Genomic DNA, 54,741 nt, shown 5'->3' with positions numbered 1-54,741 from the left:
CGGCCGGTCCGCGATCGCCAGCACGTCGGTCGACGTCATCGCGGCGGCCACCGCCTCGTCGTCGGAGCGCGACCACTGCCGGATCCACCGGGTCCGCGGGTACCGGCCACGGCCGACCAGGTCCGCGACCGTGATGCCCTCCGGTGCGGTCGGCGACTGCGGCAGCAGGCCGAGCTTGGTGGCCACCTCCCGGGTCGGGATCTGCTGGATGCTCTTCCCGTCCAGCAGCACCGATCCGCGCGACGGCTTCAGCAGCCGCGCCAGCGTCTTCAGCAGCGTCGACTTCCCGCACGCGTTGGCGCCGACGATGACCGTGATCTTCCCGGTCGGGATCCGCACCGACAGGTCGTGGATGATCTCCCGCTGGTCGTAGCCGACCGCGAGACCATCGGCGGCCAAGCTGTGCTCCACGGACTTCTCCTCCATCTCAGCCACCACTCCCGACTCGGTTCGCCCGCGCCAGCAAGAACATCAGGTACGGCGCGCCCACCACCCCCGTCACCACACCGACCGGCAGCTGGGTGTCGCCGAACGCGTGCTGCGCGACCAGGTCCGACAGGCCGACCACCAGTGCCCCGATCAGGCCGGACGCGATCATCGCCGGCCCCGGCGACCGGGTCAGCCGCCGCGCGATCGGCGGCGCGACGAACGCCACGAAGCCGATTGGTCCGGCCGCCGCCGTCGCCACCGCGGCCAGCAGGACGGCGACCACGATCAGCCCGAGCCGCGCCCACTCCACCCGCAGCCCCAGCCCGTACGCCGTCTCGTCGCCGAGCTGCAGGATCCGCAGCTGCCGGACCAGGAACACCATCACCGGCAGCAGGACGACGAACGTGACCGCCAGCGACCGGACGTTCGACCAGTCCCGCCCGTTGAGGCTGCCGGTCAGCCAGATCAGCGCCTGCTGCGCGATCTCGACCCGGGCCTTCGTCAGCAGGTACGACGTGATGCTGGTGGCGATCGCGCCGATGCCGATCCCGATCAGGATCAACCGGTAGCTCGACACCCCGTGCCGCCACGCCAGCACGTACATGATGAAGGCGGTCAGCACCGCCCCGACGATCGCGGACACGGACACCGCGACCCCGGTGAGCCCCAGGGTGACGATCGCGAACACCGCGAACGCGCTGGCGCCGTACGTCACGCCGATGATGTCGGGGCTCGCCAGCGGGTTCCGCGCGATGCTCTGGAAGATCGCTCCGGACAGACCCAGCGCCGTCCCGACCAGCAGCCCGGTCAGTGCCCTGGGCAACCGCAGCCGGTTGACGATGAACTCCGTCGCCCGGTCGCCGCCGCCGAACAGCGTTTTCACCACGTCGACCACGGGGATCTTGAAGTCACCCAGCGACAGCGAGACGCAGAACGTCGCGAACACCAGGACCGCCAGGGCGACGATGACGATCAGGGACCGGGTCTGCCGGGCTGTCCGCGCCCGGGCGATGACCTGGACCGCCTCGGCCGTCACAGGTCGGCCAGCTTCCGGCGGCGGACCAGCGCGATGAAGAACGGGGCACCGATGACGGCGGTCACGATGCCGACCTGCAGTTCACCGGGCTGTGCGACGACCCGGCCGATCACGTCGGAGCCGAGCAGCAGGATCGGGGCGAGCAGGGCCGAGTACGGCAGGATCCAGCGGTAGTCCGGCCCGGTCACGAGCCGTGCGACGTGCGGGATCGTCAGCCCGACGAACCCGATCGGCCCGGCCGCCGCGGTCGCCGCGCCACAGAGCAGTACGACGACCACCGCGACGAACGCGCGGGCCAACCCGACCCGCTGACCGAGTGACTTGGCCACGTCGTCCCCCAGCGACAACGCGTTCAGCACCCGCCCGCAGAACAGCGCCAGCACGATCCCGATCAGGATGAACGGCGCCACCTGGGCCGCGATGTCGGAGCCGCGGCCGGCGAACGATCCCACCGACCAGAACCGGAACTGGTCGAACGTGTCGACGTCGCCGATCAGCAACGCCGTGGTCAGCGAGCCGAGCATCGCGGTCAGCGCCGCACCGGCGAGCGCGAGCTTCACCGGGGTCGCGCCCTCACGGCCGAGCGACCCGAGCAGGTACACGACGACCGAGGCAGCGGCCGCGCCCAGGAAGGCCAGCCAGACGTACGACGTCAGCGTCGACAACCCGAACCAGTAGATGCCCCCGACAACGAACAGCGCGGCGCCGCCGTTGACGCCGAGGATGCCCGGATCGGCCAGCGGGTTCCGCGTCACGCCCTGCATCAACGCCCCGGACAGGCCGAGGGCCGCGCCGACCATGAGACCGATCAGCGTCCGCGGGACCCGCAGCGACCGCACGATCACGTGATCGGTGTCGGCCTCGTTGTAGTGCCGCAGGGCGTCGATGACCGTGGACAGCGGGATCTGCTTGGAGCCGATCGCGATGCTGAGCAGCGACACCAGGACCAGGAGGGCGACGCACCCGACCAGCCCGAGGACCAGCGTGGTCCGCCGAGCCCGGCGCGGGCGCGACGGCGCGACGCTGTCGAGGCCGGCGTCGGCCGTGGCAGTGGGCGGGGGCATTGGACTTTGGGGATCCTCTTAGGTAAGGCTAACCTCTAGACACCTCAGAATAACCCGGCCGTCCGCGGGTCCGCATCCGAGGTCCCCCTGCTCAGTTTCCTGACTGGGGCGGTGGGGCGGGGCTCGCAAGGAAATGGAGAAACCACAGCATGACGACTGTGCTCGAGCGGCCGATCGTTTTCGACTCGCTCCTGGCCACCGTGGCGGCCGTTGACGACCTGAGCCCGCACCTGCGGCGCGTGACGTTCGTCGCACCGCGGATCGCGGAGGCGGTCACGGCCGGCCCGGACCAGCGCATCAAGGTCCTGCTGACTCCTCCCGACGGCAGCGCGATCAAGTTGCCGTCCGGACCCGAGTGGTACACCGAGTGGTGCACGCAGCCGGTCGACGAGCGTTTCATCATGCGTACGTACACCGTGCGGGCACTGCGGCCCGAGGTGGCCGAACTGGACGTCGAGTTCGTCCTGCACGGTGTGAACGGACCTGCGTCGGCCTGGGTCAGTGAGGCGAAGCTGGGCGACCAGGTGGGCCTGTTGCTCCCGTTCGCGGTCGACAAGACCAGCACCAAGGGCCTGCTGCACTCCGGCGTCGACTACGTCCCGCCGGCGACCAGCGTGCGCCGGGTCCTGGTCGCGGACGAGACCGCGCTGCCGGCGGTGGCGGGCATCCTCGAGGAGCTCCCGGCCGGAGTCCAGGCGACGGTGTTCATCGCCGTACCGGATGCTGCGGACATCCGCCCGCTGGCCGGCTCCGCCGACGTCACCTGGGTGACCGACGGCTCGCTGGTGGACGCGGTGAAGTCAGCGGCGTTGCCGTTCGACGTCGACTACGCATGGGTCGCCGGCGAGTCCTCGATGATCAAAGAGGTACGCAGGCATCTCGTGAACGCGATCGGGATGCCGAAGAGCGCCATCTCGTTCCAGGGCTACTGGAAGCGCGGCGAAGCGCACTGCTGAGGGATCCGGGAGAGCTGGAGGGCAGAGTTTCCAGCCCTCCCGGAAGACTTACTAGGACGGGTTCTCGGCGTGGGTCAGCGTCTCCCATGCCACGAACAGGTTGTTGGAGCCGGCCGGACGGCGGGACTCGGTCAGCGCCTGGGTGTTCGTCATCGCGATGCCGAGGCGGGTGTGCAGGGCGTTGTAGCCGACCTCGGTGATCGGACCCAGGCCGCGGTTGAGCGACCCCTTGCACAGCCACGAAGGCACCGGCTCCAGATTGCGCTCCCACTTGGACTGGAAGCCCAGCGCCTGGCGCAGCCGCTCACCGAACTCCGGGTACATGTCGATGCCCTGGATCCGCGCTGTCTCCAGCACGTGTGAGATCGACGAGATGCCGTAGCCGGTGTGGGTGAAGTCGCGGCAGGTCTCCTGAGTCAAGCCTGTCACGAACGTTCCCTGGCCCTGCCAATAGCTGACGATCTTGTCGCGGGTATTGAGGTTCTGGCTCGGGACCGTCTTCGGCAAGGCGCCGTCGGACTCCAGATAGACGTACGCCGGGACGCGCAGCCGGTACAGCGCGATCGCCTTGTCGTAGATCGCCTTGTCCTCGAGGAACACCCCGATGCCCTGCAGGGCCTCGGTCATGCTCAGCTCCCAGTTCCCGTTGGAGTTCGAGCCGTTGATGATCTCGGGGACGTAGACGTTGCGGAGCATGGTGGCGAAGCGGCCGGCGTTCGGCCAGTTGCCGTACACGTGCTTGATGATCTCCGCGGCCTTCGGCCACGACGACGCCGACCAGGCGGTCTGCAGCGGTGCGTTGCTGTTGGTGTGGTCCTGGACGGTCGCGGACCACGCGTCCATCAGCTGGATGGATTTCTGGGCGTAGCGGTCGTCACGGGTGATGTACCAGAGCAACGCGTCGGTGTACGCCGCGATGGCGTCCTCACGCTCGTCGGTGCAGCCGTAGTTCGGGTTCGAGTACGGGCCGCACTCCACGACCGCGCGTGGTTTCGGCGTCCGGGACAGCGACGCGTACGCGCTGTTCTTGGCCTGGTTGAAGGCGTTGGTCCACGGCTGCGCGCCGGCCTGCACCTTGGCGCGGACGAAGTCGAGCTGGGCCTGACTCGACCCGACGCCGGGGTGCGTGAACGTCGCGGGCGCGTCGACGGCCTGTGAGGAGGCGACGGCTGGACTGCTGAGAGTGCCGGCAACCAGCGCGGCACAAGCCGTGGCCAGGACGAAGGGCATCTTTCGCATGGCGGTGTCCTGTCTTGGGGGGCGGTAGGACAGCGGTTTCCACGGCAGTTTCACGACGTCCCGCAACCGCGGTCAAGACCCCGCCGGTACCGGAACTTCCGTGGAACACGACGCTGCTCTGTCCCATCTCCCATGGAACAAAGGGCGCTCTCGTCCCACTAATGACCGAGCTGGCTGGTGATCCGGTCGACGATCACGCTCGTCGCGTACCGCGTCGTGCCCGGCGGCTCGACGTCCGACCAGCCGCCGGTGTACTTCCGGGCGATCGCCTGCTCCAGCGCCAGCTCCGGATCCGGCACCAGGTCGTCGATCCGGCCGCGCAGCTCGACGTAGTACGTCGGCCGCGCCGGATCGACGACCACCACCGAGATCCGCGGGTTGCGCCGCAGGTTCCGCAGCTTCTGCCGCCCGTCCACCAGGCTGATCCGGACCCGCTCGCCGTCCCAGAGGAACCACAACGGCGTCACCTGCGGCTCGCCGGATTTCCCGATCGTGCCCACCATCGCGACCGCCGTCGACGACAGCAGGTCGTGGAACACCGCCGGGATCTCGGCCGGATCAGCCACTCGGCCGCTCACCGGAACGCGAGTTCCGCGGCGTGCAGGCCGGCGGCTTCCATCAGGGCGGCGGCCGTGGCCGCGCCGATGCCGTTCAGCGGCTGGGCGCGGACGACCGCCCGCGCGGCGGCGCCGTCGAAGATCATCGTCAGCTGGACCGCCAGCGTCGACGGGTCCTCCGCACCGGCCTTCACCAGCTCGCGGTGGAAGAAGTCGGTGAGCTGCTGCTTGAAGTGCCGCGCGACCACCGACCCCGGATGCTCGGGATTCTTCAGCTCCACCGCCGTACTCACGTACGGGCAGCCGAGGTAATTGCCCCCAGCAACCATGGCGTCCTGCCGCTCGAACACGGCGAGGATCCGCTCCCGCGGCGACCGGTCGTCCTCCGGCCCCGGCTGCAGCAGCGTCTGGTACGCCGGGCCGCGGCTGGCCAGGCTCTCCGCGATCAGCTCGTCCTTCGAGCGGAACAACTGGTACATCGACTTCTTCGACACCCCGGCCGCCTTGCACAGCGCATCCACGCCGATGTTGACGCCGTCGCGGTAGAAGAGTTCCCCCGCGGCGTCGAGCAGCCGCTCACGGGGTGTCGCCGAAGTACTCATGCCTTGAAGCGTACCGGCTCGATTTGAAATCGGAAACCGATCGGTTTACGGTGACTGAAACAGATCGGTTTCCAGCTCTCAGGGAGTTCTCATGACCACACTCGAAGGCGCCGTCGTCCTCGTCACCGGCGGGCAGCGCGGCATCGGCAAGGCGATCGTCGACGACCTGCTCACCCGCGGCGCGGCCAAGATCTACGCGACCGCCCGCGATCCGCGCCCGAGCACCGACCCGCGGGTCGTCCCGCTGCCGCTCGAGGTCACCGACCAGGCCTCGATCGACGCGCTCGCCGCGGCCGCACCGGACGTCACGGTGCTGATCAACAACGCCGGCGCGAGCTCGCCGAACAGCTACCTCGACGCCTCGATCGAGGACGTCCGCGCGGTCTTCGACGCGAACTTCTTCGGCCCGCTGCAGCTCACCCGCGCGTTCGTCCCGATCATCGAGCGCAACGGCGGCGGCCACATCCTGAACGCGCACTCGGCCCTGTCGTGGGTCGCCCGGCACGGCGCGTACTCCGCGACCAAGGCCGCGTTCTGGCTGCAGACCAACGCGATCCGCCTCGAACTGCTGGACCGCAACATCGGCGTCACGGGCCTGCACATGGGCTACGTCGACACCGACATGGTGACCGCCGTGACCGCGCCGAAGTCACGCCCCGAGGACATCGCCAAGCACGCGCTCGACGGCATCGAGTCGGGTGCGTACGAGGTGCTCGCCGACGACACCGCCCGCGGCGCCAAGGCCGCCACGGCGCTGGACCTGACTGCCGTGTATCCCGAACTAGCCCGCTGACACGAAGATGTCGCGATCGCGGGTGTACTCCATCGCACCCGCGATCCCGTCGGCGGTCTCGGCGCCGAGTTCGCGCTCGACGACGTGCAGGGCCAGGTCGATCCCCGCGGTGATGCCGCCCGCGGTGACCAGCGTGCCGTCGTCGACGACCCGGTTGGTCTTGAGGTCGGCGCCGAAGGCTTCGAGTTCGGCCCACGCACCGCGGTTCGTCGTGGCCACCCGGCCCTTCACCAGGCCTGCCTCGGCGAGCAGCATCGAGCCGGTGCACACCGAACCGATCCACTGCAGGGAGGGCGCGAGCTCGGCGATCCGCCGCGGCATCACGCCGCGACGCGCTTCGGCCCAGGATCCCTTCTCCGCGCGGTTCATCCACCCACCACCCGGAACGAACAGCGCATCCGGCCGGCCGAGCCCCTCAGGCGCCTTGAACTGCAGCCCGTGCAGCCCGGTCACCTCGGTCGGGCCGTCCAGTCCCACCAGCGCCAGGTCGAACCCCGGCCGCCGCGAGGCGTGGCTCCACACCTCGAACGGTCCCATCACGTCCATCTCGTCGACACCGTCGAACACCAGAATCTCGATCCGCATAACCCAACCCAACTGTCCCGCGCGGACGCGAGCCAGTGGCCACGAAGCCGGTGTTCGCAAGATTCCGGCCAACCTCTCGGCGCACGGTTCGCACCGCTGAGCGCTTGCCGCTCGCACTCGGGGTGATCGAGCAGCTACATCTGGTGGGGACACCCCCGCCGCCCCGGAGGTCCACCCATGAGACGTGCTGCCGCTGTCGCCCTCCTCCCGCTGTTCGCCGGCCTCACCGTCACCGGCGCTCCGACGCAGGCCGCAGCAGCCACCGGCTGCGACGCTGCGTCCGCCGGTTTCACGCCGGTGCTGCAGCTCGATCTGCCCGAACGCGCGAACTACCTGAACACCACACCGCCGTACAGCCTCGATCGGACCGCGGAGATCGGCACCGGCTTCGACCGCGTCGGGTACTGCCTGGAGCTGAACGGGCCGGACGGTCCGCAGTGGGTGTGGACCGCGATGGAGCCGTTCAGCGCCGACGCCCGGCGGATCGGCCTGCCGACCCGGCCGGGCGAGATCGTCCGCCAACGCGTCGGCGATCTCGACGTACAGTCCAACGTGCCGGGCGTGACCCAGGGCACCGGCCAGTCCGGCTACCTGGAGATGTGGCCGAACCAGTACGCGAAGACGGCCAGTGCCCAGGTGGCCAACGGGTCGGCGACGACGTACGACGCCGACGACAGCCCGACCACACCGCTCGGCTACGGCTCGTTCCAGGTGTCGCAGGTCGGCGCGACGCGACCGTCGAGCGTGCCCGCGAAGCCGGTGTTCGCGATCAACACCTTCACCCAGTCGGACACCAGCCTGCTCTCGCTCGGCATCGGCGCGCGGCCCACAGCCGACCCCGACTGGACGTTCGCCGGCAACGCCGCGCAGTACACCCAGCGCCGGCTGACGGCGTACGTCCGCAAGTCGCTCGTCAGCCTCACGCAGGCTCCTCAGGACCGCCAGTTGGTTCCGCGTGACGTCAACGGTCGCGCGACTGTGCCGGTCGCCGGGCGGATGACGGACCCTCGGGTCAAGAGCGTGCAGCTGACGGTGACCGGCAACGGTGAGACCGAGGTCTACACGTCCGCGTCCCGGGACTTCCGCTTCACCCCGCGGATCAAGGCCGGGCTGCGCGAGTACACGTTCGAGCTGAAGGCACTCGGCCGGGTCGTCGCGCGGCGGGAAGGCATCGTGGCGGGTGACGTGTACGTCGTCCACGGGCAGTCCAACGCCGAGTCGTCGATGTACAACGGCGCTGCGAGCGGTGAGGAATCGCCGTACCTGCGGAGTTTCGGGAGTCCCGTCTCCGACCCGTCGATCTCCGCCGCGGACCGGGTCTGGAACTACGCGACCGGCGACGTGTCCCGGCAGTCCGGCTCCGTCGGGCAGTGGGCGATCCGGATGGGCAGGCAGCTCGTCGACAAGTACAAGGTCCCGGTCGCGCTGATCAACGGCGCGCACGGTGGGCAGCCGATCAGCTTCTTCCAGCGCAACGACGCGAACCCGGACGACATCACCACCAACTACGGCCGGCTCCGGCAGCGTCTCGTGGCAGCGGGCGTCATCGGCCACATCCGCGGCGTGCTCTGGTACCAGGGCGAGTCCGACAACGACAACGCGGCCGTGCACGTCAGCGGCTTCACCGCGCTCCTCCAGGACTGGCGCACCGACTTCGGCACGACGCCGAAGTACTACGTCTACCAAGTGCGCACGTCGCCGTGCGGGAACTCGACCAGCACCAACCTGCGTGAGGCACAGCGCGAGATGGGAGACACGCTCGGCGTCACCGTGCTGTCGACCACGGGCCTGTCCGGTCACGACGGCTGCCACTACGCGTACGCCGGCGGGTACCGCGACATGGGCGACCACACGTACGCCGTGGTCGCCCGCGACCTGTACGGCGGGCCGTCCGCCGGCGTGGCTCCGCCGAACCCGCGCACTGTCACGGCCAGCGGCTCACAGCTGATCGTCCAGCTCCGGTCCACCGATCCGCTCACTGTGGAGGACGGCGTCGCTGCTGACTTCCGGGTGGATGGTGCGGCCGTCACGGTGACGTCGGTCGCTTACCAGCCGGGTCAGCTGGTGCTCCAGCTGTCGGGTCCGCCAACCGGAGCGACCAGCCTCACCTACCAGGCCCATCTGCGCGCCGGGCCGTGGATCACGAACGCCACCGGTACGGGTCTGCTGACCTTCACGCTGCCGATCACCTGATTGGTCTGATGCCGACGTACCGTAGATGGCATGTCAGTCACAGGGGGACCGCCTTCCACTCGCGAGGAGGAGGTGGAAGAGCGGGTCGGGCCGTACCGGTTGATCCGGCGGCTCGGGCAGGGTGGCATGGGCGTCGTGTACCTGGCCGAGGGCCCCGAGCGCCAAGAGGTCGCGCTGAAGGTCCTGCGGCCGCATGTGGCACACGACCCGATCGCCCGCGCACGGTTGCAGCGCGAGGCGACCACGCTGCAGAAGGTGAGCCACCCCGGTGTGGCGGGCATCCTCGACCACGACCTGGAGGGCGAGCAGCCCTACTTGGTGACCCGCTTCGTCCCCGGCCGTCCGTTGGACGAGCAGGTGGACGAGCGCGGGCCGCTGACCCCGCGCAAGTGGCTGCCGCTGGCCGGGTGCCTGGCCGAGTCGCTGCAGGCGATCCACGCGGTCGGGGTGATCCACCGCGACCTCAAGCCCGGCAACGTGATGATGTGCAACGGCAAGCCGGTGATGATCGACTTCGGCATCGCCCAGGCCGCCGACGACCTGCGACTGACCCAGACCGGTCTGGTGATCGGTACGCCGGGCTACCTGGCGCCCGAGCTCATCGAGGGCGAGATGGTGTCGGAGTCGGCGGACTGGTGGGGCTGGGCGGCCACAGTCGCCTTCGCCGCGACCGGACGCCGCCCGTTCGGCAAGGGACCGTTCGAGGCCGTGCTGGCGCGGGTGCATTCCGGTCAGGCCGACCTGGACGGGCTGGACCCACGGCTGAAGCCGTTGCTCGCCGCGGCGCTGTCACCGAGCAAGACCGACCGGCCGACGCAGCAGGAGATCATGACCGGCCTGAGCCGGTACGCCGAGGGACGCGACGCGCTCCCGCCGCGTGAGGCTCCGACCATGGCCGCCGCACCGCCGACCCGGCTGGTCACCAAGCTGATGCCGACGGAGGTGCCTGCGGCCCCTGAGCCGACAGGGCCGACGCCGACCGAGGTGGCGCAACTGGTTCCGCCGGTGATTCCGCCGTTGTCCGCGTTCACTCCGATCCGGGACAAGATCCGGGACGCTGCCGCGAAGACGCCTGTCGCGGAGGCGCCGCCTGTGCAGCCTTACAGTCCGGCCCAGTACGTGCCCGCGCCGTACCAGGGTGGTCCGCCGGCGCCGTATCAGCAGCCTTCTCATCCGGTGCCTGTGCAGCCGGACCAGCCGGTCAAGCCCGTCAAGGCTCCGCCGACCGGTCGACGTACGGCGGTCATCGTCGGCTTCATGCTCGCGCTGACCGGGCTGGTGGCCCTGACGCCAGGACTCGGCACAGTCGTAGCCATCCTGCTGCTGGTGCTCGCCCGGACGGTCGATCGCTCGAGCACCGCGCTGATGCGCCGCCGGCAGGTGCGAGGCCGGTCTGGCAGGTCGGACGGCGTTGTCGCCGCCGCTGCCAGCCCGCTGCAGCTCGCAACGGCGGCCCTGATCACGCTGCCCTGCCTGATCCTCCCGCTGCTCACGGCGGCAGTGGTCGGCGGCATCGTCACCGGCGTCGCCGCCTCGACGTACGGGCTCGACTGGCAGCCGCTGTCCGCCTTCGGGTTCGGGAGCGCGGCCCTGACCGCACTGTTCTGCTGCTGGTGGGGGCCTGGCGGCAGCTCGTTGCGCCGCGGGGCTCACATCACGGCACGCAACATCTTCCGGCCGCACTGGCTGTCCGCGCTTGTCGCCGTCGTGCTGCTGGCCATCGGCGGCCTCACGTTCTACCAGGCGACGCAGGGCGCCGGCGCGGACTGGGCGCGCTCGCCGATCCAGACGCCGAACATCGAGCGTCCGACCTTCGGGGACCTGCGGAACGCCCCGTTCATCCGGGACCTCCCCATCATCGGCAACTGACGACGGGGAGGCCCTGGGCTCGTCTCAGAGCTGGACGATCTGGCTGCGCTCGGGACCGACGCCGATGGCGGAGATGCGCGCACCGCTGAGGGACTCGACGGCGCGGACGTAGGTCTGCGCCTCCTTCGGCAGCTCGTCGAACGTGCGGCACCCCGAGATGTCGTCCGACCAGCCGTCGAACTCCTCGTAGATCGGCGTCGCGTGGTGGAAGTCGGTCTGGGTCATCGGCATCTCGTCGTGCCGGACGCCGTTCACGTCGTACGCCACGCAGACCGGGATCCGCTCGCGGCCGGTCAGGGTGTCGACCTTGGTGAGAACGAAGTCGGACACACCGTTGACGCGTGCGGCGTACCGGGAGATGACCGAGTCGTACCAGCCGCAGCGGCGCGGGCGGCCGGTGGTGACACCGAACTCGCCGCCCTGGGTCCGCAGCCACTCACCGTCTGCGTCCAGCAGCTCGGTCGGGAACGGGCCCTCGCCGACACGCGTGGTGTACGCCTTCACGACCGCGATCACACGGTCGATCCGGGTCGGCGGGATGCCGGTGCCGGTGCAGGCCCCGGCGGAGATCGCGTTCGAGGAGGTGACGAACGGGTACGTGCCGTGGTCGACGTCGAGCAGCGTGGCCTGACCGGCCTCCATCAGCACGGTCTTGCCGTCGTCGAGGGCGTTGTTCAGCAGCAGGCTGGTGTCGGCGACCATCGGCTTCAGCCGGTCGGCGTACCCGAGCAGCTCGTCGAGGACCTCGCGGATCTCGACCGCGCGCCGGTTGTACACCTTCACCAGCAGCTGGTTCTTCTGCTCCAGCGCGCCGGTGACCTTCTGCTCGAGGATCTTCTCGTCGTACAGGTCCTGGATCCGGATGCCGATCCGGTTCATCTTGTCGGCGTACGTCGGACCGATCCCGCGGCCCGTCGTCCCGATCCGGCGGCTGCCCAGGAAGCGCTCGGTGACCTTGTCGAGCGTCCGGTTGTACGGCGGGATCACGTGCGCGCTCGCGCTCACCACCAGCCGCGACGTGTCCAGCCCGCGCGCCTGCAGTGCCTCCAGCTCCTCGAACAGCACCGCGAGGTCGACCACGACCCCGTTGCCGATCACCGGCGTGACGCCCGGTGTCAGGATGCCGCTCGGCAGCAGGTGCAGCGCGTACTTCTCGGACCCGATCACCACCGTGTGGCCGGCGTTGTTGCCGCCGTTGAACTTCACCACGTAGTCGATGACCTCGCCCGTGTTACCGAGCAGATCGGTCGCTTTACCCTTGCCCTCATCGCCCCACTGGGCGCCGACGAGCACGATTGCGGGCATCTCAGCCCTCCTCTTTCACGCGCCGGCCTCACACCCCGTGGCGGCCCGCGCTGGAAACGGTGAAGCCCGGAGACGTTCACCGGACATTCATCCGGCGACGCATCCAGGCTCTTGCGACCAAAGCCTACCGGACACCGGAGCTCTCGTTTCGGGCCTGTCCACAACACCTAAGCGATCGTTTCAAGTCTCTGTTTCATCAGCTGACGGGTTGCCAATTTGCGTGATCGCGTGCACACTCTTAGTCAGCGGCCCGCCGAAACTGCCGCAGGGGACGGTTCCGGCGGGCCGCTTCCTCTTTTACTCCAGGCCCTCCGGGCTCGAGGCCAGCCACTCCTTCACCCGCCGGTCCGCCTCCTCGCGCGAGACGTCCTCGACCTTGGTGAGGATCGCCCACCGGTGCCCGAACGGGTCGATCACGGTGCCGAACCGGTCACCGGTCATGAAGGTCTGCACCGGCTCGACCGACCTGGCGCCGGCCTCGACCGCCTTCGCGTACGTCGCGTCCACGTCCGGCACGTAGTGCACCAGCGACGAGTGCACCCACTCGCCGTTCGGCGCCCGCAGCCCGATCTGCGGCATCTGGTCACTGATCTGCAGCATCGAGTTCCCGAACTTGAGCTCGGCCTGTCCGACCCGCCCGTCCGGCATGTCCTGCCGGCTGACCACCTCGGCCCCGAACACCTCACGGTAGAACTCGATCGCCTTCGGGCCGTCCGAGACAGCCAGGTACGGGGTCAGCGAGTGATAACCGTCGGGGATGGGGTTTACCGTGTTCGTCGTCATGACGCTCAGTCAATCCGCTGCCCGCCGCACGGTCTTGGAAGAAAGCGACAGCCCGCTGTGACCCAGCCATCCGACAGCGAGAAGGGCATCCTGCATCCTCGGGAGCAGGCCCGTCATCGCTCGCTGAGCCGGCTCGCGCCAGGGCCCGAGGCCGGGCGCTTCGTCGAGTGGTACTGGATCGTCGAGTGGGACCTGGACGAGCCGTACACGGCCGAGGTGCTGCCCTTCCCGAGCGTGAACGTCACGTTCGAGCAGCCGGGTGGTGCGTTCGTGAACGGCGTCTGCACCCGCAAGTTCGAGCGGGAGCTGCGCGGGCGGGGACGCGCCTTCGGGGTGAAGTTCTGGGCCGGCGGCTTCGGGGCGATCACCGGGCTCGACGTCGGTTCGTTCCGCGACGAGGTGCTGCCGCTCACCGCGGTGTTCCCGGACGGCGACCGGCTCGCGGACCTGATGTTCGAGGCCGAGTCCGACGTCCGGCGGCGCGCGGTGTTCGAGGCGTTCCTGCGTGATCACCTGGCGCCGCCCGACCCGTCGTACGAGCTGGTCCGGGAGATCGTCACGGCGATGGCCGCCGACCGCTCGCTGGCCCGCGTGGACGAGATCACCGAGCGCTTCGACGTACCGATCCGCACGCTGCAGCGGCTCTTCCGCCGGTATGTCGGCGTCGGTCCGAAGTGGGTGCTCCGGCGGTACCGGCTGCACGACGGCGCCGAGCTGCTGGCCCGGGGCGAAGCCGCCGAGCTCGCGGAACTGTCCGCATCGCTCGGCTACTTCGACCAGGCCCATTTCTCCAACGAGTTCAAACAGCAGATCGGGCTGACGCCGGCCGAGTACGCGGCGCGCGCCGCGGCCGAGCGGCAGATCACGTATCGCTGAACTTCACCGCCACCGCCATCATCGTTGCCGTCAGCGCCGCTCCCAGTGCGACGGCAAAGCCGTACTGCGCGCTGTGCCCGTCGACGATCCAGCCGGCGAAGGCGGAGCCCAGTGCGATCCCTGCCGCGCCGCCCGAGTTCAGCCAGGTGAAGGCCTGGGTCAGGACCGCTGAGTCGACGGACGACTCGGTCAGCACCGCCGACAAGGTCTGGAACGGTGCGATGGCCAACCCGGGAAGGGCCAACGCGACAGCTGCTGCCAGTGGGCTGTGCGCTGCGATCAGAGGCACGCAGCTCACGGTCAGCCAGACGAAGGCGATGACGAACTGCGTCTCAGGGGCGGTCCGCCAGCGGCGCGCGCCGTACACGAGTCCGGCGAACAGGCTCACCAGGCTGGTGATGCTGTAAAGCGGTCCGGCCAGGCCCGGCGTACCTCGCGAGACGGCGAACGCCGTGACGGAGACTTGCATGCTGCCGAAGAACAGGCCGACGCCGATGTTCGTACCGACAAGACCCACGAAGCGCTTGTGCAGCAGGCGTTTCGAGCTCTGGTGCTGCCCGGGTGAGCGCGGCGGCGGCGCGGTACCTCGTTGCACCGCCAGCAGGAATCCGCCGGCCAGCAAGAGGCTCGTCGCGAGGACCGAGCCGGCCACCGGACTGCTCGCCGAGCTCACGATGCCGACGAGTCCGGGGCCGACCATGAACGCGATGCCTACGCTCAGTGCTTCCAGTGCGAACGCGGCCGAGAGCAGTGGCGTGTCACGCAGCGCCTGGGACCACCGTGCCGCGGTCTGCGCGCCGATCTGCGGCAGCGAACCGCCTGCCAGGACACCGGTCGCGACAAGGGCGGCCAGCGGTGCACCTGTCACGGTCAGGCTGATGAGCAGGGCGACCGCGGCCGCGTGCGCGAGCAGGGTGACCGGCAACATGCGGGTCTGACCGAAACGGTCGATGAGCCGGGCGACCTGCGGCCCGGCAACCGCTTCGGCGACGGCGAAGCCGCCGGTGACGCTACCGGCCGCGGCGTACGAGCCGGTCGATCCGTGGACCAGCCAGACGATGCCGAGGCCGGTCATCGCGATCCCGATCCGCGCCGGGGCCGCTGCGAGATAGAACTTCCACGCGCCAGGGGTACGCAGTACCTCTGCGTAGGTGTTGGTGGGCGCGTCGATCCGTCCGGTGAGAGCCGGCACGGGTGACCTTCCGCTGCCCGATGGGGCGGGGACCCGACCGTGGGCGTCCAGCTGCTTCGGTCTGTCCGTCCGCCTAGAACCGTCCATGTTCGGCAAGAAGCGGGGACGCTCGCCGCCTGCCGGCACTGTCAACGGGCAGAAACCTCGAAAGCTTCAGGTTGACCGGAACAGTCTACCGTCCAGGAGCACCGGCACGCTGCGACTCCCGTCGACCTCGGCCGCGATCGCGACATCCTCCGGAAAGCCGTACTGCGTGAGCTCGCGGCCGCCGGCGCACTCGTGCAGGCACTTCGGCAGTTCACCCGCAACCGCCTCGTACGCCGCCACCGCCGCACGCGCCTCCGGCGAGAGGTCATCGCGCCCGAGCGCACTCAGAAACCCGCCGGCGCCCCACAGGTCCTCGACAGCAGGCCGCAGCGACCCATCGCGCCACCGCTCCCCCGCGGCTATCGCAACGATCCGGGGCTGTGGGCCCACGTCGCCACCGCCCGCGCTCCGCACCCGCTGGCTGACCCAGTCCGCCGCCGCTTGGGGGTTACGCAGGGACACCGCGATCACGGTCGCGCCCGTGTCGCTCAGCTGCCTCGAAATCGTCGACCCGTTGGGCGACGGCAGCACGAGCTTGGTGATTCCCGTGACTCGCCTGATCGAGACCGGCGACAGGCTGACCTCGTCCGGCCCGGCCGCGGACCGCCCGACCGCGAGCGCCGCGTCGTACCGCTCGGCGTACGCGACCGCCGTCTCGTCACGCCAGCGGTACGGGTACACGTCGATGCCGCGATCGGCCGCCACCGTCACCGCCGTCGTGAACGACAGCACGTCGACGACCGCGACGATGTCCCCGGCAACCACCTCGGCGCCGACCGGGCCCCAGTCGAACCCGACGCCGAATCCGTCCTGTGCGTAAGGGCTGGTCACCGGGCAGATCATTCCGCCGGACAACCAGCCCCACAAGCAGGTTTCAGCTCAGCACGTCGGCGGCGGTCGGCGACGAGTCCCGCAGGAACGTGGCGCAGCGCTCGGCCTCGTCCTTCTCGTCGATGAGCGCCGCGGCCTTCCCGAGCGCCGCCAGCGCGCGCAGGAACCCGCGGTTCGGCTCGTGCTCCCACGGGACCGGGCCGTGACCCTTCCAGCCGTTCCGCCGGAGCAGGTCCAGCGCACGGTGGTAGCCGGTCCGGGCGTACGCGTACCCCTCGACCGTGCGCCCGTCGGCCAGCGCTCCCTCGGCCAGCACGGCCCAGGCGAGCGAGGACGTCGGGTACTTCGCGGCCACGTCCGCGGCGGCGGCCCCGTCGGCGAGTTCCGCCGCGGCAGGGTCGACCGGTAGTAGTGTCTCGGGTGGACCGGACAGCAGATTGTTCAATTCCATAGGCACATCTTCGCCGATCACGCATCCGTACCGGCACGTGACCGTCTGGCGAAATCCGTTGACCGTTCACCCGACGGCCACGGATGCTTGAGACCCTGCGTCAACCGCCGTGGTTCCCAGCTACGGCCGGAAGGAGGCACCGGATGAGCGTCATCGTCCTGAACGCGTCGTACGAACCGCTGCACACCGTCTCGATCCAGCACGCCATCCGGATGCTGGTGCGTGAGGTCGCAGTGGTGGAAGAGGCGCACGGAGAGCGAACGATCGGCCCGTTCCCGGTCCCCCGGGTCCTCCGTCTGGTCCGGTATGTGGTGACCCACTGGCGCTACGCCGCCGGCCGGATGAAGTACAGCAAGCACGGAGTCCTGCGCCGGGACAAGTTCCGGTGCGCGTACTGCGGCCTCGAGAACGCCGACACCATGGACCACGTCCAACCCAGGTCCAGGGGCGGCCGCACCGAGTGGCTGAACGCGGTCGCCGCCCACGCCTCGTGCAACGAGCGCAAAGGCAACCGCACCCCGTCCGAGGCCGACATGCCCCTCCTCTGGCAACCCTGGGTACCAACCCGCGCGGAGCTCGTCATAGACACATGACGGGCCTTTTTTATGCCCTCTTCCAGGGGTAGGCGCCGGTTCTCCACAGATTGAAAATCGTGGGTCCGGGCGGGGGTGGATCGCGGCACGTTCTTGGGCATGAATCCTCAGCTTGCCGTGATGGCGTCGATCCGGGGTGGTGTGTTCACCCGGGCCGACGCTCGTGCCTGCGGTTACCCCGATGCCGACATCGACGCCCTGCTGGGATCCGGCTCGTGGCGCCGGATCCGGCGGGGCACCTATGCCGCCCGTCGTTCGCTCATGCTCGTCACCGACGAGGTCCTCTACCTGCGCCGGATCCACCATGTCCTGCGGGCGAGCGGGCCCAGCGTGTTCGCGAGCCATCAGTCGGCCGCGGCCCTGCACGCCTTGCCTGTCTGGGGGCTGGATCTGACGCGCGTTCACGTGACCGCGCCGGACGGTCGCTCCGGACGACTGCGTGGCGTCCACCGGCACATCCGCGACCCCGTGGGCCCCAGTCTCGAGTTGTGGAACAAGCTCCGGATGGTCTCGCCGGCCCGCGCGATCGCCGAGGTGGCCGCGACCGCACCACCGGAGCCGGCGGTGGTGCTCGCCGACGCCGCGATGTATGCCGGGCTCGTCAACCGGCGCACGTTGAGCCACGCGGTCACCCGGCTCGACCACGGCGGCAAACGTGCCCTGAAGGTGCTCGACCGGCTCACCGGATCGGCCTCGATCGCCGAGTCCCGCCTGCGCTTCATCCTCGCCGGCGCGGGGCTCCCGACGCCCAGCCCGGCACCGCCACCGGACACCGACCCACCCGACGGCGAGGTGTCCGCGGCCGAGGCGCTGTGGTTCCCCGACGAGCGCACCGTCGTCGAGTTCGAGCCGCGTTTCCCCTTCTGGTGCGAGGAATTCGAGCCGTCCCCCGAGGAACCGCTCCCCGAGCCGATCGCGCCCGATCCCGACGGACCACAGCCCGTCGAGCACTGCTGGATCTCCTGGACCGACCTCACCGACCCGCCGACCGTGGCCGACCGCATCCGCACCACGTTCACCCGAGCCGCCCGCCGCACCGGAATCCGCCACTTCGACCTCGCCCGGATGTGACCGAGGGGCCCATCGCCAACGGCGACGAGCCCCTCACAGACCCCCTACCGGAGGACCAGATGATGTCAGGCGTTCAACGACGTGCCCGTCGAGCGGAGGTCTTCGCAGGCCTCGCCGACGCGCTTCGCCATGCCCTCTTCGGCCGCCTTGCCCCACGCGCGCGGGTCGTAGGCCTTCTTGTTGCCGACCTCGCCGTCGACCTTCAGCACACCGTCGTAGTTCTTGAACATGTGCGCCGCCGCCGGCCGGGTGAACGCGTACTGCGTGTCGGTGTCGACGTTCATCTTGATGACGCCGTTGTCGACCGCGGCCCGGATCTCCTCCAGGGTCGAGCCGGAGCCACCGTGGAACACCAGGTCGAAGGGGCGCTCCTTGCCGACCTTGGCGCCGACCGCGTCCTGGATCTCCGCCAGGATCTCCGGCCGCAGCTTGACCGCGCCCGGCTTGTAGACGCCGTGCACGTTGCCGAAGGTCAGCGCGGTCAGGTAGCGGCCGTTCTCGCCGATGCCGAGCGCCTCGACCGTGGCCAGACCGTCCTCGATGGTGGTGTAGAGCTTGTCGTTGATCTCGTTCGCGACACCGTCCTCCTCGCCACCGACGACGCCGACCTCGATCTCCAGGACGATCTTCGCCGCGGCCGTCCTGGCCAGCAGGTCCTTGGCGATCTCGAGGTTCTCGGTCAGCGGCACCGCCGAGCCGTCCCACATGTGCGACTGGAACAGCGGGTTCTCACCGCGCGCGACGCGCTCGGCGGAGATCTCCAGCAGCGGCCGGACGAAGCCGTCGAGCTTGTCCTTCGGGCAGTGGTCGGTGTGCAGCGCGATGTTCACCGGGTAGCCCTTGGCGACCTCGTGCGCGTACGCCGCCAGCGCGACGGCGCCGGAGACCATGTTCTTGACGGTCGGACCGGACAGGTACTCCGCACCGCCGGTGGAGACCTGGATGATGCCGTCCGAGCCCGCCTCGGCGAAACCGCGGATCGCGGCGTTCAGCGTCTGCGAGGAGCTGACATTGATGGCCGGGTAGGCGAAGCGGTTCTGCTTGGCCTTGTCCAGCATCTCGGCGTAGACCTCAGGGGTAGCAATAGGCATGTCTCGCGGTACTCCTCACAACACAGTTCTTGTGGGTTCGGCTCCAGTATTGCCGCCGGGCACTTCGTCGGATCCGGCGGCCCACCTGCTGAACCGGCCCGGTGGCCGGGGAGCGATCGGCAGGGATGTAGACCAGTTCGTGAACAGGACCGATCCAGTTCGTCGCGTCCGGATGTCCTCCAGGGGCGGAGGACGCTCCGGAGCCGGTCAGGCGGACCCGGTGCGCGGGCCGCGGGGGGTGAGGGCCATGTGCAGCCGGTAGCGGTCGGCCCGGTAGGCCGACCAGGACAGTTCGACGACCTTGCGGCCGGCGAAGGTGGTGCGCTCGAGGACCAGCAGGGGTGCCCGCCGGGCCACACCGAGCACCCGGGCGACATGACCGTCGGCGTTGTCCGCCCGCACGGTCTGCTCACCGGAGGTGACGACGACGTCGTACTCGCTGGCGAAGACGTCGTAGAGAGTGCCGAGCTCACGGCCCAGCAGGCCGGGGAAGAGCGCGGACGGGTAGTAGCCGACCTCGTAGGCCATCGGCGACGCGTCGGCCGTGCGGAGCCGCTCGACCCGGATCACCTTGGTGCCCTTCGCGACCCGAAGGCCCTTCGCAGTCTCGTCGGAGGCCTCGATCTCGCTCGCCGACAGCACCACGGTCCCCGGCTCGAGCCCACGGGCCCGCATCTCCCGGGAGAACGAGGTCAGGTGCAGCTGGGAGTCGACCTGGGGACCGGTGACGAACGTTCCCTTGCCGTGCACCCGTTCGAGAGCGCCGGACTCGACCAGGTCACTGATCGCCTGCCGGACGGTCACCCTGGAGACGTTGAGTTTGTCCACCAGGGCCCGTTCGGAGGGGATCGGGTCCCCGGGATGCAGCTCGACGTCGATCAGCCGTTCCAGCACCGATCGGACCTGGGCCCGCTTCGTCGCCACCATGGAATCTCGATCCTCCAGACCTGGGCGGGCCTCGGGGGTGCCCCGGGGCGCCGCTCACTGCTATCGTGCGCAGCATACCTGTTAAGACCAGATAGGACCAGTGATCGCAGTGGTGTCTGTCCCCGCCCAGGAAACCCGGATGGCGGCCGAGATCGCCGAGCAGCCGGCCGCACTCGCGGCGACGTTCGAGCACGTTCTGCCGCTGCGGCACGACATCACCCGGCTGGCCGCCGGGCGCCGGAACGTGATCTTCGTGGCCCGCGGCTCGTCGGACAACGCCGGGGTCTACGGCCGCTACCTGACCGAGATCCACGCCGGCCGGCAGGCGTCGCTGGCGGCGCCGTCGGTGGCCACGCTGTACGGCGCGAACCTCGACCTCTCGAACTCGCTGGTCGTCGCGGTCAGCCAGTCCGGCGCGACCCAGGAGATCGTCGACACGGCCGAGTGGGCCAAGCGGAACGGCGCGGCGATCGTCGGCATCACGAACGACGGCAACAGCCCGCTGGCGTCGACGGCCGACGTCGCCCTGATCACCCAGGCGGGCCAGGAGCTCGCCGTCCCGGCCACCAAGACGTACACGACCCAGCTGGCCGCGATCACGGTCGCCGTGGACGCGCTGGCGCCGCGGCCCGGGACGCTCGACGCCGACATCGCACGGGTCCCCGACGCCGCGACCAAGATGCTGTCCGGATCGGTCGAGGCGGCCGCCGACCTGCTGGCGGGCGCCCACGACGTCCTCGCGAGCGGTCGCGGGCTGACCTTCGGTACGACGCTGGAGGTCGCGCTGAAGCTCGAGGAGACCTGTCTCCAGCCGGTCCGCGGACTCTCGTACGCCGACCTGAAGCACGGCCCGATCGCGGTCGTCGACGCCGACCTGGTGACGATCCTCGTCTCCGCCGGCGACGGCCCCGCCCTGCCGGGTATGACCGAGCTGGCCGGCATCGTCCGCGAGAAGGGCAGCAAGATCCTCGGCATCGGCGGCGACCCCACGTTCGCCTCCCGCTGCGACGTGAACCTCGCCGGCCCCGACCTCCCCGAAACACTCGCCCCGCTCGCCCTGGTCATCCCGGCCCAGCGCGCCATCGAACTCCTGGCCCGCAAACTCGGCCTCGACCCCGACGCCCCGCGCGGCCTCCGCAAGGTCACCCAGACCGACTGAACAAAGTGCTCACTCGGTGAGCACTTTGGGTGGAATCGTGGTGGTCGTCAACCGGGGATACCTGAGAGAGGACCACCACGATGTTGCGAGGACTTGCCACCGTCAGTTTCTACGCGAGCGACGTGAAGGCGGCGCGGCGTTGGTACGAGGAATTGCTGGGGATCGGGGCGTACTACGCGGTGCCGAGCGCGGAGGAGCCGGTGTACGTCGAGTTCCGGTTCGGGGATTTTCAGTGCGAGCTGGGGATCATCGATGCGAAGTACGCGCCGCACGCGGTCGGGCCGACGGCTGCGGGGGCGATCGTCAACTGGCATGTGGACGACCTGGAGGGCACGCTCGCGCGGCTGCTTGAGCTCGGGGCGACGCTCAACGAAGGAATCGTTGAGCGAGGCAACAACACGGGGTTCCGTACCGCGTCGGTGGTGGATCCGTTCGGCAACCTGATCGGCATCATGAACAACCCGCACTACCTGCAGATCCTCGAGGAGCTGAAGGGTTGAGGCTCAGAAGTCGATGCGCATGACGGCGCGGCGTCTGCCCGGGCGGCTCGCCTCGGCGTACCCGGCGTCGGCGAACGTGGCGAGCGTGCCGACGTACCCGCCGTCGACGAGGTCCGGGTAGCCTTCGACGGCGCGGGCGCCGCGGTCCCGGGCGAAGTCCGCGGCGGCGCGGGCGAGGGCGCGGCTGATTCCGCGGCGCCGGTAGCCGACGCGGGTGACGAAGCAGGTGACCGCCCAGACGGTCGGATCGGTCTTGTCCTCGGCACGGTCCTGCCACGGGACGCGGAAGTCGCGGAGCAATCTCGGGTGGTCGGCGCGGGGCGCGACCGCGCACCAGCCGACGGGTTCGCCGTGCAGGTAGGCGATCAGGCCGGTCGTGGCATCGGCTTTCGGGTTTCCGCAGGCGGTCTGGTCGCGGAGCCGGGCGGCGAGTTCCTCAGGACCCTCCGAGGCCCACGATTCCTTCGGCAGCATCCGGAACCGCTGACACCAGCAGCGCGCGGTGTCGCCTCGCTCACCGAAGACCGCCCGAAGATCCGCAGCGGTCGCCTGGTTGGCCGGGACGATCGTGAGCTGCCCCGGGCTGATCGGCTCCCGCGCCCCGGCCGACCGAGGAACGCGAGCCCGCTCGGGCAGGTCACGGTCGGCCGACCGAGGCAGGTGACCCCGCGTGGGCGCCGCGCCGCCGGACGCCAGCCCGGCCGACTCACCGTTAGCTGCCCGCGTGGGCGCCTCACGGTCGGACGCTGGCTCCCTGGCCTGCTTCGATTGGCGGGACCCGGGGTCGAACGTGAGCTGGACCTCAACCGTGTCGCCGGCGTCGAGACCCCGCGGTTTGCGTACGGCGTCTTTCAGCGGGAGCAGGTAGCTGCCGTCCTTCGGCCACAGGGACGTTTTCCACTCGGTGGTGCCGATCCGGGCACGGATGGGCAGCATGCCCCAGCCGTAGCTGGCTGACAGCGCGACGGCCCGCAGTGCCTCGCCGTCCTCCTCGGGCACGGGGACGAAGTAGTACGGCGCCGGTCCGCGCCATTCGATGACTTCGCCGGTGAACGACTGGTCCATGGCCCGATGCTAGGCGCGGTTCCGGACACATCACGTCCGGTTCCGGGTCAGAAATGGCCGCGATGTGTGAGGGCTGTGGTGATGTGCAGGGCCGCCTGCTGCAGGTGCGGCAGGAACTCCTCGCACAGCGACGTCGGCGTCGATCGTGACGCGTGCGCGGACACGTTGAGCGCGGCGATGACGCGGCCGCGGGAGTCGCGGATCGGGGCGGCGATGGAGCGCAGGCCGAGTTCGAGCTCCTGGTCCACCAGCGCGTACCCGTCGGCGCGCGCCTGGGTGACGGCGGCCCGGAGGTCCTCGGGAGCGGTCAGCGTGCGGTCGGTGAGCGGCTCGGCCCGCAACGTCTCCAGGTACGCCGTGAGGTCGTCGTCGGGCAGGCCTGCGAGCAGGACGCGGCCCATCGACGTCGGGTACGCCGGGAGCCGGGCACCGACGCCGAGCGCGACGGTCATGATCCGGCTGGTCGGTACGCGGGCCACATACACGATGTCCGGGAGGTCGAGTGTCGCGATCGAGCACGACTCGCGGGTCTTGGCGCTCAGCTCCTCCATGAACGGGCCGGCGAGTTCGCCGAGGTCGAGGGAGGACAGGTACGCCCAGCCGAGGGCGAGCACGCGCGGGGTGAGCGAGAAGCGGCGGTGGTCGCTGCGGACGTAGCCGAGCTCCTCCAGCGTGAGCAGGATCCGGCGGGCGGTCGCCGGAGTGATGCCGACAGCCCGGGCCACTTCACTGAGGGTCAGCGAAGGCGCTTCCGCTGAGAAGGCGCGGATCACCGCGAGACCTCGCTCCAGACCCTGCAGAAACGTGCCTGTAGACGCGTCACCCGGCATCGGCTAGCCTACTTTTCGTTGAAAGAAGAACTATTCGCTGAGCGAAATCCTAGCGGAGCTGCCGATGCCACGTCCAGCCGAGCCCGATGCGACGCCGTCCGGGGCTGGGTTCGTCCACACGTTCCTGCCCGGCCGGGTGGTGTTCGGGGCCGGCTCACTGAGCCGGGTCGCGGCTGAGGTCGAGGCGCTCGGCGTACGGCGTGCGCTCGTGGTGGCGACGAACTCGGCGCGCCAGACCGCCGACGCGGTGGAACACCAGTTGGGCAGCCGCTTCGCCGGACGCATCGACGGTGTGGCCCAACATGTCCCGACCGAGGTCGCCGAGGCCGCCCGCGCCAAGGCGCGCGAGGTCGGCGCAGACACGGTCGTCGCCATCGGCGGCGGCTCAGCCATCGGCCTCGCCAAGGCCATCGCGCTGACAGCTGAAGCCAGGATCGTGGCGGTGCCTACGACCTATGCCGGATCTGAGATGACGCCGGTGTGGGGTGAGACCGCCGGCCGGAGCAAGACGACGGGGACTGATGTGCGGGTGCTCCCTCGTGTAGTTGTCTACGACCCGGAGCTGACCAAAGACCTCCCGTTGAAGGTGACCGCGGCAAGCGTGGCCAACGCGATCGCGCACTGCGTGGAGGCGGTCTGGACGCCGAAGGCCGACCCGATCACCGAACTCTCCGCAGTTGAAGGGCTTCGGGCCTTGAGCGAAGGTCTGCGCGAGGTGCTGATCGAGCCGGCCAATACAGATGCTCGAGGCAAGCTTCTGTACGGCGCCTGCCTGGCCGGATCCGCGTTGGCGACGGCCGGCACCGGGCTGCACCACAAGCTCTGCCATTTACTGGGCGGCACCTACAACCTGCCACACGCGGAGACCCACGCGGCCGTCCTCCCACAGGTGACCCGCGTCAACGCTTCCTCAGTCCCACCAGCGAAAGCGCGACTGGAAGCCGCCCTGGGCACCACCGATCTGGCACAGGGATTGTTCGACCTGTTCCGGTCGGCGAAGGTGCCGACGAGTTTGCGGGAGCTGGGATTGACCGAGGCTCAGGTCGCGGAAGCGGCCGCGAAGTTCAAGCCGACGGACAACCCGGTCCCGGTGACTGAGGACCTGGTGCGGGACATCCTGACCAGCGCCTGGTCCGGTACGCGACCTTGATGAACGAGGAGATCGGATGGACCTGCAAGGCGACGACCTGACCGCGGCCGTGGTGGCCAGCTTCGACGGCAGTCCGAGCGACCGCTACAAGGAGGTGATGGGCGCCCTGGTGCGCCACCTGCACGCGTTCGCGCGCGAGGTCGACCTCACCGAGGACGAGTACTTCACCGCGATCGACTTCCTCACCCGGACCGGCCAGATCTCGACCGGCACGCGGCAGGAGTTCGTACTGCTGGCCGACGTACTCGGGCTGTCGATGCTGACCGTCGGCCTGGGGAACCGGAAGCCGGCCGAGGCCACGCAGTCCACCGTGTTCGGCCCGTTCTTCGTGGAGGGCTCCCCCGCGGCACAACTCGGTGACGACATCGCGAACGGTGCTCCCGGACAGCCGTGCCTGGTGAGCGGGCGTGTCCTGAACACGAAAGGCGAGCCGATCCCCGGGGCACTCGTCGAGACCTGGCAGGCCGACGAGGACGGCTTCTACGACGTGCAGAAGGAGCTCGACGGGCCGCAGAATCGCGCGCACCTGACAACCGATGCCGAGGGCAACTACAAGTTCTGGGCCGTGAAACCGGTCGCCTATCCGATCCCCGACGACGGGCCGGTCGGCGAACTGCTCCGCGCCGGCGGTCGTGGTCCGATGCGCCCCGCACACATCCACTTCATGGTCACGGCTCCCGGGTACGCGCGTCTCATCACCCACGTCTTCGCGGCCGGCGACGAATACCTCGACACCGACGCCGTCTTCGGCGTCAAGCAGTCGCTCATCGCCGACTTCACCGAACACACCGACGAAGACAAGACCTACTACACCGTCAACTACGACCTCGTGCTCGCCACCACCGAGGAGACGCAGCAGTGATCACCACAGACGTCCTGATCGTCGGCAGCGGCCCCGCCGGCGGCGCCGCCTCGCTGTTCCTGTCGACGTACGGCATCGACAACATCGTCCTGACCCGGTACGGCTGGACCGCGAACACGCCGCGCGCGCACATCACCAACCAGCGCACGATCGAACTGATGCGCGACATGGGCATCGAGGACCAGGTCGTCGACAAGGGCACCGCGCACGACCTGATGGGTCAGACCGCGTCCTGCACCAGCCTCGCCGGTGAGGAGATCGGCCGGATCCGGACCTGGGGCACGCATCCCCGGCGCCTGGCCGACTACACGGAGGCGAGTCCGTGCCTGCCGATGGATCTCCCCCAGACGCTGTTCGAGCCGATCCTGGTCAGTACGGCGGCGAGTCGCGGCGCGCGGCTCCGGTTCAACACGGAGTACGAGAGCCTGGAGCAGGACGACGACGGCGTGACCGCCACGGTGCGGGACCGGCTGAGCGGGACGACGTACCAGATCCGCGCCAAGTACCTGATCGGCGCCGATGGCGGGCGGAGCAAGGTGGCCCAGGACATCGGGTTGCCGATGGCGGGCGCGATGGACATCGAAGGCTCGATGAACATCGTCTTCGAGGCGGACCTGAGCCGGTACGTCGCCCATCGCCCGAGCGTCCTGTACTGGGTCCTGCAGCCCGGCGCGCAGATCGGCGGCATCGGCGCCGGCCTGGTCCGCATGGTCCGCCCGTGGAACGAGTGGCTGATCGTCTGGGGCTACGACATCAACCAGCCCGCGCCGGTGGTCGACGAGGCGATGGCGACCGAGATCGTGCACAACCTGGTCGGCGACGACACCATCGACGTGAAGCTGAAGAGCACGTCGGTGTGGAGCGTCAACCACATGTACGCCGAGAAGACCTCCGCGGGCCGCGTGTTCTGTATGGGCGACGCGATCCACCGGCATCCGCCGAGCAACGGCCTCGGCTCGAACACCTCGATCCAGGACGCGTACAACCTGGCCTGGAAGCTCGCGCTGGTCCTCAAAGGCCAAGCAGGTCCACAACTTCTGGACAGCTACGACGCCGAGCGTGCGCCGATCGCGCGGCAGATCGTTGACCGCGCCAACAAGAGCCGTACCCAGTTCGGGCAGATCTTCCGCGCGCTGGGGATGACGCCGGACGCCCCGGCCGGCCGCACGATCGACTCCCGCAAGGACGACACCCCGGCAGCGGCCGAGCAGCGCGAAGAGCTGCGGAAGGCGATCGAGCTGAAGGACTACGAGTTCAACGCGCACGGCGTCGAGCTCGGGCAGCGCTACCGGTCCTCCGCGGTCCTCGACGACGGTACGCCGGAGCCACCGTACGAGCGGGACCACGAGCTGTACTACCACCCGACGACCTGGCCGGGCGCGCGGATCCCGCACTGCTGGCTGACGCGCGGATCGGACACCGTGAGCACGCTCGACGTGGTCGGCAAGGGCCGGTTCACCCTGCTCACAGGCATCGGCGGCGACGCGTGGGTGAAGGCGGCGCAGTCGGTGTCGGAGCAACTCGGCGTACCGATCGAGCCGCTCGTGATCGGTCCCGGCCGCGAGCTGGACGACCTGTACGGCGACTGGGCGCGGGTGCGCGAGATCCCGGACGAGGGCTGTCTGCTCGTCCGGCCCGACGCGCACATCGCCTACCGCGCGTTCGACCAGCCCGTCGACGCGAGCGAAACGCTGAAGGAAGTGGTCAGCCGGCTGCTAGGCCGCTGAGGTCGCGTCCGCGGAGAGGATCCGGTCCAGGATGGCCGAGATCTCCGCGGTCTCGGCGTCCAGCAGGGTGATCAGCGCGACCCGCGAGGTCTCCGAGCGCGCCTCCAGAGCGGCCGCGCTCAGCGCGCGCACGGTGCCCAACTCGTGTATCAGTTCGTCCCATAGAGCGTTCATCGGCAAACCCCCATGTTCCCCGTCACAAAGGCAGTGCGACGAGAAGGCCTCACTTCTGTCTTACCGAGAACAACGGGCGCAAGCGCAGCAAGGTTACGGAGCTGTCAACAATTCCCAGCTGTGGGCCGGGACCGGCGGCGTGCCGTCGAGCGGAAAATGCTGCTCCTGGTCGGACACGTTCAGCAGAAGCAGGACCCAGTCGTCGCCGTGCCGGCCGCGCAGGGCGATGGTCTCGTTGGTCAGGTGCTCGACGGTCGTCCGGGCGCGGGTGAGCCACGCGTTCCGCCGGCGTACGCCGATGAGTTCCTGGTGCAGCCGGTACGTCGGCAGGCCGTACGGCGCGAGCTCGTCCGGTGACGCCGGGAACGCCGGACGGATCGCGTCGTCGCCCCCGGCGCGGTCTTCCTTCAGGCCGCGGAAGGCCTGCTCGTCGCCGTAGTAGATGCTCGGAATGCCGCCCACGACGAACAGGATCGCCAGCGCGTGACCGAGATGGCGCTCATCGTCGAGCCGCGTCGCGAGCCGGGTCACGTCGTGGTTGCCGACGAACGTCTGCGGGACGAACGTGTCGAGCAGCGCGTTGTGCCGGCCGAGCGCGTACGACAGCTCGTAGAAGTTGCGATCGTTCAGCGAGCTCCAGATCGCCTTCCAGAGCTCGTACTGCGTGACGGAGTCGAGACCGCTCTGTTCGACGTACGCGGCGTAGTCGCCGTGGATCACCTCGCCGAAGTACCAGGTGTCGCGATCCCGCGGCAGCGCGTCGCGCCAGAACCCGGGCGGTACGGCGTACGCGGCGTCCAGCCGCCACGCGTCGACACCACGGTCGATCCAGAACCGCACGACGTCCCCGACGTACCGCGCGACCTCGGGGTTGCCGTGATCGAGGTCGACCAGGTGCTCGTGACCCTCGAACGTCCCGGGGCCGAACCACTCCGGATGAGTGAACGAGCGGGCGACATGGTTGAACACCCCGTCGAGCGCGACCCGCAGACCCCGGGCGTGGGCTTCACCGACGAGGTGGTCGAAGTCGGCCTCGTCGCCGAGGCGCGGATCGATGCGGAAGTGGTCGACGGTGTCGTAGCCATGGGTCTCCGAGGCGAAGACCGGGCCCAGGAGCAGGCCTGAGCAGCCGAGGTCGATCGCGTAGTCGAGCCAGTTCTCCAGCTGGGGCAGGCGGTGCACGACGCCGGGTACGGCGGCCGGCTCCGCGCCGGTGAAGCCGAGCGGATAGACCTGCCACCAGATCGCGTGGTCAGCCCACATGCTGATCGAAGGTGTGGCGGCGGATCCAGGCGTGCATCGCGATCGCGGCCGCGGCGCTGGCGTTGATCGAGCGGGTCGAGCCGAACTGGGCGATGGACAGGACGGCGGTGCAGATCTGGTGGGCCGCGTCCGTCAGCCCTGGACCCTCCTGACCGAAGAGCAGGATGCAGGCCTGGGGCAGGTGATAGGTCTCCAGGGGGACCGAGCCGGGCAGGTTGTCGATACCGATGACCGGGAGCTCACGCTCAGTCGCATAGGCGGCCAGGTCGGCCAGCGTCGGGTGGTGGCGGACGTGTTGGTAGCGGTCGGTGACCATCGCGCCGCGGCGGTTCCACTTCCGGTTGCCGACGATGTGCACCTCGGAGGCCAGGAAAGCGTTCGCGGTCCGGACGACCGAGCCGATGTTCAGGTCGTGCTGCCAGTTCTCGATCGCGACGTGGAACGGGTTCCGCTGCCGGTCCAGGTCCTCGACGATCGCCTCGAGCTTCCAGTACCGGTACCGGTCGACCACGTTGCGTCGGTCACCGCTCTCCAGCAGCTCCGGATCCAGGCGCGGGTCGTCGGGCCGGTCACCCTCCCAGGGGCCCACGCCGACCTCGTTCGGCCCCACCATGTCCGCTCCCCGCAGGTCGCTGCTCAGCTCATGCACAGGTCGGGACGCTACCCTGTCCGCGTGCTTGCTCTCGTCGCGATGCTGATGCCCAACTGGATGGACCCGGAGTACCTGCTGCACTGGCTGGGTGACTGGGCCCTCTGGGGCACGCTGCTGGTGGTGTTCATCGAGTGCGGGTTGCTGTTCCCGATCCTGCCCGGTGACTCGCTGCTGTTCGCGGTCGGGCTGTTCATCGCGCAGGGCAGCATCGACGTGCCGCTCTGGCTGGCCTGTGTGCTGCTGACCGTCGCCGCGTTCCTCGGCAACGTGTCCGGCTACTACATCGGCCGGGTGCTGGGGACGTCACTCTTCCGGAATCCGAACGCCCGGTTCCTGAAACCGAAGTACATCGAGCAAACGCATGAGTTCTTCGCGCGGTACGGCCCTCGCGCGCTGGTGATGGCCCGGTTCGTGCCGATCGTCCGGACGTTCATCACCGTGGTCGCCGGCGCCGGACGGATGGACGCGAAGAAGTTCTTCCTCTGGACCGGCATCGGCGCCGTGATCTGGGCCTGCGGCATCACGCTGCTCGGGCACGCGCTCGGCAACGTGAAGTTCATCCACGACCACCTGGAGTCGGCGCTGATCCTGCTGGTGCTGGTCTCGCTGATCCCGATGGTCGTCGAGTACCTCCTGGCCCGCCGCCGCAACCGCAACAGCCAGGCCGGCGACGCGCCGAGGCACGCCGCCCCCAAGCACCCGATCAGCAACGGTCAGTGACCGAAGGGGAAGTGCGGGTCTGACCAGACCCAGTCGGTGCTCAGGAGCGACAGCTCCGCGACGTCGACCGGTCCGGTCGGCAGTGGGCCGACCACCTGGCCGGAGCCGAGTGAACACGCCACCCGGATCCGGTCTGCCGCCTGGTACCAGACCAGCGCCCCCCGTGGCGCCGCCCCTTCACGGAGCAAGGCATGGTGGTCGAGCCAACGAACCGCATCGGCCGCGTCGTGCCAGCCGCTGTCGTGCGCGTAACCGAACGCCATCCGCTGGAACTTCAGCGGCCAGTCCAGCCACGCCGCCGATCCGACGCGCTCCAGTTGCCAGTTGAGCGCCGCCTCGGTGTCCCGCGGGTTCGCCACCCGCGGGACGTTCCGGCGATCCACGGCAACCTCCCCCCAGGCCATAGGTGTCCTCCCCCGATCCCCCGTCCTCGGCCTGCGTGCCGCGGCATGGTCACATCGTGCTGGAGGCGAATACAGCCGCCGTACATTCAGCCGGCCGCGGCAGCAGCCTCTGATCCGACCAGCAGCCGCCGGCACTCGGCCGCGGCGGCGTCGTTGCCCGCCTGCTGCCAGACGCGCGCGGCGCGTTCGAGAGTACGGCGGGCGTTGTCCAGGCTCCGGGTGGACAGGTAGAGCTCGCCGAGGTGCTGTGCCGCCTCGCCCTCGACGCTGCGGTCACCCAGGCGGTGACCGATGTCGATCGCGTCCAGCAGGGTCCTCCGGGCCGCGGCCACCTCGCCGCGCTCCATCAGCGCCCGCCCGAGCAGCGCCCGGGTGTACGCCGCGCAGTGGTCGTCGCCCATCCCGTCGAAGATCGCCAACGCCTTGCGCAGTTGCCGGACCGCCTCGTCGTGCCGCCCTTGATTGACCCTGAGCGCAGCGATCCGGCGGCGGACCTTGGCCTCCCGGTGCGCGTCGGCCCGCCGGACGGCGATCAGGAACGCCTGGGCCAGGTACCCGCGGGCGGTGACCAGGTCGCCACGGACCAGGTACACGTTCGCGGCCGCTGTCCGCGCCAGCGCCTCGGCGTTCGCGTTGCCGTCCTCGACGAACGCCTCGATCGCCTTCTCGTACTGCTTCAGGCCCTGCTCGCGCTGGCCGCGCTCCCGCAGCCAGGTGCCGAGGCCGACCGCGGCGACACCCTCGCCGAGCCGGTCGCCGACGTCCGCGAACGCCTGCGCGGCCGCGTCGAAGTGCCGGCGCGCGTTCTCCCAGTCGTCCTGGTAGAGGGCCAACTGGCCGAGGTTGCGGTGCATGATCGCCTCGCCGCGCCGGTCCCCGCACGCGATCGCGCTCCGCAGACCCTGCTGGTGCGAGCCGTTCCAGTCGTCGAACCCGGCCCGCAGGTCCAGGTACGGTCCCCACGCGGCCGCGATCCGCCAGGCGTGCTCGTGCAGCCCGTTCTGCGCCGCGGCGCGGATGGCCGGCACGAACGTACTGCGCTCGCTGTCGAACCACGCGATCGCGTCGGTCTCGGTGAACGGCGACGGATCCGGCGCGGTCAGCGGCCCGGTGTGCTCCAGGACCCCGAAGTACTCGAAGGACAGCGCGTTGTTGGCGCGACGGATCTTGTTCAGGATCGCGTCGACCACCGCCTCGACGTCCCGCACCGCCCGCGCCTTCTGCTCCTCGTCGCCGACGCCGAGCGCGTGCAGCCGGAGCAGGTCGTGGACGCGGTAGCGCGCCGTACCGCGGTGGTCGACCGAGCTGATCCGGACCAGGTTGACCTCGATCAGCCGGTCCAGGCTCCGCCGTACGGCGGCCGGTGACGCGACCGCCTCCAGCGCCCGCGCGGAGAAGACGCCCACCGCGAAGTGGCCGATCAACCGGTACAGCCGGGCTTCCTCGGGGCTCAACGCGTCGTAGCTCAGGTCCGCGCTCGACCGGACGGCGAGCTCGCCGATGCTCAACTCGTCGAGCCGCGAGGTCTCGTCCCGCAGCCGGCGGGCCAGCTCACGCGCGCTCAGATCCGGGCGCTGCGCCAGCCGGCTGCCGACGATCCGGATCGCCAGCGGCAGGTTCGCGCACGCGGACAGGATCTCCTCCGCCTCGGGCGAGGACGGGTCGATCCGGCCGGCTCCGGCGACCGAGGACAGCAGCAGCGCGGCCTCCCGGTCGTCGAACGTGTCCAGCGACGTGTTGTCCGCGCCGGCCAGATCCATCAGCCGGTTGCGACTCGTCACCACGACCGCCGACGCCCCGGTACCGGGCATCAGCGGGGTCACCTGACTGGCCGTGGCGACGTCGTCGAGGAGGATCAGCACCCGCCGGCTCGCCAGCTCGGACCGCAGCATCGCGGACCGCCGCTCCGGATCGGTCGGGATCGCGTAGTCGGGCAGGTTGAGGCTGAGCAGCAGATCCGTCAGTGCGGCGGCCGGATCGCGCGGATGCGTCGCGCCGTGCATGTCCAGATAGATCTGCCCGTCCGGGAAATGCTCGCGGACCAGATGGCCGAGCCGGACGGCCAGGGAGGTCTTACCGGTCCCCGGTGCGCCGGAGATGACAGCGATCGGCGGCCGGACCGGGTCGCGGCCGCAGACCAGGTCCCGCAGCTGCTCCAGCTGGTCCTGGCGGCCGCTGAAATCGGCCAGGTCGAGCGGGAGCTGGCTCGGCGGCCGCAGCGGGTCGGTCAGCTCTGGCGCGGCCATCGGACCAGGCTGGGCGGCCGGCTCCGGGCGGTCCGCCGTACGGTCGGCGGGGATGCCCGGATTGGGCCAGTTGGCCGAGCGGCCGTTCTCGGCGCGGGCGCCCGCGGCTTCCAGCTCCGGGCCGGGCTTGATGTCCAGCTCGTCGGCGAGCGTCTGCACCGCCTTCGCGTACGCCGCCCGCGCCTCACCCACCCGGCCTGCCGCGACCAGCGCGTCGACGAGCCGCCGCCACAGCTGCTCGTCGTACGGGTCCTCGGTGAGACGTGCGCTCAGCAGGACGGCGGCACCGCTGGCGTCGCCGTACTCGAGCCGCAGGTCCAGCAGGCTGTCGACGAGGCCACGGTGCTGCGCCTCGAGCCGGGAGATCGAGCCCTCCCACGCGGCGGGCATCGGCAGGTCCTCGAGCGGACGGCCCTGCCACAGCGAGTAGGCACGCGACAGGACCTGCATCGCCTGCCGGCCATCACCCGCGTCCCGCAGGTGGCCGCCCTCGGCGAGCAGGGACTCGAACAGGCTGGCATCGAGCTCGTCGACACCGACCTCGATGCTGTATCCCGCGGCCGACGTGTCGATCGGCGCGGGCAGACCAGCGTCCTGCAGCACGCCGCGGAGCGCGCGGACGTACGTCCGGATGTTCGCCGTGGCCGACCGCGGCGGGGTGTTCTCCCAGAGCGCGTCCGCGATCAGATCGGTCGAGACGAAGCGGTTGGGATGCAGCAGCAGCGTGGCCAGCAGTTGGCGCGGTTTGGCGGCCTTGAGCGGCTGGCCCTGGACGTGAACGAGCCGCAGAGGTCCGAGGATCCCGTACCTCAGACTGTCCACTCGCCCGGCCTCTCCACTCTTGAACCGCCCTATCGTGGCATCCGGCCCTGCCCGCCGGGAAGGCCGATGTACGCCGGATGTATCTCTGTCCGGCACTGTTGACACAGGTACCGGGGGGAGGGCAGGCCCGGACGTGGCGACTTGACCGCCGTCACACCGGGCCTGGCACTGGGAGAGAGTCCGGGGTCGGGGGTCCTGGACTACGGGGACCGGTGCCTACTGGCCACCGGTGAATGGCGGCTGACCGTCCTGTGGCGCGGGGGAACCCGCAGGCGGCCCGCCCACCGGTGGCTCTCCCTGGTACTGCCCCGGGTACTGGCCGGGCTGGCCCTGGTACGGCGGCTGGTACGGCGGCTGCTGGTAGCCGCCCGGGATCTGCTGCTGCGGGTAGTTGCCCTGGTCACCCGGCATCTGCGGGTGGATCTGCCCCGACGACGGCGCACCCGGCTGCATCTGCGGCGGCGCCTGCTCACCGGCGACCGAGCCGATGGTGCCGAACGACACCTGCGGCACCGCGCGGACCTGCTCGTCCTTGACCTCGAAGTAGCCGGCCTTCTCGAACTTGAAGCCGCTCGCGATCAGGTTCGACGGGAACGCCTCGATCCGGGTGTTGTAGTCGCCGACGTTCGCGTTGTAGAACCGGCGGCCGGCCGCGATCCGGTCCTCGGTGTCGGTCAGCTCGCGCTGCAGGCCGAGGAAGTTCTGGTTCGACTGCAGCTGCGGGTACGCCTCCACCGAGATCATCATCTGACGCAGCGCGCCGGACAGCTCACCCTCCGCCGCCGCCCGCTGCTCGGGAGTGGTGTTCTGCACGTTCACCGCCTGGGTGCGCAGCCGCGCGACCTCCTCGAACACGTGCCGCTCGTGGGCGGCGTACGCGCGGACGGTCTCGACCAGGTTCGGGATCAGGTCGTACCGGCGGTGCAGCTCGACGTCGATCTGCCGCCAGGACTCCTGGATCAGGTTCCGCTGTTTGACGAACCGGTTGTACGACGTGATCAGCATGATCGCCAGTACGACGACGACCACGAGGATCGCGATGATGACCCAGACCATTTCCCAGCTCCCGAGTTATTGGCAGTGCTGGAGCCGACTCTACGGGTACGTGGGTCCGCCGGGCGGCTGTGCGATCCGGGGGTCGACGCCGGCGTAGTCGCGCCAGACGTACGGCGGGACGTTCAGCACGACCTGCTCGAGCAGCGCGAGCCGGTTCAGCACCTCGTTCGGGTCGTGGGCGCCGTTGTCCCAGCCGACCAGCGAGTTTCCTTCGACCCGCCAGCCGATCTCGCCGCGGGCGAGCAGCATCTCCATCATCCGCGGCGTCACCACCGCGTGCCCGAACCGTTCGTCGTCGGCCTTCACCCGGAACGCCCGGTTGAACTGCTCGCTCTCGAACTGGATGTCGCGGAACCCGAGCGCGTTCGCCACCGCGCCGCCGAAGATCCCCTCGTGCGTCACCTCGAGGTGCGGCAGCGCGCCGGGCAGCTGCAGCACGACCACGCCGAAGTTGTGGGTGGTGGTCCGCCGCTGGCCTTTCCCGTTGGTGGTGTGGGTCTGGTAGCTGTAGTCGAAGGCAACCATCTGGTGACCGTTGTACGGCCCGGACAGCACGTTCTTGGCGCGCCGGTTGTCACCGGTGCGGAACGGCGTACCGGCCCATTGACCGGCCAGCGCGTGGTTGGCCGGGACGTACGACCAGCCGTGCTGGGCGGCGAACGCGGCGAACTGTTCGCGACGCTTCTTCGCCCGGTAGTAGCTGAAGTAGAAGAGACCGACGCCGATGACGATCGCCAGCAGGACGGTGAGGAGGGTGCTGCTCTGCATCAGCTGAGCCCCAGGTCCTCGAGGCCGAACACCGACCGGTACTCCAGGCCCTCCGCCTCGACTCGCTCCTGCGCGCCGGTCGACCGGTCCACGATCACCGCGACCGCGACCACCTCGGCGCCGGCTTCACGCAACGCCTCGACCGCGGTCAGCACCGATCCGCCGGTCGTCGACGTGTCCTCGACCGCCAGCACCCGGCGGCCCTTCACGTCCGGCCCCTCGATCCGCCGCTGCAGACCGTGCGTCTTCTCGGCCTTGCGGACGACGAACGCGTCGAGCGTCCGGCCCTGCTGCGCGGCCGCGTGCAGCATCGACATCGCGACCGGGTCCGCGCCGAGCGTCAGCCCGCCGACGGCGTCGTACTCGAGGTCCTTGGTCAGCTCGAGCATCGCCGGGCCGATCAGCGGCGCCGCGGCCGCGTCGAGGGTGATCCGGCGCAGGTCGACGTAGTAGTCGGCTTCCTTGCCCGAAGCCAGCGTCACCCGGCCGTGCACGATCGCCTTGTTCTTGACCTGCTCCAGCAGTCCGTCCCGGTCGTAGCTCATGAGCCTTGAGCTTAGATCACCAGCGGGGCGCACCTATTTCTTGCTCACGCGCACCAGTTGCCCGAAGGCGACCGACCGGTCCGGGGAGTGGAACAGGTCCTGGCAGGTGGTCAGGGTGATGATCGACTTGGCCGGGGCGTCCCGCTTGCCCGGGACCGGGTCGAGGACCCAGGTGTCGGTCGGCGGGACGGTCAGGTCGCGGGGTGAGGCGTCGAGCTCGTAGGTGTAGACGGCGTCCGCGGTCTCGACCACGACCTGGTCGCCCTTCTCCAGCTCGAGCAGCTTGCGGAACGGCGAGCCGTGCGTGACGCGGTGCCCGGCGATCGCGAAGTTCCCGGGCTGACCCGGCAGCTGCGTGTGCGGGTAGTGCCCGATCCCGCGGGCCAGGTCGTCGGCGTCGACGCCCTCCACGACCGGCTTCTCCCAGTCCGCGCCGAACTTCGGGATCCGCAGCAACACGAACGCCTTCCCGGCCGGCGGCGTCACCGGCGCCGGGGACGGCTTCGTCCAGTCCTCCCGGAGCGCGCCTTCCGCCTCGCCCATCTTCTGGTTCGAGACGACGCCGGTCCCGAAGTACTGCCAGCCGACCCATCCGAGCAGACCGGCCCCGACCACGAGGAACACGATCCCGAGTCCTCTGACTACGCCCCGCATACGGTCCAGTATGCAGGGGAGCTGAAAAGGCTGTGCACGACGTGTCGATGGACGCCGATGGTTGCCGCGGACGACGATGTGGGCATGAAGGCGCTCGTGAAGGCCGAGGCGAAGCCGGGCCTGTGGTTGCAGGACGTACCGGAGCCGAAGATCGAGGCCGACGAGGTCCTGATCAAGGTGCTGCGGACCGGGTTGTGCGGCACCGACCTGCACATCCAGAGCTGGGACCACTGGGCCCAGAAGAACGTGCCGGTGCCGATGGTCACCGGGCACGAGTTCTGCGGCGAGGTGGTCGAGATCGGCGTCGGCGTCCGGGACGTCGCGGTCGGCGACCTGGTCAGCGGCGAGGGACACCTGGTCTGCGGCCGCTGCCGCAACTGCCGCGCCGGGCGCCGGCACCTGTGCATCAAGACCCGCGGCCTCGGCGTCCACGTGCCGGGCGCGTTCGCGGAGTACGTCGCGCTGCCGGCCACGAACGCATGGGTGCACAAGGACGACAACGGCACCGTCGACCTGGACGTCGCCGCGATCTTCGACCCGTTCGGCAACGCCGTCCACACGGCGCTCTCGTTCCCGCTCGTCGGCGAGGACGTGCTGATCACCGGCGCCGGCCCGATCGGGGTGATGGCCGCGGCGGTCGCACTGCACGCCGGTGCGCGCAACGTCGTGATCACGGACCTGTCGGAGTACCGGCTCGACCTGGCCCGGAAGATCGGCGTGACCCACGCGGTGAACGTCGGCGAGGAGTCGATCGCGCAGGCGCAGCAGAGTCTCGGGATGCGCGAGGGGTTCGACGTCGGGATGGAGATGTCCGGGCAGCCGGCCGCGCTGCGGGACATGATCGCGAACATGAACCACGGCGGGAAGATCGCGATGCTCGGCCTGCCGTCGGACGAGATCGCGATCGACTGGGGCACGGTGGTGCTCAACATGCTGACCATCAAGGGCATCTACGGCCGGGAGATGTTCGAGACCTGGTACTCGATGTCGGTGATGCTGGAGCGCGGACTCGACCTGACGCCGGTGATCACCCACCGGTTCGGGTACGGCGACTTCGAGCGCGCCTTCGAGGTGGCGCGGCAGGGGCAGTGCGGCAAGGTGATCATGGACTGGACGGCTGAGACGCTGGAGGAGAAGCACTGATGTTCGGGCGGATGCGGGACGACCTGACGGCGACCATCGGCGAGATCCGGGACGCCGGGCTGTACAAGTCCGAGCGGGTGATCACCTCACCCCAGCAGGCCTTGATCTCTGTTGCTACCGGCAACGAGGTGCTGAACTTCTGCGCCAACAACTACCTGGGCCTGTCCGACCACCCGGAGGTGGTCGCCGCCGCCAAGGACGCCCTCGACCGGTGGGGCTTCGGCCTGTCCTCGGTGCGCTTCATCTGCGGCACGCAGCAGATCCACAAGGACCTGGAAGGTGCCCTGAGCACCTTCCTCGGCACTGAGGACACCATCCTCTACAGCTCCTGCTTCGACGCCAACGGCGGCCTGTTCGAGACCCTGCTCGGCGCCGAGGACGCGATCATCTCCGATGAGCTGAACCACGCCAGCATCATCGACGGCATCCGGCTGTCGAAGGCCCGCCGGTTCCGGTACAAGAACCGCGACATGGCCGACCTCGAGGCGCAGCTGAAGGACGCCGCCGACGCGCGGTACCGGCTGATCGCGACCGACGGCGTGTTCTCGATGGACGGGTACGTCGCGCCGCTGGACGAGATCTGCGACCTGGCCGAGCGGTACGACGCGCTGGTGATGGTCGACGACTCGCACGCGGTCGGCTTCGTCGGCCCGGACGGTGCCGGCACGCCGTCGCTGTTCGGCGTGAAGGATCGCGTCGACATCGTCACCGGCACCCTCGGCAAGGCCCTCGGCGGCGCGTCCGGCGGCTACGTGTCCGCCCGCCGGGAGATCGTCGAGCTGCTCCGCCAGCGCTCCCGCCCGTACCTGTTCTCGAACTCGCTGGCGCCGGCGGTCACCGCCGCCTCGCTGAAGGCGCTCGAGCTGATCGGCGGGTCGAGCGACCTGCGCGACAAGCTGGCCGCGAACACCAAGCTCTTCCGCACCAAGATGACCGAGGCCGGCTTCGACGTCCTGCCCGGCGACCACCCGATCTCTCCGGTGATGATCGGCGACGCCGCCGAGGCCGGCCGGCTGGCCGACAAGCTCCTCGACCTCGGCATCTACGTGATCGGCTTCTCCTACCCGGTCGTCCCGCAGGGCAAGGCCCGCATCCGCGTCCAGCTGTCCGCGGCGCACTCCACCCAGGACGTCGAAACCGCGATCGCGGCCTTCATCGAGGCCCGGGACGCTCTCGCGGGCTGACTCAATCCAACGGCGGCGGACCCGGTGGCGGTGGCGGCGGCCACAGGGCCTGCTCGAGGCCGGCTGCCACCGCATCGAGTTGCTGAGGCGTCGGCGCTCGGCTCATCTGGTCTCGTGCCACGCGGACAGCGTCCCGGAGGGTCGTCACCCGCTGCCGGGATTCCTCGTCGGGCGCCGTCGGCTCGAGACCGGTCAGCCGGTCCTCGGCCGCGACGACCCGGCTCTGTGCGACGTTCCAGCCACCGACGACTTCTGCGGACGAGCTGAGCCGACGGAGATCCGGGAGGAGCGTGCGGGCGAACCACACGACCTCTTGCTCAGCCGCGGCGAACTCTTCCTGCCACGCGCTGCGGCGGCGTGCTCTGAGCAGCAGCGGGATGCCGACCGCGAGCGCGATCACGATCGCGGCAAGGAGCCACCACAACCAACTGGGCGGACTGTCCGACTCCGACGCCGTGGGTGCTACCGAGGCCGAACTCGTCGGGCTCGCCGGCGGTTGGGTGGTCGGCTCGGGTTCCGACGTGGGCGCGGTCGGCGTACGGGTGACTGTCTCCGTGGGCGCGGGCTGCTCTGTCGTCCGCGTGACGGTGACGGTCGGCGCCGGCTGGGACGTCGCCACAGGTTCCGGCGGCGCCGTCTGGGTCGGCTCCGGCGGTTTCGATGTGTTCGTGGGTTCCGGCTGGGTCGCCCGGGTCGGTACCGGAAGCACCGGCGTCCTGGTGGTGCGGCCCGGCTCGGGTGCCGTCGGGGATTGCGCGCCCTCGGGCGAGCGGGTCGGGCTCGGGGCCGTCGGCGCGTCGGTGCGCTCCGGCGTACGGGTGGGATTCGCAAGCGTCGGCTCCGGGCGGGTCGGCGTCGCCGTCGACCCGCTGGTACCGCCGCCTCCTTCGCAGGAGCTGAGCACCAGCGCCGCCACCATCAGCGTGACGGCGGCGCCGGTTCTGCTGCGCGTGCTCATCGTGCGCTCGTCCCGCCCCCCGGCCACACCCGCCTACGCGGGTGCGGCACCCGCGGAACGGGCGTCCTTCTCGATTTCCGCGGCGTCGGCCTTGAGTTGCTTTGCCTCGGTCTTCTTCGCGTGCTTCATCGACCGCTCGATCTTGGCGCCCATGTCGGACACACCGACGACCACCAGGCCGGCCTGGCCGGCGTCCAGGCTCTCACCGAGTTCCTTGAGGTCGCTCCGGCTCATTCCGGCCGCGGCGTGTCCCGTCACCGCACCGAGTACCGCGCCGCCCGCAGTCGTAGCCGCGAGCAACCCGCCGCCGATCGCGGCGAACGGGAACAACGCGACCACCACGCCGGTGGCCAGACCGATGCCGCCACCGAGCACCCCACCGGCCCGGGTCGGCGTCTCGTGCTTCTTGGCGATCTTGACCTTGCCGTCCTCGCGGCGTTCGATGACGGCCGCGTCGTAGGCGTCGATCAGGTCGGCTTTGGTGTGCAATTCCTTGACGATGTCGTAATCCGCTTCGGCACCGGCAACGTCGTCGTACACCCCGACGTACACCATGAAGGTGTCAAAGGCCATGGCTCCTGCCCCTTCGTTGTCTCGGCTCTTCCAGGAGCAAGATCGCACCTGCCGTACCTGGTCCGACTCATCCGCGTAGGGCGAGATTCGGGATGAGCCCTCGATGCGAAGGCCGCTGGGCGCCGCCGGGCCGCCGCCGCTAGGGTTGTCCGGTTCGCACTGGGTGAGGAGCTTTATGCGCCAGATGCTGGCCGTTGTCGGGGTGCTGGGTTTGACGTGTCTGGCGGGATGCGGGGCCGATAGCGGGCCGGCTGTGACGGCGCCGTCGCCGGCGCTGGCCGATGCGCCGTCGGTGACGCCGTCGGAGCCTGCCGGGGCTTATGCGCCGCCGAGTCCGGCGCAGAGCGTTCCGGTCTCGCGGTCGTCGCCCGCGGCGTTGACAGTCGCCGCCGCCGGCGCGAAGTACCTGCGGATCACCCGGCCGTACAACGTGGCGCTGGAGCGGTTCGAGAAGGCGGCGAACGAGAACATGTCGCTGTCGACCTTGCAGAACCGGGCCAAGGCGGTGGCCGCGGCGAACCTCGCCGAGTACACCGCGCTCAGGTCGACCGTCTGGCCGGCCAGGGTCTCGACGCAGATGCGGGCCCTGGCGAAAGCGGACGCCGCCGCGCGCCCGCATTGGCTCAAGGTCGCGGCCAGCGACAGCAAGTCCGAGATGGCCGACCACCTAAAGCTCGCCACGGCCGCCGGCGGCAAAGCCCCCTCCGCGCAGATCCGCCAACTCCTCGGCCTCCCCAAGTACGACGAGAAGGACTACAGCTGAACTTGTCGGCTGAACTTGTCGGCGCGGTACGCGAGGATGCGTGCATGGCGGTGATGAGCGGGCGGGCGATCAACCGGGCGACATTGGCGCGGCAGGTGCTGCTGGCCAGGGAAGCGGTGCCGGCGGCGGACGTGGTGGGCCGGCTGGTGGGGATGCAGGGCCAGGAGGCCAAGCATCCGTACGTCGGGTTGTGGACGCGGATCGACGGGTTCGAGGAGTCCGAGCTGGACCGCGCCGTCCGGGAGCGCGAGGTTGTCCGGGGCACGTTGTTCCGGGGGACGTTGCATCTGGTGACCGCGGCGGACTACCTGCGGTTCCGGGTGACGGTCGCGCCGGTGCTCGAGGCCGGTCTGAAGGTGCTCGGCGATCGCGGCGCGGGGCTCGAGCCGGAGAAGGTCGTGGCCGCGGCGGAGAAGCTGCTCGCGAAGGAACCGCTGACGTTCACCGAGGTGCGCGACGCGTTGCAGCAGCAGTTCCCGGACGTGAACGAGCGGGCCCTCGGGTTCTGCACGCGGATGCTGGTGCCGTTGGTGGTGTACCCGACGGACGTGCGCTGGTCCTGGGCGGCGAACTCGAAGTTCACCCCAGCCGAGGAGTGGATCGGGAAGAAGCTGCAGAAGCGTGCCCGGACAAAGGAACTCGTCACGCGCTACCTGCAGGCGTTCGGCCCGGCCACGCCCGCGGACTTCCAGACCTGGTCCGGTCTGCAGAAGGCGAAGCCGGTGTTCGACGAGCTGGAGCTCGAGACCTTCACCGACGAGGCCGGCAAGACGCTGTACGACGTACCCGGCGCGCCTCGCCCCGATCCGGACACGCCGGCGCCGGCGCGGTTCCTGCCGGAGTTCGACAACGTGCTGCTGTCGCACGCGAAACGCGAGCGGATCATCGCCGACGAGCACAAGCCGGCCGTGTTCACGAAGAACCTGCGGGTCAAGGCGACGTACACCGTGGACGGCCTGGTCGCCGGGCTGTGGACGACGGAGAAGAAGCGTGGTGTGGCCACTCTCACGCTCGCGCCGTTCGGCCGGACGCTGAAGAAGACGCAGGCCGAGCTGGAGCGGGAGGGCGACGGGCTGCTCCGCTTCCTGGAGCCCGATGCCAAGTCCTATGCGGTGGTTACTACCGGTTAATGAGGTTGTTGTCACACGTCGGATGACTGGGCCAGAAACCCTTTGCCGGGTGGAATGGGTGGATGAGCACAGTCCCCTCCATCACTCTGGACAACGGCGTCGAGATCCCGCAGCTGGGCCTGGGGGTCTGGCAGGTCGAGGACTCGGTCGTCACCGATGTCGTGACGACGGCGTTCGAGACCGGCTACCGGCACATCGACACCGCCGCGATCTACGGGAACGAGGAAGGCGTCGGCCGGGCGATCGCCGCGTCGGACATCCCGCGTGACGAGCTGTTCATCACCACCAAGCTGTGGAACTCCGACCAGGGCTACGACAGCACGCTGGCGGCGTTCGACAAGAGCCTGGCGAAGCTCGGCCTCGAGTACGTCGACCTGTACCTGATCCACTGGCAGTCGCTGCAGCGCGACCTGTACGTCGACACCTGGAAGGCGTTCGAGCAGCTGTACGCCGACAAGCGGGTCCGCGCGATCGGCGTGTCGAACTTCCACGAGCCCGCGCTGCGGCGGATCTTCGAGGAGACCACGATCCGGCCGGCGGTGAACCAGATCGAGCTGCACCCGGCGCTGCCGCAGGACGAGCTGCGCGCGTTCAACGCCGAGAACGACATCGTCACGCAGGCGTGGAGCCCGCTGGCCTCCGGCGAGCTGCTGGCGAACCCGGTGCTCGCCTCGATCGGCGGGAAGTACGGCAAGTCCGCGGCCCAGGTGATGATTCGCTGGCACCTGCAGCTCGGCAACGTGGTGATCCCGAAGACCGTCACGCCGAGCCGCATCAAGGAGAACTTCGAGGTCTTCGACTTCGCGCTCGACAACGACGACATGGCCGCGATCGCGGACCTGGAGACCGGCGTCCGCACCGGCGGCGACCCGGACGTGTTCGGCTAAACCAGTTCGAGGAAGCGGGCGAGGACCGGCGAGCGGTTGTCCGGGGACCAGGCTACGGACAGTTGCCAGGGTGGTAGGTCGTCGGACAACTCGCGGTACACGACCGCGTCGGGGTTGGACGGCGGCGTCGGGCCGATCAGCAGCGAGACGCCGAGTCCGGCCGCGACCAGCGACACGATCGTCTGGACGTCGGCCGCCTCCTGCTCGATCCGCGGCGTGAAGCCGGCCGCGCGGCAGAACCCGACGATCGTGTCGTGCACCGTCGGCCCGCTCGGCCGCGCGTAGAACACGAACGGCTCGTCCGCCAGCTCGTCCAGCCGCAGCCGCTTGCGCCGCGTGAGCCGATGACCGGCCGGCAGCACCGCGACCAGCGGGTCCTCGGCGACGACGCGCGACGACAGCCCCGGCGCGAGCCGTACGACGGTTGTCGACCCTGCCTGCTTGCCGCCGGACGGCGCGACCGGTGCCGTCGGGCGGAGCAGTCCGACGTCGATCCGGCCGTCCCGCAGCGCCTCGGCCTGCCGCAGGGTGGTCCACGACTCCAGGTCCAGCACCACCTCGGGATACGCCCGGCGGAACGCACCGAGCAGCCGCGGCAGCACCTCGAACGTCGCCGACTGCACGAACCGCAGCCGCAACGTCCCGAGCTCACCGCGCTGTGTCCGCTGCGCCGCGCGCACCGCCTCCTCCGACCGGCGCAGGAGCTCGCGCGCCTCGGCCAGGAACGTCTCCCCCGCCGCCGTCATGACGAACCGCCGCTTCACCCGGGCGAACAGCTCGACGCCCAGATCGTGCTCGAGTGCCGCGATCTGCCGGCTCAACGACGGCTGGGTGAGGTGCAGCCGGGTGGCCGCCCGCCCGACGTTCATCTCCTCGGCCACCACCACGAACGATCTGAGCTGCCGCAGTTCCATGGCTCTATCATGCATCAGACACATCAACTCCGCGCAGAACTTTCATTGGACGTATCAACGTCCGGATTTCTACGCTCGAAGGCATGCAATACATCCCGTTCTCGATGATCAAGTCGATTCACGAACAGACCCACTCCGCGATGCCCGACGCCCCGCTGCGTCCCTTCGTCCCGCGCCGCCACCCGATCCGGGACGCCGTCCGCCGCTGGCGCGAGCGCCGTACGCCGGTTCCGCCCGTGGTCGAGCTGAAGCTGGTCCCGACCGACCTGTGCGAAGCTGAGGTTCGTGATCGAGGTACGACGGCTGCGAGTGTTGCGCGCGCTTGCTGACCACGGGACTGTGACCGCGGCCGCCGAGGTGCTGCACCTGACGCCCTCGGCGGTCTCGCAGCAACTGGCCGCCCTGGAGTCCGAGGTCGGCCAGGAACTGCTCGAACGCCGCGGCCGCCGGGTTGCGATCACCTCGGCCGGCCGCCTGCTCCTGGCCCACACCGACACGATCCTCGCCGAGGTCGAACGGGCCGAGGACGCGATGCGGCTGCACGCCAACGGCGCGAACGGCGAGGTCCGCGTGGTCGCCTTCGCGACCGCGATCACCCTGCTGGTGGCGCCGGCGCTGACCCGGCTCCGCGAGACCAGCCCCGGCCTCGACCTGGTCGTCCGCGACGCCGAGGGCCACGAAGGAATCACCCATCTGCTCGACGGCGACGCGGACCTCGCGATCGCGGTCGAGCACCGCGGCTCACCGCGCCCCGACGACCGCCGCCTGGCCCGGATCCCCTTGTACGCCGAGCCGTTCGTCGCCGTCCTGCCGCCGACGCACCCGGCCGCGGACCACGACCCGATCGAGCTGAGCATGCTCGCCGGGGACGACTGGGTGATGACCGCACCCGGCAACCCGATCCGCGACGTGGTCCTGCTCGCCTGTGAGCAGGCGGGTTTCCAGCCGCGGATCGTGCACCAGTCCGACGACTTCCGCGCCGTCGCCGCCCTGGTCGCGGCCGGCGGCGGCGTCTCACTCGTCCCGCGCCTCGCGGTACCGGCGTCGACCCTCGCGCTCACCCGTCCGCTGTCCGAGCCCGCCCCGACCCGCCGGGTGTACGCCGCGGTCCGGGCGAGCCGCGCCGACCACCCACTCATCACCGCCACCCTCGACGTCCTGACCGAGGTCGCCGAGAAGCTCTGACTCACTTCTCGTCCAGCGCCAGGTCGTGGTTGGGGACCGCGACGCGCAGCTCGGGTGCGGCCGCGCCGCTCGGAACGATGAGTGTCCCGCGCCCGACCCAGTTGGTGACGTTCGTGACCATGGTCGTCACCACCCGCCGGGACGCGACCGACTGCGCGGGCATCCCCAGGTTCGAAGGACACCGGCGCACGAGGAAGCAGCTGTAGGTGAACGTCGACCCGTTGAACACCCGGGCCCCGGACGGCGCGACGAACGCGGTCGCGTGCATCGGTGTCGAGCGGCCCGTCGCCTTGCAGATGGCGCTGCCGCTCGCGAGGATGCCCAGCCCGGGATGCTTGTACAGCCCCGGCCACAAGTAGTCGACTTCGCCGGCGAGGAATCCCGGGACGACGGTGCCGACCGGAATGCCCCGGAACAACCAGCTGCTCGCGGTCCTCAGGTTCGCCGTGTACATGCCGCATCCGTACTCCGCACCGAGCAGCGGCTGCGACGCGTACGCGTCCCCCAGGTATCGCCACAGCGTCGAGTTCCCGCCCGCGGTGTACCGGTCGACGTCCCAGTACCGCCGGGTGCTGTCGGTGAAGGTGATCCGCCGGTACGACGTGTTGGCCCCGAAGCTGGCCACGTTGACGCCCCGCTTGATCGCCTGGCTGATCGACGCCCGCATCCGCAACGAGTAGTACTCGTCGTGTCCGGGCAGGAAGATCGTCCCGGCCCGGGCGGCGAGTTGGCCGCCCCACACGTCCAGGTCGTTGTCGGTCCAGTAGGTGACGTCCAGCCCCATCGACTCGGCCCACACGATCAGGCCCTGCTCCAACGGCAGGAACTGCCCCGATCCCTGGCCCTCGGCGTACGGACGGTCGAACGTCAGCCGGCCGGAACCGGTCGTCGCGCTGCTGTAGAAGCTCCGCCCGCCGTACCAGTTGTAGGCCTCCCAGGTCGTGGTCGCCTGCTGGATGAGGAGGCTGTGCTTGCGGCCTGTGTCGTCGCGCACCGTCAGCGGCGCATAGGCGGCGTACCTGCCGTCACTCACCTTGATCAGGTAGGTGCCGGGGATCCAGTTCCGGTCGATCGGGATCGTCAACGTCCGCGACCAGTTCGCCGCGGACGCCATCCGTAGTGGGTGACCGTTGGCCGTACCACCGATTGTCGGGGCAGGCTGCACAACGGTCGGTACGCCGTCGCGCCGCCAGACCTCACGCCCGCCGAGCCCCTGGTAGTACCCGATCCGGTACGCCACCACGCTGACCGGCCGACCGGACGTCACCTTCAGGTCGACCGTGTTGCCGCAGGTCGCGGAGACCTTCGTCAGGTAGGCCGCCAGCGGGCCGTTCATCGTCGTCGGGATGACCCACGCGCCGGTGCCCGGTTTCGCGTTCTCGGCGACCGTCGTCGGCCAGGCGGTCGGACAGCCCGCCGGTCGCACCGGGAACGAACCGGCGAGGATCGTCGGCATCGGCGCGGGCGGCGCGATCAGCGGCAACGTCCCGGTCCCCGCCATGAGCTGTACGCCGGTCGACGCGGTCGCGGTCATCCCGAGCCGGAAGATCCCGCCGTACTTGGACAGCAGGGCTCCGTAGATCGGGATCGCCAGCCGTACGCCGCCGCGGACACTGAGCCGGGACCGCGGTCGCCAGGTCGCATAGCCGCTCGAGATCGTCAGTGTCCCGTTGACACTCGTCAGCGTTCCTCGGATGCCGGTCGGCAGCTTCATCCGGACGGACGCCAGGACGCCCGGGCGGCCGACCGTGCCGGCGTACGTGAGCGTGCTCCGCTGTCCCGGGATCGGATTGCTCGCGGTGATGCGGACGTTCGCCGGGCGGATCAACGTGCCGGTGCCGGCGGACAGCGCCACCCCGGTGGTCCCGATCGCCCGGAAACTCAACGTCCACGGGCCACCGCCCGGCAGCAGGACGCCGTAGAACGGGATCGAGAAACGGGCGCCGACGGCAACAGTCAGCGTCCGGGTCGGGCGCCACTGCAGCACGCCCGGCGAAACCGTGCGCACCGCGCCGTTGACCGAAGTGATCCGGCCGCCGGATCCCGGCGGGAGCGAGACGAGGATGTAGCGAAGCGTTCCCGCCCGGGTCACCGTGGCCCGATAGCTCAAGGTCGTGGTGCCGTTCGACGCCGTGGCTGCCGAGATCGCGACGTTGGCCACCACCGCCACGGCAGGCGTGGCCGGCGTGACGACCGTCAGCGTCGCCGACATCAGCAGCAGCGCCACCGCCGGCACGACATGCTTGCGCAGTCTGTTCATCCCACCCTCCCCCACCGGCACCTGCCCGCCCACCCTCGGGCGGCCCCCCCAGATGCCGACAGCAGCAAGATCGCACACGCAGGCGTTTCCGGCCAGAGGCGTTGGATCCCAGGCGTGCTCAGGAGCGGCGGCGGCCGTCCAGGCCGACGGTTGATACGCGCGCGATCAGGGCTCGCGGTGTGAAGCGGGCGGCGAGCACCAGCAGCTTGTAGCGGCGGCTCGGGATCGAGATCGCCTTGCCGCGCAGCAGGTCCTTCCAGGCCTCGTCGACCAGGTCGCCCGCGTCCAGCCACATGAACGACGGGATGAGCGACTTGTCCATGCCCATCCGCTCGTGGAACTCGGTGTGCACGAAGCCGGGGCACAGCGCCATCACCGCGACGCCCTGGGCATGCAGGCCGGTCGCCAGCCCGGCGGAGAAGCTCGTCACCCAGGCCTTGTGCGCGCTGTAGATGTTCCGCTGCAGGAACCCGGCCACCGACGACACGTTGACCACCGCACCCGAGCCGCGCTCGATCATCGGCTGGACGGCGGCGTGCGTGAGCCGCAGGACGACACGGACCAGGAGGTCGAACTGCTTCTCCTCGACCTCGATCGGGTTCTCCCAGAACGGCTTCTTCTGCCCGAAGCCGGCGTTGTTCACCAGCACCTCGATCGGCCCGGTCCGGAAGCGTTCCTCGACGCGCGCCAGATCGGCCGCGTCCGTGAGGTCGGCGGCCAGCACCTCGCACCCGACGCCGTGCAGGCGGGTGAGATCGGCCGCGATCTCCTTGAGGCGTGCCTCGTCGCGCGACACCAGCACCAGGTCGTAGCCCTCTCGGGCCAGCTTGTCCGCGAACGCCCTGCCGATCCCGGTCGCCGGCCCGGTGACGAGCGCGGTCGCCCTGGTCGGCCCATTCAACCCAGGCATGCTCCAGTCCCTCCCGTCGGTGACGCCCCCAGTGTGTCACCTACGCTTGCCTGATGCTGGCGGACATCGACACCTGGGTGCTGGACCTGGACAACACCTTGTACCCGCCGCACGTCGGCCTGGCCGACCAGATGAACGTCCGGATCCGCACGTACCTCGCCGGCCTGTTCGGCACCGACGAGGCCGGAGCCCGGCGGCTGCAGACGCAACTCGTCGCCGAGCACGGGACCACCCTGCGCGGCCTGATGAACACGCGGTCGATCGACGCGCACGACTACCTCGCGTGGGAGCACACGATCGACTACTCGGTCCTCGGCCCCGACCCCGTTCTGGCGGAGGTGCTCGGCGGGTTGCGCGGTCGGCGGTACGTGTACACGAACGGGTCGGCGTACCACGCCGAGCAGGTGCTCGGGCGGCTCGGGCTGGCCGGCTGTATCGACGGTGTGTTCGACATCCTCGCGGCCGACCTGATCCCGAAGCCGTACGCCGAGAGCCTGGACGCGTTCCTGGCGTCCTTCGCGATCGACCCGGCCCGGGCCGCGATGTTCGACGACCTCGAGGTGAACCTGACCGAGCCGCACGAGCGCGGGATGACGACGGTCTGGGTGACCGGCGGGACACCGTCCGGGCAACTATCGGCCCGGCGCTGGCGGACCGGGGATCTGCCGGGCTTCCTGCGCGCAAACGTCTGATGAATTGCCGCCGCGATGCGCGACGTCGAGCGCAGACCAGGCACAATGTCTCCGAAATGGTCTGATGACTTACGCTTCGTAAGGGAGGTGAGGGGATGGCTGCCACGGACAAGGCGCTGGCCGGGTTGCGGCAGATGATCGCGTCCGGGGAGCTCGGGCCGGGGGCGAAGTTCCCGCCGGAGCCCGAGTTGTGCGATCACCTGGGGGTGTCCCGGAGCTCGCTGCGGGAGGCCGTGCGGTCGCTCGGCGCGCTCGGCGTGATCGAGTCCCGGCACGGGTCGGGCACGTACGTCTCGGCCCTGGACCCGGCCGCGATCATCAGCCGGTTCTCGCTGTCGGTCGAGCTGATCCCGCTCGAAGGCGTCCTCGAACTGCTCGAGGTCCGCCGGGTGCTCGAGGCGCACGCCACCGCCGCCGCCGCGGCCCGGCAGGACCCGGAGCTGGCCGAGCGGCTCGCCACGATCCTCGACCGGCTCGAGTCGACCACCGACGCGACCCAGATCCAGCACCTGGACGCCGAGTTCCACAACGCGATCTGCACCGCCGGCGGGAACTCGACCGTCACCGCGCTCACCGACGTGATCCGCGGCCGCGGCGGGCACTACCGGATCTTCGAGCCCGGCGCGGACTTCGACGCGATCAAGCGGACCAGTGACCGCGGCCACCGGGAGATCCTGGCCGCCATCACCACCCGCGACCCCGCGGCCGCCGCGACCGCCGCCTCGGCGCACATCGCCCAGACCGAACTCTGGCTGCGCGCCCTGCGCCCCGTCCCACAACCGGAACTGCCGTGAACTGGACCCTGCGCCCCGCGACGATCACCGACCTCGAAGAACTCGTCGAGCTCCGCGCCGTCGTCATGCGCCCCGACCTGGAACGCCTCGGCCGGTACGACGAACACCGCGTCCGGCAACGCTTCCGCGACTCGTTCGCCTCGGAGCACACGCAGATCATCCAGATCGACGACGAACTCGCGGGCTCGATCACCGTCCGCCCGGCTCCACCGTCCGATCCGGCACCGTCCGCGACACCGGACGGCAGGCCGGCTGCCGCCCGCGCCTGGTGGCTCGAGCACTTCTACCTGGACCCACGCCACCAGGGCCGGGGCCTCGGCACAGCCGTCCTGCGCACCGTGCTCGCCACCGCTGACGCCGATCAGGCGACCGTCAGGCTCAACGTCCTCCAAGGAAGTCCGGCCCGCAAGCTCTACGAACGCCACGGCTTCGTCACCGAGTCCGAGGATTCCGTCGACGTCTTCATGGTTCGGAAATTTCTCTGACCTGTCGAGATCTTGCGCGCCGGGCGTCGGCTGCATAACCTCCAGACACTTCGTCCGGGAGGGGATCCACCAATGTCCCGTTCACACCTGCTCGCGGTTGCGCTGACGGCCGCGCTCGTCGGTGCAGCCCTCGTCACCCAGCCGGCGGCCGCCGCCCCGGCTCCACGCATCACCCGCGCAGGGCTCGACCCCGCGCTCGTGACCGGCCGCGGCGCCGACGTACCGTTCGTCGAGCAGGAGGCGGAGAACGCCGCCTTCACCGGCGAGAAGATCGGCCCGGGGCGGGAGGCGTACACACTCCCGGCCGAGGCCTCCGGGCGGACCGCCGTACGGCTGCAGCCCGAGCAGTACGTCGAGTTCACGCTGACGAGTCCCGCGAACGCGTTCACCCTGCGGTACAGCATCCCGGACGCGCCGGCCGGCGGCGGGATCACCGCGCCGCTGGACGTGACCGTCAACGGCAAGCACAAGCAGACCATGACGCTGACGTCGCAGTACGCCTGGCTGTACGGCATGTATCCGTTCTCCAACGACCCGAACGTCGACCCGATCCCGGGCTGGTGGAAGCCGGAGCCGGACCCGGTCGCGAAGCCGTTCCGGCCGAACCATTTCTACGACGAGCAGCGCGTGCTGCTGGACCGGACGTACCGGGCGGGTGACCGCGTCCGGTTCGCCGTACCGCGGACGACGCCCGCGGCGTGGACCGTCCTCGACGTCGCGGACTTCGAGCTGGTCGGGGCTCCGTTGAAGCAGCCCAAGCACTCGCTGGACGTCCGGCTCTTCGGCGCCGACCCGACCGGCCGCCGGGACGCCGCGCCCGCGATCGACCGCGCCATCGCGGCCGCGAAGCGCCTCGGCTGGTCGGTGTTCATCCCGGCCGGCACGTTCCAGGTGAACCGGCACATCATCGTCGACCGGGTGACGATCCGCGGCGCCGGGAACTGGTGGACGATCATCAAGGGCCGGGTCCTGCCGCTGGCCGAACCCGCGCCGGACAAGTCGGTGCACAGCGCGCCCGGCTTCTACGGCAAGTACGCCGCCGACGGCGGGAGCACCGGCGTACACCTGTCGGACTTCGCGATCGAGAGCGATGTCCGCGAGCGCATCGACACCGACCAGGTCAACGGGATCGGCGGTGCGATCGGCGGCGGCTCCACGATCGAGAACCTGTACCTGCACCACACCAAGGTCGGCATCTGGCTCGACGGGCCGATGGACGGCCTGCTGATCCGCAACAACGTCATCACCGACGCGATCGCCGACGGCATGAACCTGCACCTCGGGGTGTCGAACGTCCGTGCGACCAACAACTTCGTCCGCAACAGCGGCGACGACGGCCTCGCGATGTGGTCGGAGGCCAACCCCGCCGGGCTCGTCAACCACAACAACGTCTACGACCACAACACCGTGCAGACGCCGGTCCTGGCGAACAACATCGCGATCTACGGCGGCCGCGACAACGCCGTCACCGACAACCTGGTCGCCGATCCGATCCGCGAGGGCAGCACCCTGCACGCCGGCTCGCGGTTCAACGCGACGCCGTTCGAGGGCAAGCTGACCTTCGCCCGCAACACCACGGTCCGCGGCGGCCCGCGCGACCTCAACTGGGACCTCGGCCTCGGCGCGATCTGGCTGTACGCGTTGCAGTCCACGATGTCCGGCACGATCGAGATCACCGACAGCTCGTTCCTGGACTCGACGTACAACGCGATGATGTTCGTCGTCGACTGGCCGGTGAAGGACGACTACGCGATCACCGGGGTGACCGTGCGCGACATCTTGGTCGACGGCACCGGGACCAACGTGGTGAACGCCCGGGTCGGCGGCTGGGCGACGTTCGAGAACGTCGACGCCCGCAACGTCGGGGCGCCGTTCGTGAACAACTGCGGCACGTTCCACTTCGACGGCCCGCCGGAGTTCGACGTCCGGCTGCTCGGCGGCAACGACGGCGGCTGGACCGGCGCGACCTGGTGCGAGGACCGGCCCGCCGTCGTACCGCCGCCGCCACCGTCGCCGTGGAACTGACCGCGCAGCGGAAGCGTGCGCTAACCCGCCGTACATGAGACGATCTCGCCGGGGAGCCTTTTGGAGGGCTAGCTCTGCCGCGGTGAGTGGGCCTCGAACCCCGACGACCGCGTCATCTTCTGGGACCGCTGCAACTACGCGGGCGCCCGCCAGTTCCGGAAGTGAGGCCGGGTACGGCGGCGGCGCGTGACGCTGCCGCCGTACCTCCGGATCCCCCGGCCATCACAATTGCCCGATGCCTGCGCGCTCCGGCGTGACTCCTTCCGGATCCGCGGATTGTGATGGCCTGGGGATCCGGAACGCTGCGGCGAGGACGACCGCGCCGAGCAGGACGATGCCCGCCGCGACGAGAGCGGCGACGTGCATGGCGTGCACGAAGGTGTCGTTCGCAGCCTGCACCAGGTCCGGGCGGTGCAGCACGCCCGCGGCGTGGCGGGTCGCCTCGGCCGACGTACCGATCGCTTCCGGGTTCGGCAGGCCGGTCAGCTCCGGAGCGATCCGGTGCTGGTACGTCGACGACACGACCGTTCCGAGGACCGCGACACCGAGCACGCTGCCGACCTGGCGCAGGGCGTTGCTGACCGCGGAGCCGGCGCCGATCCGGTCCATCGGCAGCGTCGCCATCACGGCCGCGGTCGTCGGCGCGACCGTCAGGCCGATCGCGAGACCGGCGATCCCGCCGATGATCCCGATCACCACCAGCGACGTGCCGACGTCGTACGTGAGGTTGAGCGCGAAGCAGGCCGCCAGCGTGAGGACCGCCGTCCCCGAGACCCTGGCGACGCCGAAGCGGGCCGCCAGCCGGGCGCCGAGCGGCGCGCCGACGATCACACCCATTGCCCCGGGCAACGACATCAGTCCGGCGTCCAGCGCGCCCATGCCGCGCGCGCCCTGCAGGTAGAACGCCAGGTAGAAGCTCTGCCCGGTGAGCGTCAGGAAGACCGCGGCGAGCGAGAAGTTGCCGGCCGCGAACCGGCGGTTGCGGAACAGCCGCGGGTCGAAGCTCGGGTTGTGCTCGCGCCATTCGGAGAACAGGAAGCCGGCGATCAGCAGCAGGCCGGCACCGATACTCGCCCAGACCTGCCAGCGGTCCCAGCCGCCCTGGTGGCCGCCCTCGATCAGGCCGTACGACAGGCCGAGCAGGCCGAGCGTGGACAGGCCGAGGCCGAGCGGGTCGAGCCGGCGGCGCTGCGGGCTGCGCGGGTTCGGGAGTACGACGGCCGCGCCGATCAGGCCGAACACGACGATCGGCAGGTTGATCGTGAAGACGGAACCCCACCAGAAGTGGTCGATCAGCACCCCGCCGAGGACCGGGCCGACGGCGACGCCGACACCGGCCGAGGACGACCAGATCGCGATCGCGCCGGCCCGGCGCTCCGGCGGGAAGGTCCAGCCGATGATCGCCATCGAGGTGGGCATGATCAGTGCGCCGCCGAGCCCCATCGTCGCGCGGCCGAGGATCAGGCCGACCGGATCGGTGGCCCAGGCGGCCCAGGCCGAGGCGATGCCGAAGATCAGCAGGCCGAGCATCAGGATCGTCCGGTGGCCGTAGCGGTCCCCGAGGGCGCCGGCCAGGAAGAGGGCGGTGGCGAACAAGAGCGAGTAGATGCCGACGGCCCACTGCAGCTGGCCGGGCGTGGCGCCGAGACCCCGCACGGGGTCGGCGAGGCGTTCGAGGGCGATACCGAGAACGGTCGAGTCGATCCAGATC

Annotated in this window: 55 protein-coding genes (2 of these 55 running past the window's edge); 24 read left to right on the top strand and 31 right to left on the bottom strand. The window is 69.9% G+C overall.

Annotated features, from left to right (window positions below; translation table 11 throughout):
* The 3 genes in view from ABZW60_RS36635 to ABZW60_RS36625 are tightly spaced (at most 1 nt apart) and all read right to left on the bottom strand, a layout consistent with a single transcriptional unit that may run on beyond the window.
* A protein-coding gene (locus tag ABZW60_RS36635) for an ABC transporter ATP-binding protein (RefSeq protein ID WP_355484869.1) crosses the window boundary here: on the bottom strand, positions 1 to 426 show its beginning. It extends 468 nt beyond the left edge of the window; only the first 426 of its 894 coding nucleotides appear in the window; it begins with the start codon at positions 424 to 426; the stop codon falls past the left edge of the window.
* A gap of 1 nt (position 427) precedes the next feature.
* Positions 428 to 1,465: an iron chelate uptake ABC transporter family permease subunit gene (locus ABZW60_RS36630; RefSeq protein WP_355484867.1), complete on the bottom strand. Its 1,038-nt coding sequence runs from the start codon at positions 1,463 to 1,465 to the stop codon at positions 428 to 430.
* Positions 1,462 to 2,529 carry an iron chelate uptake ABC transporter family permease subunit gene (locus ABZW60_RS36625; RefSeq protein WP_355484865.1) on the bottom strand — a complete coding sequence of 356 codons (1,068 nt, stop codon included), beginning with the start codon at positions 2,527 to 2,529 and terminating at the stop codon, positions 1,462 to 1,464. The genes ABZW60_RS36630 and ABZW60_RS36625 overlap by 4 nt, the downstream gene beginning before the upstream one ends.
* A 149-nt stretch (positions 2,530 to 2,678) precedes the next feature.
* Between ABZW60_RS36625 and ABZW60_RS36620 the strand changes: the two genes are divergently transcribed.
* On the top strand, positions 2,679 to 3,485 hold the full coding sequence (locus tag ABZW60_RS36620; RefSeq protein WP_355484863.1) for a siderophore-interacting protein: 807 nt from the start codon (positions 2,679 to 2,681) through the stop codon (positions 3,483 to 3,485).
* Between the two features lie 51 nt (positions 3,486 to 3,536).
* On the opposite strand, the gene ABZW60_RS36615 is transcribed toward ABZW60_RS36620, so the two are convergent.
* The 3 genes from ABZW60_RS36615 to ABZW60_RS36605 form a co-directional block, all read right to left on the bottom strand.
* Positions 3,537 to 4,724, bottom strand: a complete 1,188-nt coding sequence (locus ABZW60_RS36615; RefSeq protein ID WP_355484861.1) for an alginate lyase family protein — start codon at positions 4,722 to 4,724, stop codon at positions 3,537 to 3,539.
* 158 nt (positions 4,725 to 4,882) lie between these two features.
* Positions 4,883 to 5,290: a PPOX class F420-dependent oxidoreductase gene (locus tag ABZW60_RS36610; RefSeq protein WP_355484859.1), complete on the bottom strand. Its 408-nt coding sequence runs from the start codon at positions 5,288 to 5,290 to the stop codon at positions 4,883 to 4,885.
* Positions 5,291 to 5,298: 8 nt separating this feature from the next.
* On the bottom strand, positions 5,299 to 5,883 hold the full coding sequence (locus tag ABZW60_RS36605) for a TetR/AcrR family transcriptional regulator (RefSeq protein WP_355484857.1): 585 nt from the start codon (positions 5,881 to 5,883) through the stop codon (positions 5,299 to 5,301).
* Between the two features lie 91 nt (positions 5,884 to 5,974).
* On the opposite strand from ABZW60_RS36605, the gene ABZW60_RS36600 reads away from it, so the two are divergent.
* Positions 5,975 to 6,676 carry an SDR family oxidoreductase gene (locus tag ABZW60_RS36600; RefSeq protein WP_355484855.1) on the top strand — a complete coding sequence of 234 codons (702 nt, stop codon included), beginning with the start codon at positions 5,975 to 5,977 and terminating at the stop codon, positions 6,674 to 6,676.
* Here ABZW60_RS36600 and ABZW60_RS36595 read toward each other — a convergent pair.
* Positions 6,665 to 7,261, bottom strand: coding sequence for a DJ-1/PfpI family protein (locus tag ABZW60_RS36595; RefSeq protein WP_355484853.1), 597 nt, complete (start codon positions 7,259 to 7,261; stop codon positions 6,665 to 6,667). The two genes, ABZW60_RS36600 and ABZW60_RS36595, sit on opposite strands and share 12 nt — an antisense overlap.
* Before the next feature lie 177 nt (positions 7,262 to 7,438).
* On the opposite strand from ABZW60_RS36595, the gene ABZW60_RS36590 reads away from it, so the two are divergent.
* Together ABZW60_RS36590 and ABZW60_RS36585 are read left to right on the top strand one after the other, a co-directional pair.
* Positions 7,439 to 9,454: a sialate O-acetylesterase gene (locus ABZW60_RS36590; protein ID WP_355484851.1), complete on the top strand. Its 2,016-nt coding sequence runs from the start codon at positions 7,439 to 7,441 to the stop codon at positions 9,452 to 9,454.
* Positions 9,455 to 9,484: 30 nt separating this feature from the next.
* Positions 9,485 to 11,323, top strand: coding sequence for a protein kinase (locus tag ABZW60_RS36585; RefSeq protein WP_355484849.1), 1,839 nt, complete (start codon positions 9,485 to 9,487; stop codon positions 11,321 to 11,323).
* Positions 11,324 to 11,347: 24 nt separating this feature from the next.
* On the opposite strand, the gene ABZW60_RS36580 is transcribed toward ABZW60_RS36585, so the two are convergent.
* Positions 11,348 to 12,628, bottom strand: a complete 1,281-nt coding sequence (locus ABZW60_RS36580; RefSeq protein ID WP_355484847.1) for an adenylosuccinate synthase — start codon at positions 12,626 to 12,628, stop codon at positions 11,348 to 11,350.
* A 297-nt stretch (positions 12,629 to 12,925) separates the two neighbouring features.
* Entirely contained in the window at positions 12,926 to 13,411 is a 486-nt protein-coding gene (locus ABZW60_RS36575) for a VOC family protein (RefSeq protein WP_355484846.1), read from the bottom strand.
* A gap of 57 nt (positions 13,412 to 13,468) precedes the next feature.
* Between ABZW60_RS36575 and ABZW60_RS36570 the strand changes: the two genes are divergently transcribed.
* Positions 13,469 to 14,287: a helix-turn-helix domain-containing protein gene (locus ABZW60_RS36570; RefSeq protein WP_355484844.1), complete on the top strand. Its 819-nt coding sequence runs from the start codon at positions 13,469 to 13,471 to the stop codon at positions 14,285 to 14,287.
* Here ABZW60_RS36570 and ABZW60_RS36565 read toward each other — a convergent pair.
* From ABZW60_RS36565 to ABZW60_RS36555, 3 genes are all read right to left on the bottom strand, one after another.
* Complete coding sequence (locus ABZW60_RS36565) at positions 14,274 to 15,479, bottom strand: MFS transporter (protein WP_355484843.1); 1,206 nt, start codon at positions 15,477 to 15,479, stop codon at positions 14,274 to 14,276. The two genes, ABZW60_RS36570 and ABZW60_RS36565, sit on opposite strands and share 14 nt — an antisense overlap.
* Positions 15,480 to 15,632: 153 nt before the next feature.
* Positions 15,633 to 16,397: a 2-phosphosulfolactate phosphatase gene (locus ABZW60_RS36560; RefSeq protein WP_355484841.1), complete on the bottom strand. Its 765-nt coding sequence runs from the start codon at positions 16,395 to 16,397 to the stop codon at positions 15,633 to 15,635.
* 43 nt (positions 16,398 to 16,440) lie between these two features.
* On the bottom strand, positions 16,441 to 16,848 hold the full coding sequence (locus ABZW60_RS36555; RefSeq protein WP_355484839.1) for a DUF3151 domain-containing protein: 408 nt from the start codon (positions 16,846 to 16,848) through the stop codon (positions 16,441 to 16,443).
* Between the two features lie 143 nt (positions 16,849 to 16,991).
* Between ABZW60_RS36555 and ABZW60_RS36550 the strand changes: the two genes are divergently transcribed.
* Together ABZW60_RS36550 and ABZW60_RS36545 are read left to right on the top strand one after the other, a co-directional pair.
* Positions 16,992 to 17,441 carry an HNH endonuclease gene (locus ABZW60_RS36550; protein WP_355484837.1) on the top strand — a complete coding sequence of 150 codons (450 nt, stop codon included), beginning with the start codon at positions 16,992 to 16,994 and terminating at the stop codon, positions 17,439 to 17,441.
* Between the two features lie 99 nt (positions 17,442 to 17,540).
* Positions 17,541 to 18,512, top strand: a complete 972-nt coding sequence (locus ABZW60_RS36545; protein ID WP_355484835.1) for a type IV toxin-antitoxin system AbiEi family antitoxin domain-containing protein — start codon at positions 17,541 to 17,543, stop codon at positions 18,510 to 18,512.
* A gap of 65 nt (positions 18,513 to 18,577) precedes the next feature.
* Here ABZW60_RS36545 and fbaA read toward each other — a convergent pair whose 3' ends face one another.
* Both fbaA and ABZW60_RS36535 read right to left on the bottom strand, forming a co-directional pair.
* Positions 18,578 to 19,603, bottom strand: a complete 1,026-nt coding sequence (gene fbaA, locus ABZW60_RS36540; protein WP_355484833.1) for a class II fructose-bisphosphate aldolase — start codon at positions 19,601 to 19,603, stop codon at positions 18,578 to 18,580.
* Positions 19,604 to 19,810: 207 nt separating this feature from the next.
* A complete protein-coding gene (locus ABZW60_RS36535) occupies positions 19,811 to 20,530 on the bottom strand; it encodes a GntR family transcriptional regulator (protein WP_130388014.1) in 720 nt (239 codons plus the stop codon).
* Between the two features lie 139 nt (positions 20,531 to 20,669).
* On the opposite strand from ABZW60_RS36535, the gene ABZW60_RS36530 reads away from it, so the two are divergent.
* Complete coding sequence (locus ABZW60_RS36530) at positions 20,670 to 21,689, top strand: SIS domain-containing protein (RefSeq protein ID WP_355484832.1); 1,020 nt, start codon at positions 20,670 to 20,672, stop codon at positions 21,687 to 21,689.
* A gap of 80 nt (positions 21,690 to 21,769) precedes the next feature.
* Entirely contained in the window at positions 21,770 to 22,189 is a 420-nt protein-coding gene (locus tag ABZW60_RS36525; protein ID WP_355484830.1) for a VOC family protein, read from the top strand.
* 3 nt (positions 22,190 to 22,192) lie between these two features.
* On the opposite strand, the gene ABZW60_RS36520 is transcribed toward ABZW60_RS36525, so the two are convergent.
* Together ABZW60_RS36520 and ABZW60_RS36515 are read right to left on the bottom strand one after the other, a co-directional pair.
* A complete protein-coding gene (locus ABZW60_RS36520) occupies positions 22,193 to 23,254 on the bottom strand; it encodes a GNAT family N-acetyltransferase (protein ID WP_355484828.1) in 1,062 nt (353 codons plus the stop codon).
* Between the two features lie 47 nt (positions 23,255 to 23,301).
* The gene (locus ABZW60_RS36515; RefSeq protein WP_355484826.1) at positions 23,302 to 24,084 is read right to left on the bottom strand and encodes an IclR family transcriptional regulator C-terminal domain-containing protein; all 783 of its coding nucleotides are present in this window, start codon (positions 24,082 to 24,084) and stop codon (positions 23,302 to 23,304) included.
* 64 nt (positions 24,085 to 24,148) lie between these two features.
* Here ABZW60_RS36515 and ABZW60_RS36510 point away from each other — a divergent pair, with 64 nt between their 5' ends.
* From ABZW60_RS36510 to ABZW60_RS36500, 3 genes are read left to right on the top strand one after another with little or no spacing between them, the layout of a single operon-like run.
* Positions 24,149 to 25,234 (top strand): maleylacetate reductase, encoded by a 1,086-nt coding sequence (locus ABZW60_RS36510; RefSeq protein WP_355484824.1) that lies wholly within the window; start codon positions 24,149 to 24,151, stop codon positions 25,232 to 25,234.
* Positions 25,235 to 25,250: 16 nt separating this feature from the next.
* The gene (locus ABZW60_RS36505) at positions 25,251 to 26,096 is read left to right on the top strand and encodes an intradiol ring-cleavage dioxygenase (protein ID WP_355484822.1); all 846 of its coding nucleotides are present in this window, start codon (positions 25,251 to 25,253) and stop codon (positions 26,094 to 26,096) included.
* Positions 26,093 to 27,823, top strand: a complete 1,731-nt coding sequence (locus ABZW60_RS36500; protein WP_355484821.1) for an FAD-dependent monooxygenase — start codon at positions 26,093 to 26,095, stop codon at positions 27,821 to 27,823. Before ABZW60_RS36505 ends, ABZW60_RS36500 begins: the two co-directional genes overlap by 4 nt.
* Here ABZW60_RS36500 and ABZW60_RS36495 read toward each other — a convergent pair.
* From ABZW60_RS36495 to ABZW60_RS36485, 3 genes are all read right to left on the bottom strand, one after another.
* Positions 27,812 to 27,997 carry a hypothetical protein gene (locus ABZW60_RS36495; RefSeq protein WP_355484819.1) on the bottom strand — a complete coding sequence of 62 codons (186 nt, stop codon included), beginning with the start codon at positions 27,995 to 27,997 and terminating at the stop codon, positions 27,812 to 27,814. The two genes, ABZW60_RS36500 and ABZW60_RS36495, sit on opposite strands and share 12 nt — an antisense overlap.
* Before the next feature lie 93 nt (positions 27,998 to 28,090).
* Entirely contained in the window at positions 28,091 to 29,260 is a 1,170-nt protein-coding gene (locus ABZW60_RS36490; RefSeq protein ID WP_355484817.1) for an alpha-amylase family protein, read from the bottom strand.
* Entirely contained in the window at positions 29,250 to 29,873 is a 624-nt protein-coding gene (locus tag ABZW60_RS36485; RefSeq protein WP_355485055.1) for an RNA methyltransferase, read from the bottom strand. The genes ABZW60_RS36490 and ABZW60_RS36485 overlap by 11 nt, the downstream gene beginning before the upstream one ends.
* Positions 29,874 to 29,933: 60 nt before the next feature.
* Between ABZW60_RS36485 and ABZW60_RS36480 the strand changes: the two genes are divergently transcribed.
* Complete coding sequence (locus ABZW60_RS36480; protein ID WP_355484815.1) at positions 29,934 to 30,632, top strand: DedA family protein; 699 nt, start codon at positions 29,934 to 29,936, stop codon at positions 30,630 to 30,632.
* Here the strand turns inward: ABZW60_RS36480 and ABZW60_RS36475 are convergent.
* The 6 genes from ABZW60_RS36475 to ABZW60_RS36450 form a co-directional block, all read right to left on the bottom strand.
* Positions 30,626 to 31,036, bottom strand: coding sequence for a hypothetical protein (locus ABZW60_RS36475; protein WP_355484814.1), 411 nt, complete (start codon positions 31,034 to 31,036; stop codon positions 30,626 to 30,628). The two genes, ABZW60_RS36480 and ABZW60_RS36475, sit on opposite strands and share 7 nt — an antisense overlap.
* 86 nt (positions 31,037 to 31,122) lie before the next feature.
* Positions 31,123 to 34,104: a BTAD domain-containing putative transcriptional regulator gene (locus ABZW60_RS36470; RefSeq protein WP_355484812.1), complete on the bottom strand. Its 2,982-nt coding sequence runs from the start codon at positions 34,102 to 34,104 to the stop codon at positions 31,123 to 31,125.
* Between the two features lie 216 nt (positions 34,105 to 34,320).
* The gene (locus ABZW60_RS36465) at positions 34,321 to 35,160 is read right to left on the bottom strand and encodes a LemA family protein (RefSeq protein WP_355484810.1); all 840 of its coding nucleotides are present in this window, start codon (positions 35,158 to 35,160) and stop codon (positions 34,321 to 34,323) included.
* A gap of 39 nt (positions 35,161 to 35,199) precedes the next feature.
* Positions 35,200 to 35,928 carry a DUF3137 domain-containing protein gene (locus ABZW60_RS36460; protein WP_355484808.1) on the bottom strand — a complete coding sequence of 243 codons (729 nt, stop codon included), beginning with the start codon at positions 35,926 to 35,928 and terminating at the stop codon, positions 35,200 to 35,202.
* Complete coding sequence (gene pyrE, locus ABZW60_RS36455) at positions 35,928 to 36,473, bottom strand: orotate phosphoribosyltransferase (protein ID WP_355484806.1); 546 nt, start codon at positions 36,471 to 36,473, stop codon at positions 35,928 to 35,930. The genes ABZW60_RS36460 and pyrE overlap by 1 nt, the downstream gene beginning before the upstream one ends.
* Before the next feature lie 33 nt (positions 36,474 to 36,506).
* Positions 36,507 to 37,127 carry a class E sortase gene (locus tag ABZW60_RS36450; RefSeq protein ID WP_355484804.1) on the bottom strand — a complete coding sequence of 207 codons (621 nt, stop codon included), beginning with the start codon at positions 37,125 to 37,127 and terminating at the stop codon, positions 36,507 to 36,509.
* A gap of 84 nt (positions 37,128 to 37,211) precedes the next feature.
* Here ABZW60_RS36450 and tdh point away from each other — a divergent pair, with 84 nt between their 5' ends.
* Both tdh and ABZW60_RS36440 read left to right on the top strand, forming a co-directional pair.
* Positions 37,212 to 38,270 carry an L-threonine 3-dehydrogenase gene (gene tdh / locus ABZW60_RS36445; protein ID WP_355484802.1) on the top strand — a complete coding sequence of 353 codons (1,059 nt, stop codon included), beginning with the start codon at positions 37,212 to 37,214 and terminating at the stop codon, positions 38,268 to 38,270.
* The gene (locus tag ABZW60_RS36440; protein WP_355484800.1) at positions 38,270 to 39,454 is read left to right on the top strand and encodes a glycine C-acetyltransferase; all 1,185 of its coding nucleotides are present in this window, start codon (positions 38,270 to 38,272) and stop codon (positions 39,452 to 39,454) included. The genes tdh and ABZW60_RS36440 overlap by 1 nt, the downstream gene beginning before the upstream one ends.
* 1 nt (position 39,455) lies before the next feature.
* Here the strand turns inward: ABZW60_RS36440 and ABZW60_RS36435 are convergent, their stop codons facing one another.
* Both ABZW60_RS36435 and ABZW60_RS36430 read right to left on the bottom strand, forming a co-directional pair.
* Positions 39,456 to 40,412, bottom strand: coding sequence for a hypothetical protein (locus ABZW60_RS36435; RefSeq protein ID WP_355484798.1), 957 nt, complete (start codon positions 40,410 to 40,412; stop codon positions 39,456 to 39,458).
* Between the two features lie 33 nt (positions 40,413 to 40,445).
* A complete protein-coding gene (locus tag ABZW60_RS36430; RefSeq protein WP_355484796.1) occupies positions 40,446 to 40,985 on the bottom strand; it encodes a hypothetical protein in 540 nt (179 codons plus the stop codon).
* A gap of 253 nt (positions 40,986 to 41,238) precedes the next feature.
* Here ABZW60_RS36430 and ABZW60_RS36425 point away from each other — a divergent pair, with 253 nt between their 5' ends.
* The 3 genes from ABZW60_RS36425 to ABZW60_RS36415 all read left to right on the top strand — a co-directional run bounded on the left by ABZW60_RS36425 (position 41,239) and on the right by ABZW60_RS36415 (position 43,765).
* Positions 41,239 to 41,748 (top strand): hypothetical protein, encoded by a 510-nt coding sequence (locus ABZW60_RS36425; RefSeq protein ID WP_355484794.1) that lies wholly within the window; start codon positions 41,239 to 41,241, stop codon positions 41,746 to 41,748.
* A gap of 44 nt (positions 41,749 to 41,792) precedes the next feature.
* Positions 41,793 to 42,878, top strand: a complete 1,086-nt coding sequence (locus tag ABZW60_RS36420; protein ID WP_355484792.1) for a winged helix DNA-binding domain-containing protein — start codon at positions 41,793 to 41,795, stop codon at positions 42,876 to 42,878.
* A 62-nt stretch (positions 42,879 to 42,940) separates the two neighbouring features.
* Positions 42,941 to 43,765 (top strand): aldo/keto reductase, encoded by an 825-nt coding sequence (locus tag ABZW60_RS36415; RefSeq protein ID WP_355484790.1) that lies wholly within the window; start codon positions 42,941 to 42,943, stop codon positions 43,763 to 43,765.
* Here ABZW60_RS36415 and ABZW60_RS36410 read toward each other — a convergent pair.
* Entirely contained in the window at positions 43,762 to 44,679 is a 918-nt protein-coding gene (locus tag ABZW60_RS36410; protein ID WP_355484788.1) for a LysR family transcriptional regulator, read from the bottom strand. The genes ABZW60_RS36415 and ABZW60_RS36410 overlap by 4 nt on opposite strands.
* An 83-nt stretch (positions 44,680 to 44,762) precedes the next feature.
* Between ABZW60_RS36410 and ABZW60_RS36405 the strand changes: the two genes are divergently transcribed.
* Positions 44,763 to 45,008 (top strand): hypothetical protein, encoded by a 246-nt coding sequence (locus ABZW60_RS36405; protein ID WP_355484786.1) that lies wholly within the window; start codon positions 44,763 to 44,765, stop codon positions 45,006 to 45,008.
* Positions 44,965 to 45,864, top strand: coding sequence for a LysR family transcriptional regulator (locus ABZW60_RS36400; protein WP_355484784.1), 900 nt, complete (start codon positions 44,965 to 44,967; stop codon positions 45,862 to 45,864). Before ABZW60_RS36405 ends, ABZW60_RS36400 begins: the two co-directional genes overlap by 44 nt.
* A gap of 1 nt (position 45,865) precedes the next feature.
* Here ABZW60_RS36400 and ABZW60_RS36395 read toward each other — a convergent pair whose 3' ends face one another.
* The gene (locus ABZW60_RS36395; protein ID WP_355484782.1) at positions 45,866 to 48,124 is read right to left on the bottom strand and encodes a N,N-dimethylformamidase beta subunit family domain-containing protein; all 2,259 of its coding nucleotides are present in this window, start codon (positions 48,122 to 48,124) and stop codon (positions 45,866 to 45,868) included.
* 118 nt (positions 48,125 to 48,242) lie between these two features.
* Positions 48,243 to 49,034 carry an SDR family oxidoreductase gene (locus ABZW60_RS36390; protein WP_355484780.1) on the bottom strand — a complete coding sequence of 264 codons (792 nt, stop codon included), beginning with the start codon at positions 49,032 to 49,034 and terminating at the stop codon, positions 48,243 to 48,245.
* A gap of 53 nt (positions 49,035 to 49,087) precedes the next feature.
* Between ABZW60_RS36390 and ABZW60_RS36385 the strand changes: the two genes are divergently transcribed.
* From ABZW60_RS36385 to ABZW60_RS36370, 4 genes are all read left to right on the top strand, one after another.
* Positions 49,088 to 49,726, top strand: a complete 639-nt coding sequence (locus tag ABZW60_RS36385) for a pyrimidine 5'-nucleotidase (protein WP_355484778.1) — start codon at positions 49,088 to 49,090, stop codon at positions 49,724 to 49,726.
* Between the two features lie 95 nt (positions 49,727 to 49,821).
* A complete protein-coding gene (locus ABZW60_RS36380) occupies positions 49,822 to 50,520 on the top strand; it encodes an FCD domain-containing protein (protein ID WP_355484776.1) in 699 nt (232 codons plus the stop codon).
* The gene (locus ABZW60_RS36375; RefSeq protein ID WP_355484774.1) at positions 50,517 to 51,005 is read left to right on the top strand and encodes a GNAT family N-acetyltransferase; all 489 of its coding nucleotides are present in this window, start codon (positions 50,517 to 50,519) and stop codon (positions 51,003 to 51,005) included. Before ABZW60_RS36380 ends, ABZW60_RS36375 begins: the two co-directional genes overlap by 4 nt.
* 72 nt (positions 51,006 to 51,077) lie before the next feature.
* Entirely contained in the window at positions 51,078 to 53,030 is a 1,953-nt protein-coding gene (locus ABZW60_RS36370; RefSeq protein ID WP_355484772.1) for a glycosyl hydrolase family 28-related protein, read from the top strand.
* A gap of 222 nt (positions 53,031 to 53,252) precedes the next feature.
* On the opposite strand, the gene ABZW60_RS36365 is transcribed toward ABZW60_RS36370, so the two are convergent.
* Positions 53,253 to 54,741: the 3' portion of an MFS transporter gene (locus ABZW60_RS36365; protein WP_355484770.1), read on the bottom strand. Its footprint extends 77 nt past the window's final position; 1,489 of the gene's 1,566 nt are visible here — the last part of the coding sequence; its start codon lies beyond the right edge, outside the window; its stop codon occupies positions 53,253 to 53,255.

Origin of the sequence: Kribbella sp. NPDC003557, from assembly GCF_040610805.1 — a bacterium.
Taxonomy (GTDB): Bacteria; Actinomycetota; Actinomycetes; order Propionibacteriales; family Kribbellaceae; genus Kribbella.
This window is presented reverse-complemented; position numbering and strand designations above follow the sequence as displayed.

What these genes read in the sequence shown, in the direction of transcription:
- ABZW60_RS36625 (WP_355484865.1), bottom strand. Translation starts at nt 2,529, where the DNA reads ATGCCCCCGCCCACTGCCACGGCCGACGCCGGCCTCGACAGCGTCGCG.
- ABZW60_RS36600 (WP_355484855.1), top strand. Translation starts at nt 5,975, where the DNA reads ATGACCACACTCGAAGGCGCCGTCGTCCTCGTCACCGGCGGGCAGCGC.
- ABZW60_RS36605 (WP_355484857.1), bottom strand. Translation starts at nt 5,883, where the DNA reads ATGAGTACTTCGGCGACACCCCGTGAGCGGCTGCTCGACGCCGCGGGG.
- ABZW60_RS36520 (WP_355484828.1), bottom strand. Translation starts at nt 23,254, where the DNA reads ATGGACCAGTCGTTCACCGGCGAAGTCATCGAATGGCGCGGACCGGCG.
- ABZW60_RS36495 (WP_355484819.1), bottom strand. Translation starts at nt 27,997, where the DNA reads ATGAACGCTCTATGGGACGAACTGATACACGAGTTGGGCACCGTGCGC.
- ABZW60_RS36530 (WP_355484832.1), top strand. Translation starts at nt 20,670, where the DNA reads ATGGCGGCCGAGATCGCCGAGCAGCCGGCCGCACTCGCGGCGACGTTC.
- pyrE (WP_355484806.1), bottom strand. Translation starts at nt 36,473, where the DNA reads ATGAGCTACGACCGGGACGGACTGCTGGAGCAGGTCAAGAACAAGGCG.
- ABZW60_RS36385 (WP_355484778.1), top strand. Translation starts at nt 49,088, where the DNA reads ATGCTGGCGGACATCGACACCTGGGTGCTGGACCTGGACAACACCTTG.
- ABZW60_RS36380 (WP_355484776.1), top strand. Translation starts at nt 49,822, where the DNA reads ATGGCTGCCACGGACAAGGCGCTGGCCGGGTTGCGGCAGATGATCGCG.
- ABZW60_RS36580 (WP_355484847.1), bottom strand. Translation starts at nt 12,628, where the DNA reads ATGCCCGCAATCGTGCTCGTCGGCGCCCAGTGGGGCGATGAGGGCAAG.
- ABZW60_RS36430 (WP_355484796.1), bottom strand. Translation starts at nt 40,985, where the DNA reads ATGGCCTTTGACACCTTCATGGTGTACGTCGGGGTGTACGACGACGTT.
- ABZW60_RS36395 (WP_355484782.1), bottom strand. Translation starts at nt 48,124, where the DNA reads ATGAACAGACTGCGCAAGCATGTCGTGCCGGCGGTGGCGCTGCTGCTG.
- ABZW60_RS36490 (WP_355484817.1), bottom strand. Translation starts at nt 29,260, where the DNA reads ATGTGGGCTGACCACGCGATCTGGTGGCAGGTCTATCCGCTCGGCTTC.
- ABZW60_RS36370 (WP_355484772.1), top strand. Translation starts at nt 51,078, where the DNA reads ATGTCCCGTTCACACCTGCTCGCGGTTGCGCTGACGGCCGCGCTCGTC.
- ABZW60_RS36475 (WP_355484814.1), bottom strand. Translation starts at nt 31,036, where the DNA reads ATGGCCTGGGGGGAGGTTGCCGTGGATCGCCGGAACGTCCCGCGGGTG.
- ABZW60_RS36595 (WP_355484853.1), bottom strand. Translation starts at nt 7,261, where the DNA reads ATGCGGATCGAGATTCTGGTGTTCGACGGTGTCGACGAGATGGACGTG.
- ABZW60_RS36525 (WP_355484830.1), top strand. Translation starts at nt 21,770, where the DNA reads ATGTTGCGAGGACTTGCCACCGTCAGTTTCTACGCGAGCGACGTGAAG.
- ABZW60_RS36435 (WP_355484798.1), bottom strand. Translation starts at nt 40,412, where the DNA reads ATGAGCACGCGCAGCAGAACCGGCGCCGCCGTCACGCTGATGGTGGCG.
- ABZW60_RS36585 (WP_355484849.1), top strand. Translation starts at nt 9,485, where the DNA reads ATGTCAGTCACAGGGGGACCGCCTTCCACTCGCGAGGAGGAGGTGGAA.
- ABZW60_RS36615 (WP_355484861.1), bottom strand. Translation starts at nt 4,724, where the DNA reads ATGCGAAAGATGCCCTTCGTCCTGGCCACGGCTTGTGCCGCGCTGGTT.
- ABZW60_RS36450 (WP_355484804.1), bottom strand. Translation starts at nt 37,127, where the DNA reads ATGCGGGGCGTAGTCAGAGGACTCGGGATCGTGTTCCTCGTGGTCGGG.
- ABZW60_RS36405 (WP_355484786.1), top strand. Translation starts at nt 44,763, where the DNA reads ATGCAATACATCCCGTTCTCGATGATCAAGTCGATTCACGAACAGACC.
- ABZW60_RS36460 (WP_355484808.1), bottom strand. Translation starts at nt 35,928, where the DNA reads ATGCAGAGCAGCACCCTCCTCACCGTCCTGCTGGCGATCGTCATCGGC.
- ABZW60_RS36415 (WP_355484790.1), top strand. Translation starts at nt 42,941, where the DNA reads ATGAGCACAGTCCCCTCCATCACTCTGGACAACGGCGTCGAGATCCCG.
- ABZW60_RS36575 (WP_355484846.1), bottom strand. Translation starts at nt 13,411, where the DNA reads ATGACGACGAACACGGTAAACCCCATCCCCGACGGTTATCACTCGCTG.
- ABZW60_RS36515 (WP_355484826.1), bottom strand. Translation starts at nt 24,084, where the DNA reads ATGCCGGGTGACGCGTCTACAGGCACGTTTCTGCAGGGTCTGGAGCGA.
- tdh (WP_355484802.1), top strand. Translation starts at nt 37,212, where the DNA reads ATGAAGGCGCTCGTGAAGGCCGAGGCGAAGCCGGGCCTGTGGTTGCAG.
- ABZW60_RS36535 (WP_130388014.1), bottom strand. Translation starts at nt 20,530, where the DNA reads ATGGTGGCGACGAAGCGGGCCCAGGTCCGATCGGTGCTGGAACGGCTG.
- ABZW60_RS36550 (WP_355484837.1), top strand. Translation starts at nt 16,992, where the DNA reads ATGAGCGTCATCGTCCTGAACGCGTCGTACGAACCGCTGCACACCGTC.
- fbaA (WP_355484833.1), bottom strand. Translation starts at nt 19,603, where the DNA reads ATGCCTATTGCTACCCCTGAGGTCTACGCCGAGATGCTGGACAAGGCC.
- ABZW60_RS36390 (WP_355484780.1), bottom strand. Translation starts at nt 49,034, where the DNA reads ATGCCTGGGTTGAATGGGCCGACCAGGGCGACCGCGCTCGTCACCGGG.
- ABZW60_RS36555 (WP_355484839.1), bottom strand. Translation starts at nt 16,848, where the DNA reads ATGGAATTGAACAATCTGCTGTCCGGTCCACCCGAGACACTACTACCG.
- ABZW60_RS36465 (WP_355484810.1), bottom strand. Translation starts at nt 35,160, where the DNA reads ATGGTCTGGGTCATCATCGCGATCCTCGTGGTCGTCGTCGTACTGGCG.
- ABZW60_RS36590 (WP_355484851.1), top strand. Translation starts at nt 7,439, where the DNA reads ATGAGACGTGCTGCCGCTGTCGCCCTCCTCCCGCTGTTCGCCGGCCTC.
- ABZW60_RS36545 (WP_355484835.1), top strand. Translation starts at nt 17,541, where the DNA reads ATGAATCCTCAGCTTGCCGTGATGGCGTCGATCCGGGGTGGTGTGTTC.
- ABZW60_RS36620 (WP_355484863.1), top strand. Translation starts at nt 2,679, where the DNA reads ATGACGACTGTGCTCGAGCGGCCGATCGTTTTCGACTCGCTCCTGGCC.
- ABZW60_RS36505 (WP_355484822.1), top strand. Translation starts at nt 25,251, where the DNA reads ATGGACCTGCAAGGCGACGACCTGACCGCGGCCGTGGTGGCCAGCTTC.
- ABZW60_RS36410 (WP_355484788.1), bottom strand. Translation starts at nt 44,679, where the DNA reads ATGGAACTGCGGCAGCTCAGATCGTTCGTGGTGGTGGCCGAGGAGATG.
- ABZW60_RS36420 (WP_355484792.1), top strand. Translation starts at nt 41,793, where the DNA reads ATGGCGGTGATGAGCGGGCGGGCGATCAACCGGGCGACATTGGCGCGG.
- ABZW60_RS36485 (WP_355485055.1), bottom strand. Translation starts at nt 29,873, where the DNA reads ATGGTGGGGCCGAACGAGGTCGGCGTGGGCCCCTGGGAGGGTGACCGG.
- ABZW60_RS36510 (WP_355484824.1), top strand. Translation starts at nt 24,149, where the DNA reads ATGCCACGTCCAGCCGAGCCCGATGCGACGCCGTCCGGGGCTGGGTTC.
- ABZW60_RS36440 (WP_355484800.1), top strand. Translation starts at nt 38,270, where the DNA reads ATGTTCGGGCGGATGCGGGACGACCTGACGGCGACCATCGGCGAGATC.